This is a genomic window from Flavobacteriales bacterium (assembly GCA_016124845.1).
Lineage (GTDB): Bacteria > Bacteroidota > Bacteroidia > UBA10329 > UBA10329 > UBA10329.
Map to the genome: position 1 here is coordinate 1 of WGMW01000007.1, position 57,671 is coordinate 57,671.

Sequence of the window (57,671 nt, forward strand, 5' to 3'; positions counted from 1 at the left end):
CAGCATCAAGGGAAAGTATCTACAGAATTACCTCAACGAGTTCTGCTACAAACTCAACCGTAGGTACTTCGGTGAACGCCTGTTCGACAGGTTATCCCTTGCAGTTGCTAAATGCTACTGGTAATCTGCGGGGGAGTCAGAATCTCAATGCAAAATTCAAAAAATCGATGATAAGTATTCTTTGGATTATCCTCCGATTGGGAAAAGGTTTTTCTTGGAGTAATCAATAGAAAATGCCATTAACATTTCTTTAACAGCCTCAAAAATGGAGTTTCGGTAACTTTGGAACGCTGATTGAGAAAACGTTTATCAAACAAAAATTTAACTACATCTATTATGAAAAAAGCAATGTTACTTATGGCGATGGTCGTTGGGTCGTTCGCATACGTTACAGCTCAGGTGGCCGGGCCGCAAATTGAATTTGAAAGAGTGGAGCACGATTACGGTGAGGTGGAGCAAGGCGGTGATGGAACGACTGAGTTCGTTTTCACAAATACTGGAACGGAGCCATTGATCATTTCTAAAGCAAAAGGTTCTTGTGGTTGCACCGTTCCTGAATGGCCAAAAGAGCCGATCGCGCCAGGAGCAAAATCTGCTATCAAAGTAAAGTATGACACCAAGCGTGTTGGTCCTATCAGCAAGTCTGTGACCATTACTTCAAACTCGGTTGACAACAGCACATTCCTTCTGAAGATCAAGGGAAATGTGAAGGCCATGCCAACAGAAAGCGACTCTCCAGAAATGGAAAGCATTGAAGGAGCAACTCCAGTTTCTGAATAAGAAAAAGCTCATTTTTGAGCGAAAAGTCCCGATACTTGTCGGGACTTTTTTGTGCTTAAAACTCAGGAATGCCACGATTATCCTTGAAGGGGCAGCAGATGCCCGAATCACCTATCCGAAAACTTGTACCGTACGCGACAGCTGCTAAAGCTGCGGGTAAAAAAGTGTATCATTTGAATATCGGTCAGCCTGATATTGAAACACCCGAGGTGGCGTTGAATGCGGTAAGAAATCTGGACCGCAAGGTGATCGAGTACAGCAATTCAGAAGGTTATGCCAGCTATCGCGAAGGATTGGCGAAGTATTACCGAGGCGTTGGAATCGATATCTCTTCGTCAGATATTATGGTAACCACAGGCGGTTCGGAAGCATTGATCTTCGGATTCATGACGTGTATGGATCCTGGAGATGAGATCATCATTCCAGAACCGTTTTACGCCAACTACAACGGCTTCGCCACCATGGCCGGACTGAATGTGAAACCCATCACCGCCAGAATTGAAGACGGTTTTGCGCTTCCGCCTATTTCAGAGTTTGAGCGCAGAATTACGGAGAATACGCGTGCCATACTCATTTGCAACCCAGGAAATCCAACTGGAACCTTGTATGGAAAGGAAAGTTTGGAAAAGTTGGCTGCGTTGGTCAAGAAGTACGACCTGTTTCTGTTTGCGGATGAAGTGTATCGCGAATTCTGCTACGAGACGGCCATTCCATTTTCGACCATGAATTTGAAGGGAATTGAGCAGAATGTGGTGATGATAGACAGCGTGAGCAAGCGCTACAGCATGTGTGGCGTGCGAGTTGGCGCTCTGGTTTCGAGAAATAAGCAATTGATGGCAAATGCGTTAAAATTTGCGCAGGCGCGATTGAGCCCACCAACCTTGGGACAGATCGCAAGTGAAGCTGCGTTGGACACACCGCAGGAATATTTCGACCGTGTGAAGGACGAGTATGTGCAACGCAGAAACACGCTTGTTGACGGGCTCAATGCCATCGAAGGTGTTATTTGCCCGAAGCCAGCAGGCGCTTTTTATGTGATGGCACAATTGCCAGTTGATAGCGGTGACAGATTCTGCCAATGGATGTTGGAGGATTTCGACCTTGACGGAGAAACCGTGATGATGGCTCCAGGAAGCGGGTTCTATTCAACTCGTGCGTTCGGTGAAAAGCAGGTAAGGATTGCCTACGTGCTTAACGAGGCAGATCTGAAACGCTCTATCAAAATCATTGAGGAAGGATTGAAAGCATATCCTGGTCGGATTGCCTGATCAGGTTTAGGCTTCGTTGACCACTAACTTGTACCCAACTCCACGGATGTTGGCAATTTTCACATTCGGGTCGGCTTCCAGTTTCTTGCGGAGCTTGGAGATAAAGACGTCCAGCGTTCTTCCCACGTAATCACCATCATCGCCCCAAACCGTTTTCAAAATTGTTTCGCGGTCAACGGTATTGTTGGCAGAGTTGCAGAGCAGTTGTAACAGATCAGATTCTTTGCTTGTCAGTTCAATTGAATCGCCTTGTAGCTTGAGTTCCATCCGCATCGGGTTGAAAACGTAAGAACCTATCTGAATCTCATTCGGGTCGAATTCTCGTTCATCTCTTCTTGTTCGTTTGAGCAAGAAGGCAACGATCGCCAACAGAATTAGAAGAACAACCACGAGCAGGATCAGCAGTTTATGAACTTCACGATAGTCGGATGAAGCATATTCGCTCAGAGTTTCTGATGTGGTTGGTTGAACCTCAATTTCAGCGGGAGCATCCAAAATGGTGAAAACAAGTTCGTAGCAGCCAACAGGTTGGTCTCTGGAGCGACAGGCCAAGACATTCTCTTCGGGCTTGACACCAACCTCATACATGTGCACCGTTTCATTGGAGTGGCAGGTTTGAAATGCCACATTATAACTTCTGGCCAATTGCGTTGCGTTAGCCACACTATCAACGATCGTGGCCAGCTCATCTGGGTTGAACCCGAAATCGGTTTCAAAGCGGATTCTGTAACTCTGGCCGTCTTTCTCAATTGGAAGAACGCGCGATGTGCTGTCTCCAACACTCAGAAGAACTTGATGTCCGATCATGCGCAGCGATACTTCCGTGTGCTTGTCTTCCTGCGGAGCAGAATGAACACAAACCGTGTAGAAGAAAAGTCCTAAGAGGATGGGGAAACGCATATTGCAAAGCTATTCCGTTGAGTGATGGATGGAAATGTTTTGCACTCATTTTACAATCATTTACACTCGATTTACGAACGAAAGCAACATCGCCACCTACTTTCGATTCAAAATCAATGTCATGAAAAACATCATCAAATTAGTTGCGCTGCTGTTGGTAATTGGTTGCTCGGAGAAAGAAACAACGGTCGCTGCGCAGGAAACAAGCATGGATCATTCGTCACTCATTGATACTGTCATTGCCTACGAGCATCCGTACGATCTGTCCATTGATATTGAAAACGCGGGTCCGAAAGGATACAACCTGCTCATTCGAATGGATCTTTTCGGAGGAAGTTTTTTCGCTTCTCCTTACGCGGGTGATAAGCTAAAGGGACGATTCTCCGTGGTTTTGGATGAGAACGACCACGTGAGATTAGGAAAGGATTTCATCGAAACACCACGTTCTCAGGAAGTATTCGATCCGCAACCGTTTGTTGATGGAAATGTGAATTGGATTACGGTAAACACGGTTTACAACTACCCTGTCGAAGTAAGTTCTCACACCGATTTCAAAGTGAATGGAATGATTCGGTTTACGATTGAACCCAAGTGTACATTCGAGGAGATTCCATTCTCTATATCTTCTGAAAGCGGCAAAGTGACAGTGCAACGCTATCCGAAGTTGGATAAACGTACATGTTCAGCTATTCCAGTACTGGAGGTCAGTTTGTACGAATCGCCAAAGATCGATCACGAGGTTGCGGTAAACCATCCGTACGATATTGATTTCCGAATAGCGAAAACGGACGAAGGAGAATTGAACTGGCTGATATTCACAGATCTTTTCGGAGGTAGCTTTTATGTGTCACCGCACTCAACAGCAGATTTCAAAGGGAAATTCAGGGTTGAAGTTGCACCGAACGATGATCTTGAAGTAGGAGCGGATTTCATTGAAATTCCGTGCTCCAAGGAAGTTTTCGATCCGCATCCTTTTATAAGAGGACCTGTCAACTGGGTGAGCGAAAACACCACGTATGAATATCCGCTCATTCTCCACACCGATCAGGATTTTGAAATAGGAGGGAAGGTCCTGTTTGTGATAGAACCGAAATGCACCTTGGAGGAGATCCCAGTTATTTTCAAGTACAAGAATGGCGTGCTTCGAGTGGAGAAGTGGGCGTGTTGATGGGAGTCGAATTTTTTCTCAATAGTGATATTTACAGGCCACAATGATGATGTCTTTGTCAGTCACTTTATAGACCAATCGGTGTTCTTTGGTGATTCTTCTGCTCCAGTAGCCCGCTAATTGGTGTTTCAGCGGTTCGGGTTTCCCAATACCTTCAAAGGGTTGCTCAAGAATGGCCTCAATGAGTTGTTTGATCCGTCCGGCAACCTTGGGGTCTTTCTTCTTCCATTCGGTGTATTCTTTCAGCGCATCCTTCTGAAAGATAATCTCCCGATTCATTACAGATCGTCCAAGTTTACCTTGACAGTCTGCTTTCCATCGTCCACATCCTTGATGCGTTTTTCCAAAATGTCCCTATTGGCGTCACTCATTGTAAGATACTCGGTCTCATCCTGATAATCTTCAATGACAATGGAGATCTTCTTGCCCTTGAACATGGTCTTCACCGCTTTTAGAAATTTCTCGTCAAGCTCGTTTGAGTTCAAATGGAATGTGGTGTTCATGCCTCAATGTTTGATTCAAAGATACGAAACGCAAATAGTCAATCGTTGTTTCCGGCCACCTCCGATCAACAAGGAGAAAGACTTCTTCAAAGGTTTTACATGACCTTTTTCAACCTTGGACGTAGTGCATTTACAAAGTTGTTCAACCATAGTTTGAAGAAGTCTTTGATCTCTTCGCGATTTTTCTCATCGAAAATATTCTCACAAGAAAGTCTTGCTTCAATGTATCCTTTATCATCCCAGGTCCAGATCACATCTTCTCCAAGTTCTTCACGAATGTGTTGTTTTTCGGAATTCAAGGCTTCAAGAATTTCTTTCCCTTCCTGATTGTTTGCGGTACGAAAGTAAACCCCGACACAATTCATGCTTTTGGCAAAATACGCGCTGATCCAAGCCTTTTTATTACCTGCTGGATAAACATAGAGATTGTGACCTGCGGCTGGTTTTGGCATTGACTGACCAGGATCATCAAACTTGAATTCCTCATCATTTACAAGCTCATTCCAGAATTCTGTATAAAAAGCTTTTTCCTTCTCCCATTCCTTTGATACAGAAGGGTTTGGGTTTGATTTCTCAATCGTATCGTCAATTGTCAACTTGAAACCAGTAGGCACCTCAACTGTCATTTTTCCAATTTCTGTCGTTTTGACCAGCGTTTTGGGAATTACTAACGTTCCGACCTTTTCCGCTTCATAAATGTTCAATTCGACCATGGCAAATGAGAAATTCAATTGCCCTGCACCAGAAAGGAATTCGGTGATTCCGCGGGCACCTTCGCGTATTCCGTCTCCAGCAATCAACAATAGAAACCTGCCTCTTTCCAGATTACGATTAACGCTGTCGACAAAGTCGGATTCTGGTAATGCTGAACTCGAATCGAAGTCAGTTACCAATTTATAGAGCGTGTTTCCCTTTTCCCCAAGACGTTTGTTTACTTCACGCTGTAAGTCTTCATAGCTCCATCCCGAAAGCTCCTTCGCATAATCCAGAATTTGCGCAATCACCTTTCTTCTTGCCTCAGGATTGCGCCATAATTTTGTTTCAACAATGGTCAATTCTCCGTTTGGAGAGACCATGAGAATGTCGAGTGGTCCAACCGTTGTATTCAGCTCCATACAAACAGGGATCACAGGATTGTATGATTCGTCTATGTCGCTAATTGGAAGGCATTCTGGTCTTTCGAAGATCAATTTCTGAATTGTCCCTTCGTCAAACGTCTCAAGTTTGTTCAAGGAGGTAACCTGCCTCTCAGAGTTCAGGAAAAGTGGTTTTCCATAGGCCGTTTGTTTCATCGGTAACGCATCTTAAAAATGATAGTGATTCACGGATAAACCAGATACTTCTTTCGCATCATCTTGAACTGTAGCAGTTCTGATTGCCACGTTTCGCGGATCTCACCTGCTGATTTTCCAGCGATGATCTGCTTTCTAAGTTCAGACGAACCAGCCAGTTTGTCGAAGAAATCGGTTCTGAAGAACTTGTCTTTCTCTGGGTAGTTCTGGTAGGTTGAGATCAACCACTCTAAATTCATTTGAGAAAGATTGTAAAGACTGTCTTCACTTAAGGTAGAAAGGTCAACGCCAGCACATTTCTTCCCTTCAAACTTCGGGTTGCTCGCCACACCTTTGATGTCTTTCGGAGTGAACGTGGTGTTGCCATTCGGCATGTTCGGGTAGCCGAATTGCTGAAATGGTTTGTCTGTTCCGCGGCCTTCGCTAACCACGGTTCCTTCGAAGAAACAGAGGCTCGGATAGAGATAAATGGATTTCTGATTCGGGAGATTCGGAGATGGCGCAACAGGTAATTCGTAGGCTTCTTTGCGCGAATAGTTCTCCATTTCAATCACGGTCAAGTTGCATTTGGCCGCATTTTTCAACCAACCTTCAGAATTAACCATTGTCGCGTATTCGCCAACGGTCATTCCATGCACAACAGGAATCTGGTGCAGACCGACAAACGAAGAGAACTCCTTCTTAAGAACCGGACCATCCACGTAATGACCGTTCGGGTTTGGTCTGTCCAGCACAATGAACTGGATGTCATTCTCAGCGCAAGCTTCCATCATGTAGCTCATGGTGCTGATGTACGTGTAGAACCGCGCACCCACATCCTGAATGTCAAATATCACCACATCCAAACCTTCCAGTTGCTTTGGCGATGGCTTGTAATTGCTTCCATAAAGTGAGACGATCGGAAGTCCCGTTTTCGGGTCTTTGCTGTCGGAGATTTTCGCTCCCGCGCTGGCATTACCGCGAAAGCCGTGTTCAGGTGCGAAGGCGCATTTTACATTAACCTCCAAAGCCAAAAGCGTATCAACCAAATGCGTTTGGCCCACAAGCGATGTTTGATTTGCCACAATTCCAACTGCCTTTCCAGCAAGCATTGGAAGGTAAACTTCAGTTCGTTCAGCACCTAAACGAAGTTCTTGCGTGGTTTCGGCTTGCGCTGAAACCTCTTCCGCTGGTGGAGGTGCAGGAGTTGGTTGACCACAGGCCGAAATCCACAGAACGATAAACAGATATTTGATAGTTTTAGCCATTGATGATCAGCTTGTCAAAAGACATTTTTACAGCCACAGATTCACAGATGAACACAGATTGCACCGATTTTATCTGTGAGAAAATCCGTGAAAATCTGAGCGTCTGTGGCTAATTGATGTTTCAATCTTGATTTCAAGAGTAAGCAATTGAACACGCCTTTTTTTATTGCGAAACGCCTCATCCGAACGGGAGGGCAGGCCGAAAGTAACACTATTTCGGGTACGCGTCCTATTGTGCGTATTGCCATTGCGGGCATTGCGCTGAGCTTGGCGGTGATGATCATCTCGGTGGCAATTGTTACAGGTTTTCAGCGGGAGATAACGGACAAGGTGGTCAACTTCGGTGCCGATATTGTCATCACGGAGTATTCCAATTTAAATGCCATTGAACCAAAACCGATTCCGAAGGAACAGGATTTCTATCCGAATCTGACCGAGGTCGATGGCATCCGTCACATTCAGGTTTTCGCCACCAAAGCAGGCATCATCAAAACCGATGAGGAAATTGAAGGCGTGGTGGTAAAAGGTGTTGGAAGCGATTTCGATTGGACCTTTTTCAAAAACCATTTGGTAGAAGGAGATGTGTTTGAGACAACAGATCGATCGCGGAGCAAGAATATTCTCATTTCGGAGGCCATTTCTAAGAAGTTGAAACTGAATGTGGGCGACCGCATGGAGGTCTATTTCATTCAGGATGAGAAGCAGCGGGCGCGCATTTTTGATGTGACAGGCATCTACAAAACGGGCTTGGCCGAATATGACGAACGCTATGTGATCACCGACATCTCACACATTCAAAGACTCAATGGGTGGGGCGATGATGAAGTGGCAGGGTTCGAGGTTTTTGTGGATGATTTCTCGCGATTGGATGAGCTGGATGGCGTGGTTTATTCGATGATCGGAACCGATCTTTTCTCCGCCACGGTCAAAGAGTTGCAACCGCAAATGTTCGATTGGCTCGACCTACAGGACATGAATGTGCGCGTCATCATCATCTTGATGTTGGTGGTGGCAGGGTTCAATATGATCTCCGCGCTGCTCATCATGATCATTGAACGCGTGAACATGATCGGAACGCTGAAAGCACTCGGCATGAACGATGGAAGCATTCAGCGCATCTTCATTTTTCAGGCGTTGTATCTTACGGGTGTCGGCCTCTTTTGGGGAAATCTGGTCGGAATCGTGCTGTGTCTGGCACAGCAGCACTTCGGCATTATTACGTTGGATGAAGCCAGTTATTATGTGAAAGTAGTGCCGATAAACTTGGAACTGTCGTTCGTATTGTTGCTGAATGCTGGAACGCTTTTCTTCTGTTTTCTGATGATGTTGATGCCTTCGATGGTGGTTTCACGCATTCAGCCGCTGAAGGCGATTCGGTTCAATTAAGAAAGGTTGTCAACTTTTTAAAGGTTGAGATTTTCTATCTATAGTTGTTTGACTCTTGTAGTATCTGGGTCAATACTTGCTGAAGTTCTCCTTCTCTATTGAGATTCACTATGATCACACGGTCCAGTCGGTCAATTTCCTTCATTGCCTTCAGTTCTGCCTGAAGAGGATGGTCATCCAACCAAAAGAAATCCGAACCGAGGTCGATGGCTTCGGTCTTTAACGTTGACCAATCTGTTGCCTTTACCTTTTTGACCAATTCCATGGAGTCCGGATCAAAATAGTTGGCCAAATAGTTCAAAGCCGTCTGCGAATTCCCTTTACAGTGAGTTGTCAGCCAGTAGCAATCAAAATTGGATACCGCGTGCTCCAAAAAAGATACTGCAAATGGTGCGGGTCGTGGATTCTTCGTGGTCAGAATAACGCCATCAATGTCAAGATAGAGTTTGGTCATCGGCTTACCCACCAAAAAGCTCATCCAGCGTGTCGCGCAGTTGCTTGGGCGAAACATCATAATCCAGTTTTCCATCGTGTGTGATGGAGATTCCACCGGTTTGCTCTGATACCACAATGGCCACTGCATCCGAGCTTTCGCTCAAACCTACCGCAGCGCGGTGACGCATGCCCAAATGCGCTGGAAAATCGTCATCATCGGTAACCGGAAGTACGCATCGCGCAGCACGGATCCGGTTTCCCGTAACGATCACAGCGCCATCGTGCAGCGGACTGTTCTTGTAGAAAATGGACTCCAGAATTTTGGCCGAAACTTCGGCATCCAAGGCTTCGCCCGTGTTGGCGTAGAACTGCAAATTGTTCTCGCGGCTAATGACAATAATGGCGCCTGTGCTGGAATGCGACATGTTCAAACAGGCCGAAACAATCGCACTGATATCCAGCGATTTTCCTCCGCGCAGGTTCTTTTTCAGGTTCAACCAGCGAAATGGCGAACGACTTCCACCTACAATTCCTGTGGTTCCGATCAAAAGCAGAAACCGCCTTATCTCTTGCTGAAATACCACGATCAGCGCCAGCACACCAACACCTATGAACTGTCCCAGAATGGAACCGAGCAACTGCATGTTCAGCGCACGCACGATAAGGTAAAGCAGATAAAGCGATAGGATGCCGAGAAAGATGTTGATGGCGGCCGTGCCACGCACCAGGTTGTAAAGCTGGTAAAGCAGAATGGCCACGATGAGAATATCCAGCGCATCGAGCCAACGGAACGTGAGGAAACCTAACAGAAGATCGAGCAGCATCGGCATGGCGAATTGCTCAAAGTTAGTTGAATGCAGTTTTCCTGCTGCCAAAAGTCAGTTTAAGATGGTGCGGATCACGTTATTTAGATTCAAATTTCCATCATGTCTCAAGACCATCTCGAAGCGTTCGATCCGAATCTGGCACGCAAGGTTGCCAAGTTGTATCTGCCCGTGCTGGAAAAATACCATCGCGCCAAGTGGCTCGGGTTGCAGAACATTCCTGACGATGTTTTTCTGGGTGTGGGCAATCATTCGGGAATGCATTTCATGCCCGAATCGCTGTTGTGGTTGGCCAAATATCATTCGGAGTCTCGCGGGGTTCCCATGCTTACGCTGATCCATCACATGACGCATCATTTGGCAACGATGGTGAAATTGCCTGTGAACGAACTGGGTTTTTTGGAGGCCAGAAACGACAATGCGTTGGATGCGCTTCAATTGGGTTTTGCCGTCACGGTCTATCCTGGTGGCGACCGCGATGTGGCCAGAACCTATTTCGATCGGAACAAGATCGACTTCTTCGACCATCTGGGTTACGTGAAAACCGCCATCAGAGCGCGCGTTCCCATTTTGCCCATTGTCGGTTGCGGTGGTGGCGAAACGCTCTTCGTGATCAATAACGGGGCAAAAATTGCCGAAATCACAGGACTCAAGCGACTTGGTAAGGTTCATACATGGCCGCTGTACTGGTCGTTTCCGTTCGGGTTTCATTGGGGGCATTTGCCACGTTTCGAACTTCCGCTGCCTTCTCAGATGACTATGAGCATACTGAAACCGATCTACCTCAACGACTACAAGCCTTCGCAGGTCGATGACCCGAAGGTTATTCAGGAAGTGAACGCTCTTGTCATTTCCACCATGCAGCGTGAACTTGATAGGCTGTCTGAGGGACGGATTCCGATCATTGGGAAGTTAAAGTAACCGCACAGACGGCCTTGGTCAATCGCACAATATGGTGCTTTGCTTGTTTAATCATTGATGGATGAGGTAAGTATAACGGTGTTTGCACTGAAGGTCAGTTTGGCAGCTGTGGCCGGTCTGGTCATCGGTGCTGAGCGCGAGTATCGCGGCAAAAGTGCCGGAATCAAGACCAATATGCTGGTTTCCATCGGAGCGGCTGTTTTTGTCATCACTTCATTCCGCTTTGCGGATGTTTCGAACACGGATATGACACGCGTTTTGAGCGAAGTGGTGGTCGGTGTAGGTTTTCTCGGTGCAGGGGTCATTCTGCAAAAGAAGGATACAGAAATGGTGATTGGCCTTACCACCGCAGCCACGATCTGGTGCAGCGCAGCGGTAGGATGCATGGCCGCCACAGGCATGTATTGGCACATGGCGTTTGTCACGTTTCTCATCCTTCTCATCAATATCATTTTCGGGATGATCGATTACCGCATTTCAAAGCACGGAAATTCCCGAACGAAAGATGGTTAATTGCTGATTTTCAGGTGGTTGCCAAAATATTCTGCAAACTTCTTCGGTTTATCAGTATTGATGAGGTCAACGCCAAGTTTTCGGAACGTTTCCCACGCATTCGGATTATCGGGCGAAGCCCAAAGGCGCAGTTTCTTGCCTTCGGCATGAACCTGTGAGACCAGTTTTCGCAGTTTCAACTGTTCATCTTCAGGCATTTCGCCTGTTCCGTTCCACTTAAGATGGTTGTGGTAGTTGTCGCTGATTACAGGCATCAGTTGCGATGAGATCTGTTTGCCAATGTCACTGGGTCGGCCATCCAAAAACGCCAGTTTCGGTTCGGAATTCACCACAGCCTCATACGGGCGTGAACCTGAGAGGAAAACCGTCACCGCGCCTTGTTTCAGTTCACCATTTTCCATGATGGTGAGCATGCTTTTGTAGTTCTCAAGCAACTCAACCAAACGGTTGTACATCTCAACGCTGCCTCCTTTAAAATCGATCATCAGGTAAAACGGTCCGTCATAATCTTTGTAAACCTTGTCACCGTTCTTTTGATCGTGTTCGAACAGCGGTTTCAGGTAGAGGTTTTCCAGCGAGCGTTTCTTCTTTCGGAACAACGGACGGACGTGCGCCACGTACAGATCACCTTTCATGAAATGCACATCTGCTTCTACCGAAACGAGATGGGCTTTCAATGCTTCGAACAGCGCGGGTTTGTTCAGGTAATCGTTATGCGCGTGGCCCGGTACAACTTGCTGCGCGAAAGAAGAGAAAACGAAAAAGGAGAGAAGGAAAAAGGTGAGTATGGCTGGAACGCGTTTTCTCAAGGTATTGTGCTTGGTGAGTTGGTAATTCATTCTATCTCGGTTGTCACCCTGAATTTATTTCAGGGTCTGATTGGCATGGCGCGTTCTGTTCGGTGGAATTGAGCCATTTCAGGTCTTCCTCATCCAATTGTTCTTGCGAAGTCAACCTACCGTGTTTAATGTCTTCTTCACTCATTTGAAGCATTCGCTTTTGGGCCTCGGTGAGAGCAACGCGTTTGTTCCAAGCGTCACAGTTGGTGGATTGGTAGTTGGTCATTTCAGTTCAATTTTTCTCTTGAAGTGACTACCGGGTTCGTCATCTTCCAAATAAAATTCAATCCAACCATCTTTGATTTGAATCGAATCAATACACGCTGTAAAGGTGATACTTTGACAGGTTGTGGTCAGTTCGAACGTGTCTGTTTGCCAGCTTTCAGTATCTGCAATGACCCAACGATTGTTTTTGTCATGCTTGACATATAGACTGTCATTATCAGTTCTATACGTTTGGTAAGGAATCCTAGGATAGTAATCTACAGTTGACCATCGTACAGAGTCTGATTGAAAATTGAAGAAAACCGCATATGTGCAGTTTGTGCCACAGCCGTTTGTAACTACTAAGCTATTACGGGTTGACCAACTCAATTTGCTTGGTATGCTTCCAATGAAGATTTTAGGATGGCTTCTCACATTAGACTGAAATCTGGCTACCGAATCGTTCCCCCAGCGGCAACTTAGATTTTCCCTGTCGTCACTCAACGTTGAGAAAATCTCAAGAAAACGCCCATCAATAAAAGTTGTGTCAAGCCAATAAATCGTATCCGAACCAGTTGATTCTAAAACATTTCGTTTTGAAAAGGTTTCTGATTTTGAATCATGGGCGGCCGATTCCAATTTGTGACGTTTGGAGCCGCAACCAGCTAAAAAAATAGCAAAAGACGCGAGTATTAACTTCTTCATGATAATACCAATTCAACCGCTTCCCTCACATCATGAACCCTCAACATGTCTGCGCCATTTTGGAGGAGTTGGCGGTTCACTTCAATGGTACCTTTCAAGGTTTGCGCTTTCGTATTTCCATATTTCAAACGGATCATGCTTTTGTGCGAAACGCCTACCAGCATCGGTTTGCCGAAAATGGCGAAATCAGAAAGGTGTTCCACCAGTTCATAGTTCTGCTCCAAGGTTTTTCCGAAACCGAAACCAGGGTCAACGATCACATCTTTCACGCCTTGCGCTACCAATTTCGGAACGCGGTGTGCGAAGAATTCCAGTAGAGACGCGATTGATCGCGTCTCACGTGGTCGGTCGGTCTTGTTTTCAGACGCGATGAATCGCGTCTCTACGAGGTTCTGTTGCATGGTCTGTGGTGTGCCTCTCATGTGCATGCAGATGTAAGGCGCGTTGTACTTGGCGGCAACCAACGGCAATTGTTCATCCAAGTTCCCGCCCGAAATATCATTGATGATGTGTGCGCCAACTTCCAACGCTTTCTCGGCCACACCCGAACGGAATGTGTCAATAGAGATCACCGCATCAGGAAACCGCTTCACGATTTCCTCCAACGCGGGAATCATTCGACTCAGTTCTTCCTCTTCGGAAATATGCTCTGCGCCTGGGCGACTGCTGTACGCTCCAAGATCAAGAATGTCAGCGCCTTCTTCCAACATTTGCTCCGCTCGGCTAACGGCTGCATCAACCTCGTTGTATTTTCCGCCATCAAAAAAACTATCGGGCGTCAGGTTCAGAATGCCCATCACCAGCGGACGTTCCATTACCACTAACCGTCCACGGCAGTTCAGCGTTACAGACCTACGAGGTTGCCGAAACCTCGTAGGTCTCTCGTTTTCGGGCTTTTCGAAAAAGTTATTTTTGCCGCTCATCACCGAGCCGAAGTTAACGGTTCAGAACCGATGTCTAATACCAACGCACAATACGATAAGGCGCTTGCCGAATGCCGCGAGATCTTCGTGGGCAAGATGAAGGATTACGGTGCTTCGTGGCGCATTTTCCGCCCGAGTTCCATTACCGATCAGCTGTTCATCAAGGCCAATCGCATCCGCAGTCTGGAAGAGAAGGGCGTAAGCAAAGTAGGCGAGGGCATCTATCCCGAATACATCGGTCTGGTCAACTATTCCATCATGGAATTGATCCAATTGGAGCACGGTCATGCAGATGAGCCAGACCTCAACCTTGACCGCGCCACCAAGTGGTACGATGAGTATGCGGCCGAGGCCAAGGCGTTGATGGAACGCAAGAATCACGACTATGGCGAGGCGTGGCGAGATATGCGCGTGAAGTCGCTGACAGATCTAATTCTTGTTAAAATTCTTCGCATCAAAGAGATGGAAGACAATCAGGGACAGAGCGAACTTTCCGAAGGAATTGACGCCAATCTGTACGATATGATCAATTACGCGCTTTTTGCGTTGATAAAGCTGAGCGAAACAGTCGATGGTCAATAGTCCACAGGCTGTAGCTTAAATACCAATTTATCATCTGTGGACTGTTGTCCGTTGACTGTCGACTTGCTGCAACATTCATCAGTTGACATTGCCAGTTAAAGTCTAAGTCTAAATTTGCTTGGAAAAATTGACCCACCATTTATGAAACTCATAACAGACATAGCGCGGTATTTCGTTGGGGTGCTTTTCATTTTCTCTGGAATTGTAAAAGCCAACGACCCGCTCGGTTTCAGCTACAAGCTGGAAGAGTATTTCGAGGAGTTCGCCAAGCTGGGCGAGTATGTTGGATTCTTGGAGCCGTTCTTCCATTTCTGTCACGAATACGCGCTGCCGCAGGCCATTTTCATTGTCATATTGGAAGTGGTTCTGGGCGTTGCCATTCTGGTTCGGTTCCGCACGCGATTGGTAGCTTGGTTGCTATTGTTGCTCATCACGTTCTTCACCATTCTCACGTTCTCATCCGCCTATTTCGGCATTGTGAAAACCTGCGGATGTTTCGGTGATGCCATTCCGCTTACCGCTTGGGAAAGCTTCTACAAGGATGTGATCCTATCGGTTCTCATCATCATCATTTTCGTTCGGCAGAAACAGATCAGTATTTCTGAAACAGGCGTGAACGATTTTGTGCTTGCAGCTATCGGTTCGTTGGTCATGCTTAAACTCTCGTACGATCTCGAGTGGTTCTTCCCGTTCTGGTTCGTAACCATCACGTTTACGGTGTTTTTCTTGGTGCGATTGGTGGATCATATCAAAGCACCGATGATCACAACCGGCCTGGCCACGCTTGCCATGAGTTTCTTCACGTTCTACACCTATAGTTATCTGCCGGTGAAGGATTTCCGTGCCTACGCCTCAGGAAAGAGCATCACAGAGCAGATGCAGGGCATTCCTGACAAATTGAAATACTATTATAAGCTGCGCGATAAGGAAACGGGGCAGGAGAAGGAGTTCGAGAAATTCCCAGAGAATTATCAGGAGCGGTACGAATACGTGGATTCTCGCACGGAAGTGCTGGAGAAAGGAATTGAACCGAAGATCATGGATTTCTCCATTATGACTGCCGAAGGAGAAGACCTGACGGAAGATTTCCTCGAAAGCGAGCACTTCACATTCCTGCTGATCTCGAACGACCTGACCAAAGCAGTTGAGCAGCCGCAGAAGCGCATTAACGAACTTGCCCATGCCTTGCAGGAGCGTGGTTATCGATTCGTTGGATTGACAGCCAGTACGCCTGAAACGGCTGTTGAATTTGCGCAGCGCAACGGCAACCCGTTCAATTATCTGTTCTGCGATCAGATCGTGCTGAAGACCATCATCCGTTCCAATCCGGGATTGATGCTGATCAAAGACGGCAAGATCTACGGAAAGTGGCACTACAATGATCTGCCCGAACTGCAGGTGTTGGAGTTGGAATACCTGAATCAGCCTTAATTGGTGGGGTTCGCAACACGGAAATTCCTGTACAGCCTTTCGGTGCTGTTCGGTATCGTTACCGTGGTTTTTCTACTTTTTGCGGCCTTGCCGGGCGACCCCGCCAGATTGATGCTCGGTCAGCGTGCCGATCAATCGGAGGTGGAGATGATTCGCAAAGACCTCGGTTTGGATCTTCCGCTTTTCACGCAGTATCTGGTCTATCTCAACGACCTTTCGCCTGTGGCGTTTTACAACACGAAAAATGCTGAAAGCCCGTACTTCTACGAACCCACCGAGCACTCATCCAGCAAAACCATTTGGTCGGGAGATGAATCGGTGGCGGTGCTGAAACCACCTTATCTGAGACGTTCCTATCAATCGCAGCAGACCGTTGCGGCCATTGTGGCCGAGGCATTGCCGGGAACGGCCGTTCTTGCGGTCACCGCCATTACAATTGCAACCATTCTGGGCATTCTTTTCGGAATCATCGGGGCACTCTACAAAAACCGCTGGCCAGATAAGTTGCTGATGGTCTTTTCCATTTTTGGGATGAGTCTGCCATCGTTCGTGGCGGCCATTCTTATCATGTGGGTCTTTGCCTATTTGCTGGGCAACATCACGGGGTTGGAAGTTACGGGAAGTCTGTACGAGATAGATGAGTTTGAAGGCAAGAAACTCGTCCTCAAAAACCTGATTCTTCCTGCAATCACGCTTGGTGTCAGACCGCTGGCGGTTTTCATGCAACTCACACGCAATTCCATGCTCGAAGTGCTGTCTATGGATTATGTGAGGACGGCCACGGCCAAAGGGTTGGCGTTCAAAACCGTTGTGTTGAAACACGCGTTGCGGAATGCGCTCAATCCCGTCATCACCGCCATTTCAGGATGGCTGGCATCGTTGCTTGCAGGAGCAGTTTTTGTAGAAATTGTCTTCGGTTGGAAGGGTCTCGGTCGCATCATGCTCAACGCCCTCAACACGTACGATCTGCCTGTTGTCATAGGCTGCATCATTTTCGTTGCGGTCATCTTCGTGGTCATCAACATGCTCGTTGACATCCTCTATGGTATATTTGACCCGCGAGTGAGTATTACATGAATTGGCCACAGAAACACAGATTTACACAGAGATAAAGGAGTTTTCTGTGAATGAATCTGTGCTTTCTGTGTTTCTGTGGCAATAAAATGTTGTTTTAGCTTATGCGAAAAAAGATTGTTGCTGGAAACTGGAAGATGAACCTCACCAAAAACGAGGGATTGCTGCTGGTGGAAGGCGTTGTAAATGGGGTGAACGATTCGGACGCAAAAGTCGTTTTGGGTGTGCCTTTTCCCTTTATTTCTGATGCCGTTTCTGGGGTTGATGGAAGTGCCATTTCTGTGGCGGCACAGAATTGTCATCAAGAGGAAAAAGGAGCGTTTACAGGCGAGGTTTCTGTAGAAATGTTGAAGTCGTTCGGAGCGGAATATTGTATTGTGGGCCATTCGGAAAGACGGCAGTATTTCGGTGAAACGGACGAACTCATCAACCAGAAAATTCAGCGTTTACTTGCAAGTGGAATTATTCCGATCTATTGCTGTGGCGAATCTCTGGAAGAACGCGAATCCGAAAAGCATTTCGATGTTGTAGGAGATCAGATTCAATCTGCGCTTCAAGGATTCCAGAAGGATGAATTGAAGAAGATCGTCATCGCTTATGAACCCGTTTGGGCAATTGGAACAGGCGTTACCGCCACGCCCGAACAGGCGCAGGAAATGCACAAATTCATTCGAGAGAAATTGGCGCAAGTGCTGGTGGATGAGGCCGAAGAGGTTTCCATCCTTTACGGTGGAAGCGTGAAGCCGAACAATGCCAAGGAACTTTTCTCGCAAAAGGACATTGACGGTGGCCTGATTGGAGGGGCTTCACTCAATGCCACCGACTTTTTAGAAATCATTCATTCCTTCTGATATGGCACACGTGGTGCTTTCAATCGTGGTCAGTCCTGCTGAGCCGGGGCGCGACATTGTAATTTCCGAACTCAGCGACATTGGTTTTGAGGGATTTCTTGAAACGGATGAAGGCGTGGATGCTTACATCGAAGAAGCAGAACTCGATCTGGATGCAGTGGAGGAGGTTCTTTCCCGCATTCGCGAAGCAGAATTTGAGGTTTCCTTTTCCGCTTCGGTTGCTGAAGAGAAGAATTGGAACGAGGAATGGGAGAAGAATTTCGATCCGGTTGAGATCAAAGATCTGTGTCGCATCCGTGCGCCTTTCCATGAACCGAGATCGGGTTTCAAACTCGAAATTGTTATCATGCCGAAGATGAGTTTCGGAACGGGGCATCACGCCACCACATCGTTGATGACCGAATACCTGATGACAACCAAAGTAGAAGGTCCACTTTTGGATATGGGTTCGGGAACGGCCGTATTGGCTATCATCGCGCGCAAACTTGGCGTGAAGGACATCACCGCTATCGATATTGACGATTGGGCATTTGAGAACGCACCTGAAAACTGCGAGCTGAATGACATCAGCGACATCACTATTCTGCAAGGCGATGCAAGCCTCTTGGGCGAGAAGAAATTCAACACCATTCTGGCCAACATCAACCGAAACGTATTGCTGGAAGACATCCCGAAATACGCGAATGTGCTGAACGCGAACGGCCAGCTTTTTGTGAGCGGCTTTTATTCAGAAGACCTTAACATGATCCGTGATGTGGCTCAAAAAGCAGGTCTTATATTTAACGGAAATCTTGAAAAGAACAATTGGGTCTCAGCCCGATTCATCAAACAATAACATGAAGAAAATTCTCTTTCTGCTGAGCGTTTTTGTGCTCGTTTCAATCACAGCAACACAGGCGCAGCAGCTCAAATCCTTTACGCACGACAACGAAAAGTACATTCAGGAGTTGCAGGATTTCTTTGCGCAGGGCGACCCGAAAGCGGCCAAGAAACTGATCGAGGAAACGTTTCTGCCCGTTTGGAACAGCGGTCATTACAGCCCGCAGCAAAAGGAACGCATCTACAAGATGTCGGACCTGATGCTGGAAAAGCGCAAGAAAGCGGTGGATTTTGAGAACTACCTCTACGCGTTGATGAGCTTCGCGCATAGTATGAAACCGGCTTCAGACTTCGAAGCCTTTCACGATGGGTTGGAAAAGACGATCACGCAGCTATCGCGAAAGCAGTTTACCGAGTATTTGGAGGTGTGTAAAGGTCTGTTCACGGAATACATCCTTTTTGAGTCGCCAGCGGTAAAGTGGGTGGCGCGCTACGATCCTTACAAGATCGAGTTCGATTCGTTGCCGAAGATCGTGTTCGGGAAACTGGATCTGAAAGCATATTCAAAACGTGACAGTTCGGTGATCTATGGAACCGAAGGCGTGTACTATCCAACGCTCACCAGATGGGTTGGAAAAGGTGGGAAGATCGATTGGAGCCGCGCTGGTTTCGACCCGAATAAGACCTACGCAGAGATCGGGAACTATGAGATAAACACCACCAAATCGCAGTATTCCATCGATTCGGTCACGTTCCATCATCCCGATTATCTGGAACGTCCGCACTTGGGAATTCTTACCGAGAAAATTCTGGCAGATGTGGATCCTGATGATGCTTCATACCCGCGCTTCGATTCGTACGATAAGAGCATCCGCATCGAAAACATGTACAAGGACATTGACTACTCGGGCGGTTTTTCGCAGCACGGAATCAAATTCATCGGTTCGGGAAATTCGGAGCAGGATGCCACGCTCATTTTCAAAAAGATGAATCATATCACCAAAAAGAACGAAGATTTTATTGAGGCGCGTGCCAAGTCGTTCGTTATCAAACCTGATAAAGTGGTTGCCGATAAAGTAGAGGTGGTGTTCTATTACGAGGGCGATTCGATCTATCATCCGGGTCTTCGCTTGGACTACAACGTGGAGAAGCATCAAGTGACCTTTGCCAAAGGCCGAGAAGGTTCGGGACTCAGCCCTTTTTATGACAGCTTCCATAAGGTGGACATGCACGTGGACCAGATCACCTGGGATATGAGTACCGATTGGATGGAATTGGAAAACACCACGGGCGGGGCGGCAAGTAGCGCCATGTTCGAGTCGGACACGTATTATGATGAATACCGCTACGATCGAATTGCAGGCACCTCCGATACTCATCCGCTGTGGAAGATCCACAATTACGCCCGCGAAATTGGCTTGCAGGAATTAACGGTCGAGCAGATCGCGCGATTGTTCAAGGCCGACATCAGCGAAACCAAGGTGTTTCTCATCAACTTGGCCAATGCAGGTTTTATGACCTACGATTACGACAAGGACCGAATTGTGCTGAAACCGCGATTGAGCCATTATGTGCTGTCGCGATCCAAGAAAACGGATTACGATATTCTCCAGTTCGAATCGACTATTGAGGGATTGCCGAACGCCAAGCTGAATCTCTTGAACTGGGACATGGATATGAATGGGGTAGGTCGCGTTTTTCTGTCCGATTCGCAACAGGTCATCGTTTTCCCTTACGAGCAGGAGTTGACATTGAAGAAGAACCGCGATTTTCTGTTTGATGGCAAGGTCATCGGAGGTCGATTGGATTTCTTCGGTAAGGATTTCTACTTCAGTTTCGATGATTTCAAGATCAATCTGAACAAGATCGACTCGCTGCGTCTCAAGGTTCCGGATGGACCGGAAGATGACCGTGGACGCCAGAAACTGCGACCCGTAAAAACCGTACTGCGTGATCTGACGGGAGAACTGCTGGTGGACAGGCCCGACAATAAATCGGGACTAAAGGATCACCCTCGCTATCCAGTGTTCAACAGTTTGGACGATTCGTTCGTGTATTACGATAAACGTTCCATTCAGGATGGCGTGTACAATAAGGAAGAGTTTTACATGCACCTGAAACCTTTCAGCATCGACAGTTTGGAGAATTTCACCAAAGAAGGATTGGAGTTTGGTGGAACATTTGTCTCTGCGGGCATTTTCCCCGATTTCGAGGAAACTCTGAAGCTACAGCCCGATTTTTCGCTTGGTTTCGTCCGTGAAACTCCCGCAGAAGGGTACGACATGTATGGCGGAAAAGGAAACTACAAGGCCACCATCAAACTGAGCCACGAAGGTTTGCGTGGAGATGGCGATCTGGAATATCTGACCTCCGTTTCCAGGTCAGATGACTTCCTGTTCTATCCGGATTCGGTCAATGGAATGGCGCAGGATTTCACCATCGCGAAGCAGAAAAGTCCAACGCCTTACCCGCCTGTTAAAGGTGTGGATGTGAAGGTGCATTGGATGCCGAAATTGGATCACTTCTACGCCTACAAAGTGGAAAATCCATTCGATATGTACGAAGGAGAGGTAACGCACCACGGAGGCTTGGATCTTTCACCGAAGGGATTGGACGGTTTCGGGGATCTTGATTTCGCAGACAGTTACATGAATTCCAAACAGTTCAACTTCGATTATCGGAAGTTCCATGCCGATACGGGCGCTTTCAAATTGAAGGGTGCATCGGCCACTTCGTATGCGTTCAAAACCAGCAACGTTCAAATGGATATTGATCTGGATGAACGCGTGGGTAAGTTCAAATCGAACACCGGTGGCGACTTCGTTGATTTCCCTGTAAACCAGTACATCTGCTACATTGATGAGTTCAAATGGAACATTGACAAGAAGAGCATCGATGTGGTTTCTGAAGGAGAAGGTTCGCGCTACGTTTCCACCAATCCCAAGCAGGATTCGCTCGAATGGCGTTCGCCTTTGACCAAATTCGACCTCGACAAGTTCATCATCTCAGCCAAGAAGGTCGATCACATTGATGTTGCTGACGCGATCATCTATCCTGATAGTGGCAACGTCACCATCCGCGAGCAGGCAGCCATGGATCCGTTGGAGAATTCGAAGATCGTGGCCAACCGAATTACCAAGTTCCACACGTTCTACGAAGTGAACGCCAACGTATTGGGCAAGTGGAAATATAATGCGAACGGTAAGTATGATTATGAGGACGTGACAGGCAGCAAGCAGTTGATCGAGTTTGCCAAGATCGGGGTTGATTCTGCCGGGCAGACCTTCGGTGAAGGTATGATCACCGAAGAAGCAGCATTCACACTAAGCCCGAATTTCGATTACAAAGGCAAGGCAAAACTGTTTGCAAGCAAGGAATTTCTGACTTATGAAGGAAGCACACGCATCAAACACGATTGTCCTGGAATTACACGCGATTGGCTGGCCTTTGATGCGGACATCGACCCGAATGACATTTACATTCCGATACCTGCCGACCCGAAGGATGCCAGCGGAAACCCGATGTCATCAGGCGTGGTCATCAGCAAAGATTCAACCACGGTCTATCCGACCTTCCTATCCAAAAAGCGGAAACCGAACGACATCGACATTGTGGCTGCCGAAGGCTATTTGCACTTCGATAACGAGAGCCAAGAATACCGCATCTCGAACAAGGAGAAACTGCAAGGTGCTGTTGTTGGTGGCAACTACGTGAGTTTGAGCAACGAGTGCATTGCCCGCGGACAGGGAAAACTGAACATGGGAATGGATTTCGGGCAGGTGGAGCTTACGCCATTGGGCCGTGTGGAGCATAACATGAACAACGATTCCACCAAGTTCAACCTGTTCCTCGGCATCGATTTCTTCTTCAATGACGAATGCCTACGTATCATGGCCGACCGGCTTTCCAACCATTTCCCACCGTTGGATCCCGTTTTCTACGGAACGGAGTATGAGAAGGCACTCATCGAAGTGGTCGGCAAGGAGGAATCCACCAAGCTCATTCAGGAGTTGAACCTCTATGGCTCGTTCAAGAAACTGCCGAAGGAGTTGGAGAAAACAGTATTCCTTTCAGACCTTGAGTTGGTATGGAATCCTTCAACCGGATCGTACCGTTACAAGGGATTCATCGGTATTCCCAGCATTGGCAAGTTCCAAGTGAACAAGATGGTGTACGGGATGATCGAACTGACCAAGAAGCGCAATGGCGATGAACTTTCGTTCTACTTCGAGCCAAGTGACGACAGTTGGTTCTTCTTCAACTACAAACGTGGCATGTTGGGCGCGGTATCATCACATGATGATTTCAATGCTCAGATACGTGACACCAAGGACGACAAGCGTACCAAGAAAGGGGAGAAGGGCAAGCCGAATTTGACCTACGTTCTTTCTACTGCGATTCAAAGAAGAAATTTTGTGCGTTCGTTTGAAGAATGATCTGCTTATATTTGCAGCCCCAAAAAACGGGATGGCTCTGTAGCTCAACTGGATAGAGCACCTCACTACGGATGAGGAGGTTTGGGGTTCGAATCCCTACAGGGTCACACCTAAAGTCGTTAAGTCCTTGATTTTCAATTGAAAATCAAGGACTTTTCTTTTAAGGGTAAACATAGGTAAAACAATTTGGCACCTTAGTTTTCTCACAACGCCATAATTGAACGGAATTATAAAGTTGATGGGTTCGATCTGAGATTCCTCACTGCGTTCGGAAAAGCAGCCAAACTTTGTTCTTGTTTTCCTGACGAAGGAAGGAACTCAACGCTTTTGTACCGTTTACTTTATAATTCCGTAATTGAACGTAGTCAACTGACGCACATTTAATGTGACATGTATCCAATTTAAGCACATAACCATGAGCGTAGTTTTCATTAATGCCCAACAAAGGGTTGCTGATCAGCCAGAAGTCTTCATTTTCTGATGCCGAAAATTAGCCGCATCTGGTTCAGTTTGACTACGCTTTGATTCGCAACTCAAAATCTGTCTATTTCGAATGGCTTTCTTTTTAACTGATTCAAGTCCTTTTTCTACCATTCAGCTTGTTGCAACTTCGTTTTTCATTGAACTGATATGCAACACAAGACGATCATAGAGCCTTTCCGCATAAAAAGTGTGGAACCGATACAGCTTTCAACAGAAAAGGAACGCGTGGCCAATTTGCAGGAAGCCCATTACAATGCTTTTCTGCTGATGTCCGATCAGGTCATTATCGACCTGTTGACCGACAGTGGCACATCGGCCATGAGTTCCTCGCAGTGGGCAGGCATTATGGAAGGAGATGAGGCCTATGCCGGTTCGCATTCGTGGTTGCACTTGGAACGGGTTATCAATGATCTGACAGGGTTTGAATTCATTCTTCCGACCCACCAGGGACGAGCGGCCGAACGGATCATTTACAGTCATTTGGGCGGAAAGGGAAAAACCTTCATCAGCAACACGCACTTCGATACCACGCGCGCAAACATCGAGTTTTCCGGTGCCGAAGCCATTGATATTCCCGTGCCCGAATCGAGCAACATGGCAAGTTATCATCCCTTTAAAGGGAATATGGATGTGGAGCGGTTGAGCAGCCTGATCAATGAAAAAGGGGCAGAGAACATCGGTGCGGTCATACTTACCGTGACCAACAACAGCAGTGGCGGACAGCCGGTAAGCATGGAGAATGCCCAACAGGTGGCCGATGTTTGCAAGCAGAACGGGGTCATGTTCCTGCTCGATTGTTGCCGAATTGCAGAGAACAGTTATTTCATTCAGCATCGCGAAGCAGGTTATGGGGATCAGACCTATCGGCAGATCGCCAAAGAAATGTTCGCCTTGGCTGATGGGGCCGTGATGAGCGCCAAAAAAGATGCGTTGGTCAACATGGGCGGTTTTCTGGCGCTTAAGGACAAACAGTTGGCCGATGCCTGCAAGAGTCTGCTCATCATTACCGAAGGATTTACAACCTACGGTGGCCTTTCTGGCCGCGATATGGAGGCCATGGCCATTGGGCTGGAAGAAGTGTTCGACCCACATTATTTACAGTACCGGATCAAAAGCACGGAATACCTCGGTTCGCGCTTGCGCGATATGGGCGTGCCGATCATTTGGCCAACGGGCGGCCATGCCGTTTATGTGGATGCCAAGCAATTGTACGCGCACATTCCTCCGCAGGAATATCCTGGCCAGAGCCTTGTTTGCGAACTGTACCGATTGGGCGGCATCCGTTCAGTAGAGATCGGTTCGGTGATGTTCGGAAAGTATGACGGATCTGGAAAGTTGATCCCTGCACCGATGGAGTTGGTGCGTCTGGCCATTCCCCGCAGGGTTTACACGCAAAGCCACATTGAGTATGTGATCGAAACCTTTGCCCAGATCATGAAGGAGCGTGAAACCACACGTGGCTATCGGATAACGGAGGAACCGAAATTCCTCCGTCATTTCACAGCTCATTTTGAGCCTATTTAACCACACTTACTGTGCCCGCAGCTCTTGCATTTGAGGCAGCCTTCTTCGTAGATCAGCCCTTCTGGGTCGTTGCATGACGGGCATTTGTGGTCTGTTTTGGTGCCATCCGGAATATAGCGCTTCAGTGTTCGTTCCACCCCGTTTTTCCATGTATTGATGTTCTCATCGAACAGGTTGAGCCGCGAAACCAGATTGACCACATACGGCAGCGGCATGCCGTGGCGCAGCACGCCCGAAATGAGCTTGGCATAGTTCCAGAACTCTTCGTTGAAACTGCGCGATAATCCTTCGATCGTCACACGGTAACCGTCCTTGTCCATGTACTGGAAATCGTAGCGCGCAGCACCTTTCCCATCCCGTTCTTTGATGATCCAGCCCGTGTTGACCCAAGTGGGCAGATGAAAAGCGTCTTCCGACCGACCTGTGAAGATCTCGTACGGACGGCCGTTCAGCAGTCCGATCACCGCGATCCATTTTTCCTTTTCGTTCTGGAAACGGACCACTTCGGCCTCCAGTTTTTTCGGTCTGCGGGGTGGGCGTGTTTCGATGATCGCATCTGTAGTTTCTTCCTGTTTCTCTTCGTTGGAAACAAGCACACCAGAACGCGAACCATCGCGATAGACCGTGATGCCCTTCACACCTTTTTCCCATGCTTTCAGGTAGATCTCGCCAACCTTTTCCTGGCTCACATCTTCTGGCAGATTGATTGTAGAGCTGATGGAATGCGTAACATATTTCTGCACCATGGCCTGCAATTGCACACGTTGCAGCCAATCAATTTCAGGTGCGGTTGAACCCTTGTAAGGACTTTTTGCCTCATCGGTCTCACCGGTCACTTCCATCCACTTTTTGAGTTTGGGATGATAAACCGTGAACTCCTCCCAACGGTCGCCCAATTCATCCACGAAGGAAACCTTCACATCGGGTGTGCTTTCCATCACTTTACGTCTGCGTTTGTAACTGGTAAGAAAAACAGGTTCGATGCCAGACGAGGTCTGCGCCAACATGCTCAGTGTTCCTGTCGGAGCCACGGTGCTGATGGAAATATTGCGCCTGCCGTGCTGCATCATCCGTTCATAGATGTTCGGGAAATCGGTTTTCAGCATCTGCACGAATTCCGAAGTGTTCTCAATTTTCGGGTCGAACGCCTCGAATTTTCCGCGTTCAATGGCCATATCGATGGAGCAGTTGAACTCCGCATCGCACTTGGTGCGCATCATCTTTTCCATTTCGGCCATGGCCTCATCCGTATCGAATTTCAGCCCCAGCGCAGCTACCGCATCGGCCAATGCCGTGAAACCGAGTCCTGTTCTACGGCCCGATCTTCCTGCATTGTAAAGCAGTTCCCACGTTTCAATTTCCACCTGTTTGATGTTGTCGGGTTCGGGGTCGCTTTTCACTTTTTTCAGAATGCGCTCAATGGCCTCCAGTTCCAGGTCCACGAGGTTGTCCATCAGTCGTTGGGACTCGTACGTGGTCTTCCAGAATTTTTTGTGATTGAAAGAGGCATTTTCCATGAACGGATCATTGACAAACGAGTAGAGATTGAGCGCGATCAAGCGGCAACTGTCACCGCCCTGCATGGCAATTTCCGAACACGGGTTGGTGCTCACATTCTTAAATCCCGGATAGACCGATGACGTGGAATAGTAATGCTGCCTGTCCCAGAAGATCAGCCCTGGTTCTGCCGTGTTGTGGGCGCATTGAATAATGGTGTTCCACAATTCTCGGGCGTTCACTTTTTTAGTGATCTTCGGTTTTTTGGCATCGATCGGCCAGCGGTGCGTAAACGATTTATTGTCGCGCACGGCTTTCATGAACTCATCCGAAATGCGCACCGAAATATTGGCGCCCGTAACCTTGGTCAGATCCTGTTTAATGGTGACAAAATCCTCCACATCCGGATGGGCAATGTCCATGGTGAGCATCAGCGCACCGCGTCTTCCGTTCTGCGAAACTTCACGCGTGGTATTGGAAAAACGCTCCATGAACGAAACTGCTCCCGAAGTGCTTCCTGCCGCATTGTTTACACGAAGTCCTGCCGGACGGATGGTTGACATGTCCACCCCCACGCCACAGCGCCTTTTGAAAAGCTGCACCAGTTGCTGGTCGGTGTACATGATGCCGCCATAACTGTCGTACACCTCAGGAATGACCACACAATTGCTCAGCGAGGCCAACATGTACGGATTTCCCAATGCGGCCATTACGCTGCCCTGCGGAATCACGTAGTTGAAATCGCGGAAAAGGTTGTAGATCTCATCTTCGGTCATCGGGTGGCGCTGCTGACCGTACTCCGAGAGCAATGCGGTTTTGGTGCCAAGTTCGGTAGGAGGCGCATAATTGGCTTCGATGCGCGCAAACTGCTTGGCCATGCGTTTGTGCATATCGTCAGGTGATGTTTCGACCAATTTTCCATCAGCATCACGCATGGCGTATTTGTTGATCCATGTGGTGGCCGCCAGTTGGTCGCCATCAAAGTAATCCAAGCACTTTTTCAGGACTTCTTTATACAGAAATGTTGGGGTTGTGTTGTCTTCTTTTCTTGCTGTTTTAGATGTGTCTTTTGCGGCCATGGATTCCTCTTTTTTAATTGTCTTGGATGAAAGTATCATCCAAAAAACCACATCCAACAGGTACTAATGTTTAGAACTAAAAAATCAAATGTTAACAAGTGTAACTTGTTGATGATCAGTTGTGAATAATGATTATCATGACGTAAATCATAATTGAAATACCATGAATAGGGTAATGTTTGAGGCTTCTTTAAGAAGGCTGTTTCCTCATCCGAAAAACCATGATGATGCCCATGGAAAGGAACATGAGCAGAATGACCGCTCCATTGATGCCACCGAACCATTTTCGGGGATCCATGTCGCCCGTCAGGGAAGAGATGAGACGCCCGATCAACGTAAGTTGGAATACGACCCAAATAGCCCAAAGGATCGGATGAAATGGCCGCTGCGTGGTTTTGAGAATGGCGGGGAAAATGATAGGTGCATGCGCCCAGATCATGGAAAAGGCAAAACCGAGAAAGAAGGTATGCAAATAGAGGTCGTAGAACAATGGGTTTGCAGGCAGCAGCGGAACTGTAAGACCGTGGAGCAGCAGCCAACAGTAACCGACCAACAAACCTGTTGCCACGTAGCGGTGAAACCCTGATTTTTTGATGCCAATGCGTGCCATATCGTATTTCATCAGCCATAGCGCGGTAAGCACACTTGCCGTTCCCATCAGCGATCGACCAACTCCAGAATGAAATGGCATCGCAATTCCAGTAACAAGCATTGCCATAAAAACCCAAAGCAAGGACTTGGCCCATTTGGAGATGTTGAGGTATCGGGTCAGTTCCATCCGTTCACCTACAATGGTCAGAAGGATGAAGCCGACCCACCACGTTGAGCCTGCGGCAATGAGCCCCGTTCTGACCACCATCAGATTACCAATGAGCCAACAGACGCCACCTGCCAAAAGCAGATACCAATACGCATCGCGATGCTTTTTCAGTTGAATGAAATACACTCCGAGCAGACCAATATTCCCAAACATCAACAGGCCAATACCAACTTGCTTTTGTCCAAGTAAGAATGCAATGGCCGATAGCGCTGACGTGGCGGGAAAGACCCGCCAAACCGTTGATGGCATTGAAACCGTGCGTTCCAATGTGATGAGCGTGCCCAAGAAACTACCCGTCATCAGCAATCCATGTACGTAGCCCGTTTCAGGAATATTGATCTGCCAACCCAGCCGTATCCAACCACCGATCATTCCAATGATCAACCCGAACAGAACGAACGGCAGCGACAGCAAACGGAGTTTCATGGTATAGATGTTCGTATACGGAGCGTTGAAAGGAATAGTGAAACCGTTCCGAGCAACAGAAAAATGCTGAACGCAAGAATACATTCATTGTAAAACGGCCAAGCGGCAACTCCTTTCCAAATGGAAGCACCTTGAAAGAACAGCAGAAGTTCGGTTCCGAGAAGGCCAATTCCGAGAGTTAGTAGGCCGAATCTGGTTGCTGAACGTGTAGCTTTCAAAACATCCAGATCGAGAAGAATAAACGCAATAAAACCTGTAATGATGCCAAGCATTAACAGATGGATGAAACCTACAATGAACGGCCGTACTTCATAAGGCACAAGTGCAATTTCGGGACAGCTCAGCAGTAGCTGTCCAATTGATTTTACGACCAGAGAACCGATCACTACCTGAGTGCAAGCCTTTTTCCAGCCTTCGATGTTTTCCAGTTTTGGGTGGATCTTTTGAAGAAAACCCAACAACAGAAAGGTAGCGCTCAATTGCAATCCTGCGCCCAAAAAATTGGTAGAGATCCCGAGATCAAAAGCAGCATATTCTGCCAATGGTAATCCGAACATGCCAATGGTAGAGAGTAGTAGCATGCCGAAGAACCACCTGAACTGATTGTTGCTCATTTCGATGTCTCTCTTTTTCAACCATTGCCAAAAAATGGCCGCAATGGAAAACAATAGCCATCCCTGAAATTGAAAGTGTAGGAAGAACTGAATGCATAAATGATAGGCATCTGTAAACCGCCCGATCTTAACCGCAACTGGTCCTAACGCATATACCCCAAGCGTAGAGGTCATCATGAAAACAATGGCTGTGCGCAGTAACATGGTGGCTTGAATGCTGGCGGTTCTGGCGTTTTTCCAAACCAGCGTCAGAAACCAGTAGCTGGAAAACAGGTGCAGCGTTGCGAATGAAATGGAAACGGATCCATATCCCTGAAAAGGAAAGCTTGCCATCATACCTATAACCCCTGTCTGCAACACGATGAAAAGCCGTTTGTATCGTTTTCTGTTCCGCTCTTGTTCAGAGAGAAACAAATGCAGCAACAACCCGAAGATGGCGGTGTAGAGCCAACCCATCATGGCGGTGTGCGAGTGGGCGTGTGTCATAGATCGGAAGTTCAGCCAAGGAAAATCCACAATGGCCGATGCACGCAAAAGCAATCCCATGGCTGCTGCAACAATAAAGTTGAATAGTGCCACCTTTACCCATTGGTCTAAACGGAATACGGATGCCTTTATCATAACTTAATAGTTGAAGGAACAAAAGCGACCCAACAAGTGGGCCGCTTTCATCCTTCTTCTCACAACCAAACCATCAAATTGTTGTTTGCCCAGCTTCCAATTCCAAGGCTTTTGGGAACAGAATATTGTTCTCCAGATGGATGTGAAGATGAAGATCTTCTTGAAACTCCTTGAGCAGATGGTAAGTCACGCGCCACGTGTTGCACGCATATTCTGGCGGATTGAAACCGTTGGTCAATTCGCTCATGGTCTCAAAGCGTTGGCCCTCATCTTCATGCTCCGCTTTCATCATTGCAATAGGGTTGTTGACTGTGCCAAACGATGGTTTCGCCAACGGCTCTCCCGTATCAAGTGCCAATTGCATTCTCTTGATGAACGGGAACAGGATCAGCTCTTCTTTCTTCATGTGTTGTGCAAGGTTTCCAGCGCTTTCGTAGAATAATTCACGAACCACCAAAAGGTAGGGATGCTCATTGCCGTGCACCTTCGCCACTTTATCAAGGAATGGTTTCAATTCTTCCGTGGCTTGTTCCACATAGGTATGATGTCGGTCTTCAATGTGATTGGCCAATCGATCCAATTTCCAAGTGGCGTAATCAACATCCGTCTTGGTTTGCCTTTCAGCAACCTGAGCCAGTTCGTTTATCAGCGGTTCGGGATCAATTCCTTTTGCAAGGCAAGCATCTTCCACCGTTCGGCCGCCACGGCAACAGAAGTCGATGCCATATTTCTTGAAGATTGGTGCGGTGCGATAATTCTCAGCCACCATTTCACCAATGGTCTTTTCGTCTGTAACGGTCATAGCGTTTACTTTGAGTTTACAGTCCAAAAGTAGGTAGCGATTTTATTAATCGGATGATTTTATCCGAATAATAAATATGATATATATCATTTGATCAGGAGTGTCCTATTTCCAGAATTCATCGTCCCAATCCTCGCAAGCTGGAATTTCCTGATGATGCTGATCAATGGTCTGTAATTGTGCTTCCGAAGCAACTTTTTGAATCTCAGGGAAAAGCACTCGCTCTTCAAATCGGATATGTGCATCCAGCTCTTCTTCGATCTTGCTTAGGGCTTTTCTAACATTTGATGTGTCAGTAAACAATCGCAGCAGTCTACGATGCTCGGCCAAGGCCTGCTGTACGAGTTTGTTTTCTGGGCCGAGAATAGGAAACACGAACTTCTCCTCATCTTCGAAATGCTGCACCAGACTGTGCTCATAGAAGTGATCCACGTATTTCTTGATGCGCCCATCATCAATACTATTCCTCAATCCTTTGCCAATCTTCCAGCAGAGTAGCAGTCCGTGGTGATGCTCTCGGCTGAACGGCTGAAGTTCCTTTTGGCGTTTCAGAGGCTTGGATGTACTCATGTCGGAAGGTGTATGGGTTCAAGCTAATGGGGTTGACGAACTGTTCCTATAATAGTCAATTTTATAGTTGAACATCTCAGCCATCTGTCTTGCACGCCATTTGGCTTCTTCAGCCCGTTCGCCATCAAAGTGTTTGTCAACGGTAGCAAAGAACAATTTGAGCCAGCGCTCAAAATGCAGTTTTTCAACAGGCAACTTAGCGTGGGGCGGAAACGGACTTCCGTGATAAGTGTGTTCTTCAAGTAGCACCGTTTGCCAAAACCGGTACATTTTCTCCAGATGCTCGGGCCAACGGTCTTGTATCACTTCATCGAAAATCGGTCCGATGAGTTCATCCTTACGAACGCTGTCGTAAAACAGGTCCACCAATAGTTTGATGTCTTCTATATGCGCAATGTCTTTTTTCATTAGAAAAAAGAGTTGTAAAGGTCCGGTGTCAAATAGGTGGTCAGGTAGAATATTGCAAAAGCCGTAAAAGAGATAACCAATGCCCAAACCCAAGCGGGAATGGCCTTTGGTGTTTCCGAACCGTTGATGATGAATTGATCACTCGTCTCACTTCCGTAGGCATTGACAGTTATGGGTATTTGCGTGTCGATCACTTCGTTGTCTGAAAGTCCTACAACGACAATCTCTGGTCCGTTTCTTACCTCAAACGGAATAACCCGAATGCCTTCTACACCGCTGCTACTTTTAGCAACGATCTTGAGCTGGTGTTTGCCATCCGGTATTTTGGTGGTGTCGAGCGTGAACTTTACGGGTGGTTTGAACTCCCCGAAAGGTGTTGGTGCATCATCCAGAAATAGACGCACGTTTCTGTTGTCCTCCAATTGTTCAGAACCCTTCATTGGTAACAATATTTTTAATGTGTTCGGGGTTGTTTTCGTTCGGTTTTACGAGGAATTTGATAGCTAAACCTAAAGCTACAGCCACTATGAGAATGGCACTTCCCATGATCAAATAGTCAACCGTTCCATCAGGCCCGGCACCATGCGTGAATTCTTGTAGCACTCTCGGTTGGTTTCGCTTGCACACTTCGCAAGCAAATGCGGTTGCCGATGACAGGAAAAGAATCAGTGAGACAATCGGTTTTTTCATGGTTGTTCGCTCATTACCAGTTCTCGGATTTTGGTTACTTCTTCAACACTTACTTTTCGGGCACGATTGCCCCAACTGCTGCGTTCGTGGTTCATTATCGCGGTAATTTCTTTATCGTTGAGTTGAGCCGCGAAACTTGGCATTTGGCCGTAATCCGGGCGGGCGTCATATCCCTGAAGAATAATTCGGATCAACGTTTCGGGATCTTCATCGTTTATAATGCTACTGCCTGCAAGTGGGGGAAATGCACCTGGCAGACCTTTTCCTGTTGCTTGATGACAGGCTGCGCAGGTATTCATGAACAGGTTTTCTCCGTCAGGAAGGTCATCTGTCTGTTGCTCTTCGCTTTTGTCACTCTTTTTAGTCTCGTCTTTCTTCTTTTTCATTGGAATGAACGATGAAGCACTTGGCATTTCGGCTTGTTTCAGCGATTGTAGATAGGCAACCAGATCAAGTGCTTTTTCCGTGGCCGTGATCTTTTTTCCTGTTTGGTTAAAATGCGTCTTTCCAACTGGAACTATCACATCGTCCTCGGTAATAAGTGCCTCGTCTTTCGCTTCGAATAACCACGGGTAAGAAGGCATAATAGATGCCTCTACCACAGCCCGTGGATTGTAGAGATGTATCAGATGCCAATCGATACCGGGTTGCCGTTTCCCAATATTGGTCAGGTCAGGCCCCGTACGCTCGCTGCCGAGCAACGAGGGTGACTGTCGCAGAATGCCCATTCGCTGCTTGTTGTAGAAGTAGTCGGAAGGAATTGAAGGGCGGTCTCCCCACATCTTGTCCATTTCAATGCCTCTAACCTGTTGAGTATGACACGCCACACAGCCTTCAGAAATGTATGTTTCGAGGCCTCTGCGTTCTGCTGCGCTTAGCGGTTTTTGATCGGGCAATGGTTGTACATCTTGCATCTGCGAAGCAGGAATAATGGCAATCCCTGTACTCAATAACACAAATCCGAGAATGGCCGTCCGTACGAGTGCTCTATGATCTTTATGGAAATTGAACATGTCTTAGGCGTTTACAGTTTTCAATTGATGAACAGAAACTGTCTCAGACGATTTTCGGACCATCAAATAGAAATTATAGGCGAAAACCAAGTGAGATAAGAACATCAGAGACCCACCAACAGCTCGCCAGATCCAGTACTTTTTCATCAGGATGACCGATTGAATGAACGGATGTCCATCCAACCAACTGATGCCTTTGAGTGTGCCTCCCGCCATCATCGAGATCATGTAAGCAAACAGTCCGATGAAGGCCATCCAGAAATGCGCACCCACCAATATCTGAGGTGGTTCTTTGCCGCGTAGCTTCGGTACAATGGTGTAAATGCATGCCCACAGTATGAAGGTGATGATGCCGTACATGGTCATGTGAGAATGGGCCACATTGAAGTCGGTGAAATGCCACACGTAATTAGTAAATCGGAATGCCTGAAAACTTCCCTGAGAGGATCCTACAAAGTAGAAAACCACCCCTACCAAGAAGAAGGGTAGTACATAGCTTTTAGAAATATGGCTCCAACTTCCTCGCATGGTCATCAGAAAGTTGGTGCTTCCCGCAATAACTGGAATGAACATACCTGCACTAAATACAATGGCCACCGTCTGCAACCACCAGGGTAATGGGCTGAATACGAAATGGTGCGTGCCTATAAGTGTGTAGAACAACATTTGCGTCCAGAATGCTAACACACCTAAAGAGTAGGAGTAAATAGGCTTGTTGAGGGTAGAGGGCAGGTAATAATATGTAAGCCCCAAAGTGAAGGTCATGAACCACATGCCAACGCCTTGGTGCATGTAATATCCTTGAATGACGGTTTCGCCCAAACCGTTCTGGAACCAAGGCATGTAACCGATAATGCTCAGAATGATGGTCCAACCGAGAGCGGCCAGAATAAACCAGTTAGAGATGTATATCTCAGAGATTTTTCGGCTGGCCACGGTACGGTAAAAATTTCGAAAAGTGAGAATGAGCCCCAAGGCAAAGAGCAACATGACCGGCCAGATGTATTCGCGGTATTCGCCACCACCGTTATTGATACCAGACATGAGACAGAGATTGCCAAGCAGAACTGAAAGGTTTATCAATCCGAAGGCAAGCCAAGAACGTTTGTAGCTGTGTAGGTTGATGTTTGAGGTTCGGGTGATCACGAAATGACCAAGACCTATCATGGCCAAAGATCCCCATCCCCAGAATACGGTGTTTGTGTGTACTGGGCGTAATCTCCCGAACGAAAGCCAAGAAACGCTATCCAGCTCCGGCCAAACGAATTTCATTCCGAGGTATTGACCGATGGTGGTTCCGAAAACGAGCCAAAAAACAGCAGCACCCAAGTACCAGACAATCAATTTTGTGAGTTCTTCAGGTGTCTGAAGGTTGAGATCGGTCTTTTTTTTTTCGTCAAACAGCGGATTGTCCGGTTCGTTCTCTGCCCGTTTGATGAGACCTTGGTCGTCAGAAGCGGTCTGTTCGCCTCCAAGTTCAGATCCTTTTAATTTGTATTCAAGGGCTGCTTTTCTTTTAGAGAGAAGCTCATCGATTTCTGAGCCCTCCATCTCAAGAAGTTCTTTCTTGAATGCGAGTTTTGAAGTTTCATCGTCTTCTTTCTGAACCGTACGCAGATAGTTGCTCAATCGTGCAAGAACAATGATCACCGCAACCACTAAAACCAATGTTACGAGAATGATGGTGCCAATGATTCCAGGACTGGTGATCCAGTTTTCGGAAGTGACCTCTTGTGCTACCGAACGATTGGCTATTAGAAGTATGGCAGTTGCCAGAAGTGAGGAGAATGGTTTTTTCATATCGGAATAAAAGACCTTTTTGTCTTATTTATGATTAAATTTTTTTTTTAGCGTTTGAGGCAGGTGATGCCATCCACAAGATCTGTTGTAAGTTGATCGAGAGTAGTGCTCTCCAGCATCTGCTTCAGCTCATTGCGAATTACCATGAACTGATCGTGAAGTGGGCATGGCTTTTTCGCATTACATTTTTCCAAACCAAGTCCACAGCCATTGTAAATCGCATCTCCATCAATTGCATCAACAATCTGACTGAGCTTTACAGAATGCATCTGTTGGTCATCCACATCAAAACCGCCATGCAAACCTTTGGTGGAGCGCAACACGCCATTACGGGCCAGTTGTTGCAGAATTTTGGCTGTGAATGCTTCTGGCGAGCTAATACTGGAACTGATTTCCTTTAAACTGACCCGTTTGCCTTCGGCAGATTGCTGCGCAACGTAAAGCGTTGCCCGAATACCATATTCACATGCCTTAGAAAACATTTGCTCGTTTTGGTGGTGGCAAATGTATCATCTCACATTTAATCGGACAAATTTATCCGAATAATTATTTTGATGTTTTAAAAATCCTTCCGTTTCGCTTTGCGAACGATAAGTGCTACAGGCGCGGCACACCAGATGAACAACAGCCCGAAACTCGCCAACATTCCGAAGGATGTACCGAAGAATTTCTGGAAGACCGCGCCCGTGTAACCGAGCAACACAGAAATATCGAGTTTGAGGATGATGAGAATCCTTGAAAGATCTATTGGGTTGAGCATGCTGGCAATGAGTGAGAATTTGTCGATGGGATAATCATCGAACATGACCAGCGAAATGAGGAACATGCCATCGTAAACCACGGCCAGGAAAAGCCAAAGGAGAATGGCCAGCCCGAAACCTTTGATCTTGTTGTCGTTGGCCAGACCGATATTGTAGGCCAACGCCACGAAGATGAATGTGAGCAGTGCGCCAACGATCAGCAGCAGCAGAAAACTGACCAACGAACCCGAACCGACCACGCCATAAATGGCAAATGGAATGCCCAATCCGAAAACAAGGCTGCCAGCAAGAGATAACGCCAACCCGAAATATTGCCCGAGAAAGATGGTGCTGCGTTTAAGCGGCTGCGCGAGCAACAACTCGGTGAATTCCTTGGAATTGTAATAGTACATCACCCCGAAAATGGTGCCGATGAGCGGAGTGAGCACCACGATGATGTTCATCATGGTGATGATCGCTTTCGACACGTCATTGTTCAGGAACAGCAGCGCCATGCCCAGCAGCAGGTAGAACCCGAAATACACGAACGTCCAGCGGCTGCGCATCAGGTCGAAAAAGCTGTATGTCATGATCCTAAACATGCAAAGCCCCCTTTAATTCCCCCAAATGGGGAAGATCAATTTCCCAGTTTCCCTTATCCATCAACATGCTCGTTCTTAAGGATTTTGGCAATGGCGTGCTCCAGGTCCTGCTGCTCGGTCTTCTCCTGCAACGCGGCCACAGAACCTTTAAAGTAGATGCGGCCGTCCAACAGAAAAACCACCTCATCGGCCATTTCTTCCACAAAACTCATGATGTGCGTAGTAATGAGAATGGTCTTGCCCGCTTCCTTCTCTTTGAGGATGAGTTCTTTGAGGTGAAGCAACGCTATTGGGTCGAGACCTGATGTCGGCTCATCCAAAATGATGAGGTTGCTGTTGAACATGAATGTGAGCACGATATTCACTTTCTGCTTGGTGCCGCCCGAAAGGTTGCCGAGTTTCTTTTGCAGAAAAGGCTCCAGCCCGAACAGGTGGATCAGTTCTTCATCGCGGGTTGAAGTATCCCGCAGCTGCTTGACCAGTTTCAGCAACTCGGAAACCGTAAGATTGGACGGGAAATTGGCGATCTGAGGCAGGTAGTCGATGTTGCCACGGTATTGCCATTCTTTCAAGATAGGCTTTCCGTCAATTGAAATACTTCCCTTATTGGGCACCACCATTCCAAGAATGCTTTTGATGAGCGTGGTCTTTCCCGAACCGTTAGGACCGAGTATGACGAAAATGCCACCTGCATCAATGGTCAGGTCAAGGCCATCGAGCACGGTCAGTTTGCCGAACGATTTATGCAATGCTTCAACGCGAATCATGGTATCAATCTCATTTTGGGCGAATTGTCAACCAATTCATCTGGCGTAAAGACAGGCGAGACCTTTTCCGAAAAATTGATGATGTCCACGAAAAGGCTTCGTAGCAAAACGATGGTCTCCGGGGTGCGGTTCACGATGTAGGAGAACAGCTTTACAGGCCGGTAGGGTACATCGCCCGTTCCATCCTTATCGAGGTCGTAACCTGTGTACTCGCTCCAATAATTGCCCGTAAAACGGTTGTCGTTCAACTGGCTGTTGTAGGAAACATCAAAGGCATTCGAACTGAAATTATTGGCCTCAAAAATGTTGGCGTAGCAAGCCCCCGCGATCTTTACTGCCCAACCGTTTGCCTTCAGCGTGTTGTTCCGATAATTGACCCGTGTGGATCCTTCGGCATTGATGGCGATCGTATTCTCAATGAAATCGTTGTCAATGATCTCTGCATCATAGATCTCCTTCAGCAGCAGACCGTAGGACGCGGATCCCCAGTTCTTGATGAATTTGTTGCGCCTCATCTCAATGAACTTGCTGAACATGACCGCCACGCCCGCGCCATTGTCGTGGAATGTGTTGTCAGTATAGACATCATGGTTGCTGAACATGAAATGCAGCCCGTACCGAAAATTGTGCTCGCTGAGGTTGTTGGTGATGGTGCTCTCTTTCACAAATTCGAAATAGATACCGTCACGCAGGTGGAACAGGTGGTTGTTGTCAATGCGGATGTTGTCGCAGTTCCAAAGGTGAATGCCGTTGCCAGAGTTCACTTCTTCTGTCCCGACACCATTCACCGTGTTGTTTCGGATCAGGCCGTTGCCCGATTTCTCCACAAGAATGCCGAAAAATGCGGCTTCGAGTACACAGTTTTCAATGGTAAAGTGATGGATTCTGTGCAGGTAAATGGCAGCAAAATCCTTCGTGAAGCTGACACCGACATTCTCCAGTTTGAATCCTGAAATGGAAACATGGTCGCTTGCCACTTTGATGATGTATGATCGCTGCTCGCCATCAATGGTCACATCGCCATCTGCTTTCAGCGAAATGGGACGGTCAATGGTGATGTCGTGCTCGGCATAAGTTCCCGTTTTCACCCGCACCACATCGCCACTGTCGGCCACATAAATGGCCTGTTGGATGGATGTGTATTGACAGGACGGACAGACATTGATCATCTTTCCAAGACACACCATGGGCAACAGGGACAATATGAGGATGGCGCGGAACATCGGCTTACAGTTCGTACTTGGTTTTTAGTTCTTTCCAAGAAAAAAGCTCTCCCGATTCCTCCTTTTGCGTAGCCACCGCATCTTCCTTTTCAGCGAATCCTGAAAGGAAACCGCCCATGGGGCTTGGAATGTTCTCGCTGATCAGGTACGTGGCGCTTTTAGCATCGGTCAGATTGCCCGGATCGGCATAATTGCAGACCAGCGTCAGCTTGATCGGTGCTTCATCAAAGCCTTTCATCGCATTGAGCAGGCATTCGACCGAATCGAACTTGTAGCACTTGCCTTTTGTGGTGACGAACTCAGCGGCATGCTGGCTGTCAACGATGTTCATCTTGCAGAAATGACAGGCATCGGAACCATAGTTGATCGGCTGCGGTTCGACCGAACACGCGGTCAGGAACAGCGTCAGAATAAGTGCGTATGTCGGATGGTTTTTCATGGTGTTTTTATAATGGTGGGAACTTATGACCTGCTTCATATCGGCCGACCCAATAGGCTACGATACTGAGCACCATTCCTAAAAAGAGGACGTAAGCACCAATGGCAGGGAGCGATGTGGCCTGAAAATTCAGGATGGTCTGTGTTCCGATCAATGGCGGCTGGTATGTGATCAGTTTGCCTGCTTCGTCCATGAACTTGATGGCAGCCTTCGGGTTAAGACTGGTTCCGTAATCATACTCCCATTTGTAGAAATCATACATGCCGAAGCACCCTAATATGGCTGAGACCCAGAACCAAATAAGAAACAGAAAACGATTGCCGATCAGCCCGATCACCACACCAAGCAGGATCATTCCGCCAACAATCCATGGAAAGAACTCGAATTCGGGAATCGTCTCAGGAATCATCTTCATTCCCACATAATGGTTCATCAGGTTGATGCTCTGCAGGTCGCCATCGATCTTTGTGATGAAGATGCGCATCTCCAATGGGTCTGGATATTGCGGAGCGCTCAGTTGGATGGTCCACATGGGGAGGAAGAAAAGGATTAAGGGCAAAAGCGCAGCCACTATCATGATGATCTTTGAAGTTTTCATTGTCTTTTCAGTTTTCCTGGATGAATGTTCGAGGAAAAGAACGGGCAGTTTTTCACGCTGCCCGATCTCTCTCATAAACCATGCGGGTATTCGATCAACCTATTCTCCATCAAGCGACCACGAAAGGGCTGTGCTTGATCCCGCAGGAGAGACTCTTATGTAACCTTGCATTTCCTGATGCAGGGCCGAGCAGAAGTCTGTGCAATAGAACGGCCACACGCCCACCTGCTTCGGTTCCCACACCAGTGTTTCGGTCTGGCCTGGCATAATGAGCAGTTCAGAATTGTTGGCACCGATCATTGCAAAACCATGCGGCACATCATAATCCTGCTCCAAATTGGTTACATGGAAATAAACCTTGTCTCCAACCTTTACACCTTCAATGTTGTCTGGCGCAAAGTGGCTACGTATAGTGGTCAGGTAAATGTGTACATCCTTGCCATTTCGCTCCACTCTCGATTCCTTCTCGCTTTTAGCGGCATAAGGATGCTTGTTGTCTTCCAACTTGTAGATCTTCTGTTGGTTTGGTTGGATGAGTTCGGCAGGGCAGCCCGCTGCGTAGTGTGGCTCACCGATGGTGGGGAAGTCGCTCAGCAGCTCCATCTTCTCGCCAGTAATGTCATACAATTGGGCAGACTGACAGAGTTCTGGACCCGTGGGCAGATAACGGTCTTTTGTGATCTTGTTCATGGCCAACAGATACTTGCCCCATGGTTTTTGCGAGTTGCCGCCAGGAATCATCAGGTGACCAGGAGAATAATAGGTCGGCTTTCGGTCCACCACTTCCCAAGTTCCAACTTTCCATTTGACAACCTCAGACGAGATGAAGAACGTGGTATATCCATATCCGTTATTGTCAAACTCGGTGTGCAATGGCCCGAGACCAGGCTGCACAACGGTGCCACCAAGCACATCCTCAAAGTTGATGATGGGAATGCCGTAGGCTTCACCACTGAACTTCTCGTTCTTGATGGCATCCAGCATTTTGGTGAATGAGTGTGCCGTAACATTGGCAGAGAGCTTTCCGCTACCCACGATGTATTCTCCTGTGGGATCCACATCACAACCGTGCGGTGATTTCGGGGTGGGAAGGAAATAGACCAGTCCCGGACATTCGGCAGGATCCAGCACCTTGACATCTTTCTCCATGGTCGATGTGGCCATCTGTGTTCCCTCATCATAGATGTTGTGGGCATACTTGGCGGGCATGGTCTTGAACTTGCCCTCCTTGATGTATTCCTCGGCCTTTTTCCAGTTCACCGCTGCAATGAAATCCTTGTCGTTCTGAGACGCGTTGACCTCCAGCAGACTTGCAGCCTCTTCAGAGTTGTAGGTGGTGAAGAAGAACCAACCGTGCGATTTTCCACGACCAGGATGTGCTTTGTCGTAATCGAATCCCGGCATCATTATCTGGAATGAAAGATCCATCTCACCTGTTTCCTGATCCACTTTCAAGAAAGAGAGCATTCCCTTAAAGTTGCCCTTGTATTCGCTGATCGGCATGTCCTTCTGAGGAACGGGAACCGAGAAACGTGTTCCAGCGATCACATATTCCGTATTGTCCGTCACGTAGGATGAACTGTGGTTTCCCGCACAGTTGGGAATCTCAATGATCTCGGTGGTTTCGAACGTTTTCAGATCGATGCGTGCAATACGTGGCGTGTTGTTTCCATTAATGAAACACCAGCGTCCATCAATCACTCCTTTGGTCTGCGAAAGATCCGGATGGTGAGCGTCATCCCATGGAATGAAACCGTATGATGTATTGAGCATAGGCTTGGTTTCCTCGTTGTATCCATAGGCCTTCTCCGCATCCTGCGAGAACACCGGGATCACCTTGAAAAGTCGGCCGGAAGGAAGTCCATAGACCGAAAGTTGACCGCTGAATCCTCCTGATATGAAGGCATAGAACTCATCGTATTCGCCTGGTGCCACGTACACTTTTTCGGCATTCTTGCCAGATAGCGCTCCACCTGAGTCACCGCCTTTCTTTGCACCTCCGCAACTTATCAGCATCGTGGTGCTGATGGCCACGGCCGTTATTGAAAAGATCGTCTTTTTCATTTTATCTCGTTTTTGAAGTTTTGGTCTGTTCATTTAAGTGTTCGGAAATATTCAAGGACGCTTCTGGCTTCTTCCTCTGTCAAGTTCTGGTTGGCCATGGGCGACATGTATTCTGCCAGCAGTGCTTTGGCCGTTTCGTTGTCCTTTACCATGACCTCAGGGTTCAGGATCATGTTCATGATCCACTCCGGCTCTCTTCGGTTCACCACGCCTGTCAGGTCGGGTCCCACAAAGCGTTTCCCTATCTTATGGCAGGCGGTGCATTTGGCCTCAAAGGTTTCCTTTCCCTTGGCGGCCAATGCCTCGTCTATGGTTTCAGGAATGTCTACCTTTTTGACCGGGCCTATTCCAAGGTCCTTTCCGGCAGGCTCTTCCTTTTTTAACATTGATTCGGGTTTGGTGCCCGGAGGTGCCTCTCTGGTTTCACCACTACCGCATCCAACGATGGTGGCTACAAGTGCAACTGCTACTATTGAACTTATGGTTCTCATGATTTTTTGTTTTTATGTGTTTATGAATTGGGTAGAATGACTTTATCTACCACGTTGATTATTCCATTTGAAGTTTGGATGGTGCCGATCACCTTGGCCCCGGCCACATACACGTCTTCCCCGTCAACCGTTACTTCCAAGTAAGAGCCATCAGCCATATAGATCTTCCGTCCTTTCCGAGCTTCTTTCTTTAACGCTTCCACATCGAAAGAACCTGGTGCAGCATGACCAGTAAGAATACCGGCAAGCGTTTCCTTATTCTCAGGTTTCAGAAGGTTTTCTACTGTACCCTCGGGCAAGGCATCGAACGCGGCATTGTTCGGAGCAAATACGGTAAGCGGTCCCGCGTTTACAAGAACATGCTCGATCTGCGCAGCTTGAACTGCCGCGACCAGCGTGCTGTGATCTTTCGACCCAATGGCAACTTGTAGGATGTTGGGGTCGGAAGCTGCGTCCACAACAGACGCTTGACCAAGTGGTCTGTTCTGCTCGGCAAGGCTTGGGCTGGCTGTAGCCTTCGAATTTGCTGATCGGTCGGTATCGCATGATACGAACACCATCAACAAGCCAGCTATTCCGATCAATGAGAGTTTTGTTTTCATAATTGGTTGATTTGGTTAATCAATTTTCACAGTGCGAAGGAATTATGTATGCGTACTATAAAAGATGATGGCTGTCATATAATTAAATGCTTTATCGCATAATTATGATAGAAAGCTCAATCCTTGGTGTGCAAGTTTGGTTGGTTCAATACCCCTTGGAGATTCCGATGCAAAAACCACTTCTTATTTTCACGCGATAAGAATGATGGCCCATGAAATCTTCTGAACTCAAACAGCTTAATCAGTTAATTGCCAATTACTGTACGGCAGAGTGGCAGGAACTTGCCAGGCAGAATACTTCCGAATTGACCTATAAGAAAGGAGAGTTGATCCTAAAGGAAGGGCAGAAGGCCGACAACATATATGGTAAAGCATGGCCGCGTAAAGGTCTATTCCAATTACACGGACAACGTGGAGGTAATTGCCCGCTTTGCAACGGATGGTCAGGTGATCGGTCACCGAGGGTTTGGTGAGGATTTTACGTTTTCCATCTCGGCCGTGGCACTTTCCGACACTTCGGTGTATGTGCTGCCGCGAACAATTTTTGAGAATCTGCTCAAGACCAATAACATGTTCTGCTATGCATTTATGATGTTTTTTGCCGAAGAGTTGAGACGGTCTGAGCGTATGCGCAAGAATCAACTGAACATGACGGTAAAGCAGCGCGTGGCGCAGGCCATCCGTATGAATATGGAAAGTTTTGGATTTGATGCATCAGATGCTACGCTCTTAGCATATACCATTTCACGAAAAGACATGGCCTCGTTAGCCAATACTACCTATGAGTCGGTGATCAGAAGTTTGGCCGAACTTCAAAAGGAAGGCATCGTTGCCATAGAAGGGAAAAAGTTGCGCATCACCAATAAAGATGCGCTCTGCGAAATGACGCACTGCTCGAAGGATTTAACTGCGTAAGGGGTAACTTTATATGACGGCCGTCATTTTTTACGAGGTGCGTTGTTTAAGGTTTTGTATGTTCGTGTTGAAACCATTCATTGCAACTGATGCCATTTTCACCGGAAGGGTCTCTGCACCTCGATATTCAGCTTATCAAGAAAATCCTTGAAGAGGCAAGCGATGGTGTTCTCATTACAGAAGCGAAACCTTTCAGCCGACCTGGTCCCAAAATTCTATTTGTCAATAAAGCCTACACCGCAATGACGGGTTACAAGGAGGAAGAAGTCGTGGGAAAAACACCGCGTATCTTACAGGGACCTAAAACGGACAAAAAAGAGTTGGGTAGAATACGTGAGTGTCTGGAAAACGGGGTTTCTTACAAAGGCGAACTCCTTAACTATCGTAAGAATGGAGAAGAGTTTTGGACCAGTATCCATATTTCGCCCATTCTGGACGATACAGGCGGAATTCGACTGTGGATAGGAATAAAGCGAGACATCACTCGAATGAAGGAGAATGAGAAGATGCTAAGAACCTATGCCGAACAAATGGAAGACATGGTTGAAGCGCGTACCAATGCTTTAGAAGATGCCCATGTAAAATTATCGGAACAATATGATCAGCTGCAATCAAGCATAGATTACGCTCAACGGGTTCAAAGGGGCATTCTTACTTCTGAACGGGAATTGATACGGATCTGCCCAAGGTCGTTCGTTTTTATTAGGCCGAAGGATAAAGTGAGCGGTGATTTCATCTTTGCTTCGCAGGTTGGAGACAGCAAAATAGTAGCCGTTGTCGATTGTACGGGTCATGGCGTTCCAGGTGCTTTTATGTCATTGGTCGGACATCAATTGTTGACCCGTATAGTGAATGAACACCACCATGTGTCCCCGGCCGCTATACTTAGACATTTGCAAATGGAGCTCAAAAAGCTTTTGGGTAAAGATGGACAGGCGATACAGGATGGCATGGATGTGGCCTTGATATGCTGTGACGCTAAGCGTGAGCACTTGGTTTTTGCTGGTGCCAACCGACCAATGTTTATTGTAGGAGCCAATGGGGCTGAAGAGATTTCCGGTTCAAAGAAGGGAATTGGAGGTTTCCTTCAGCCGAGTTTTGACGCAACTTTCAAAGAAGTGGAAATCCGGGCAAGTAGGGGAGATATGATCTATTTGACCTCAGATGGATATTATGATCAGATAGGTGGTTCGAAAAACAAACGCATGAGAAGAAAAGGCTTTGCGGAGCTGTTGCTGGAGGTTTGGATGCTTGATGAGGCCAAACAACGGGAAAAATTCAAGTTGCATTTTGATGATTGGTGTAATGGCAACGAACAACTCGATGACGTTGCTATTATCGGCATCAGAATGTAAAACTCACATTCAGATAACCGTTAATTCCAGGCTGTGGAATGCCACCCCAAGTAAGATGCGTTCTATAGTAAGTGTCCAGCAGGTTTTCAATTCCGGCATTCAGCGTTAACCGCCTCTTCCCGAACCGAAAGAAATAACTTGCGCGCAGGTTGATGATGGCATAGGCGGGAGTTTTCATCTCACCGAACTCAGGGTTTACACGGTTCTGCGCTGCGGCTGTTTCACACTCAGCTGCAACAAAACCCTGTTTGTGGTTCCATTTTACAGAAGTAACATTTTTGAATGGCGGTACTAAGGGAAGTGGGTCTCCATTATGTGTGTTACCGAAAATGTAAGAACTGACGTTCGAGATCTCCAGCCACTTCAGCGGTCGGTAGCTCATTTCCAAGTTGCCACCCGTCATAAGGGCCCAATCAATGTTTCGAGAAACCTTCACTCCGTTCGCTCCAATGGTCATGGCATCCAAGGAACTGTCCTTCGCCCCCAAAATGTAATCGAACATGTGGTAGTAGAAACCCGTGAGCCGGATGTTGGCCTTCTTGTGTTTCCATTCCAATCCGATGTCGGCCTGAACGGCCTTTTCGTTTTTCACATCCTGGTTGCCGATGTAATCGAAACCATCGTATGCATTGAAAATGTAGAACGCGTATTGCTCTGTTACTGATGGCGAACGTTCGGCATAACCTGCCGTGATCCACGCTGAGACACTTTTTTTGAAACGCTGTGCGAAACTGAGATTCACACTCTTCAACAGGCGATGATCTGTATCAGAAATGTCCTGATTGAACACACTTGCCTGTTGTATGCCAAACTCATCCTTAACTGAAGTGTTCAGGTATTCCAATCGACCGTTGAAACTGAGTTTCCGGTTTTCGTTCAGCGCAATCTCGTCTTGTACAAATAGACCGAAATCGAGCTTGTCTACATCTGGCCATGTGAGCATGAACATGGGCGCCTCGTTGTCCGGATACATCGTCATTTCCGCACGCGCATTGGTGTGGTAGCCATCCAACCTTACAGTGATCTCGTGCTTGCCGAATTGAAAGTCTCCATTGGCGTATCCGCCATAGGTGCGGGTTGAACCCGGCATGTCCATGTGCATCACAACATTGGGCCGTTTGGTGTCGTCCATGGCGTGACCAACTGAATTGCCATAGACCTTGGTTTCCAGTTTCTCGAACCATTTTTGAGACGGGTAGTGCTGGTAGGTGAGACTATAGATCTTCGCTTTGGCGTAAAGCACGTCCATCGGCAATGCGGCATAACCGATGTTGTAGCCTTCGTCCATGATGTAGTCGATACGGATCACGTCTTTGTCTGTTGGCATGTACTTGGCAGAGATGGAGCCGTTCCATTTTTCGAACTGCGTGAACTGAATGGTCTTTCCATTCCCGGCACGGTAATTCTGAAACTTGCGATAAACACCATTGGCAAGAACTGCCCAATTCTTTCTGCTATAGTTCAAGGAGAAAAGTGCGTTGGCACTCAAAGCGGCCGATTGAAACCCCGCACCGACCTCGCCACTTATCGGCTTGTTCGGGTTGATCTGTGCTCCGTTGGTTTCCATGTTCACACTTCCACCTAAACTGGAGCCGAACATGCTACCTGCGGTCCCGTGCTGAACCGAAACTGATTTCATGTTATTAGGTTCCACGTAAGATGTGATCGGATCCATCTTGTCCGTGCACGCACCGAAGATCTTCATTCCATCAATTGTAAGATTGATACGGTCGGATGACATTCCGTTCAGAACAGGTTCGAACGCAAAATTGCCGCGTTTCATCAATGCCACACGTCCATTTTTGGTAAGAACGTCACCCGTACGTGAAAAACGGTTTTCGGAATAGCTGTCTTTCTGCGCTGCTCCGCATGAACACGCACCGATGCATGCACAGGTTGGCCGTACCAGGATCTCCTCTGTTTCGAAAACAGCCTCGGTAATATTGCCTTTGGTGAAAAACAGAATGCTGTCCTGTTTTTGGGCACTTGCCGAAACGGCAAGAAGGAGCAAGAAAACCGTGTACGCCAACCGTTGCATGCTCAAATTACAGAAGCGTTACCTCGAAATAAGATGTGCTGTCAACCACGGTTGAACCATCCATGATGGTAAGATTGATTCGCCACAGCCCGGTCATGGTGAAATTCACGTGTCCCTTGTAATGGCCGTTTCCAGTGTGCGTTGGATTCACATTATTCGGAGAACCATGGCCCATTGATGGCATTTCGGGCGCAATTTCCACCGTGTAATTCTCTACACTGGGCCACGACATCATTGTTTCTCTCGAATGCAAGGTGATCTCGAAATCGTTGATGCCAACATGTGGATCGGTCGGTTTCAGGTATGATATAACCAGTATAGCATTCGGGTCGTTCAAAGGCGTTACTACCCGCGTTCTGGTTGCATCGGGATTTTTCACGGAAAGCGGCAGAGTGACGCTTCCAGAACCATCGATCAGATTGTCAACATTCACGCCTAAAGTCCAGCCCATCTCGCCAGGCATTTGAAACACTACGTAACAGGGGAACATTCCATCGATCGCAGTACTGCTTGTCGGGTTTTCGTGCGGGGCCGAATGCTGCAAGTTGCCCATGTCCATCATCGGAAGGATAGTGACCTGTGCGTTCTCCACAACCTCGTTTGATGCCGAATCGCGAACTTCGATGAATAGTTCTGTGAAGGCTGAATTGATTGAGTCGGCCGCGTAAAGTCTCACCAGCATGCTTCCTGCATCTGTGTATCCAGAGGCAATCAGAACCAGATCGGTTGACGCATCACTTGGTTTTGGATCATCCTTTTTACAACCCGTTATCAAAGCGCTTGCAAGCGCTACCCCCAATATGAGGGATTTCGTTGAAAGATTCATTTTAAAGAGTTTGAGTGAATTAAATGTTGAATGGTCCAGTTCTGTGGGAGGCCATAAATGGGTAATTCAATCAAACTTGAGGTGGGCGGAACACACCGACCAGATGCATGCTATAATTTCTGAAAAAATACGGACGTTCGTTATTGCTGGTTGAATTCACGACAGGTATGAATCGAAAGTCTTGCAGTTCTTCAAATGCAAGAACAAGCGAAACACTTTCTGCAGAAACCGGGTTTTCCGACCTTTGATTCTGTTCCTGCTCGATCTGTTTTTTGAGGTGGCATTTGCCGTTGCAGTGCATTTCTGGTCGGTCAGTATTCTCGCAGAAGTTTTCAATGATGAATTCCTTGTTTACCCGATAATTGAGTAAAAGCAGCGATGTATTGGCAGCATGTACCAACATGATCAGACCTAATGATATGGTCAGAAATAACTTCACGATGCAAATGTGAAGTACGACTCAATGGTTCCAACTGATCTTGGTAGTCTTAATGTATGATGTGTATCATATTTTAAGGTTCGCTCCGTTGATCAAAAGCAACCAAACGCATAAACACCCAAAGTTTTCTTCTCCTGTGACAAGCACGTAGCTTCGAGTTACCAATTGGTACAACGATGGCAAAACTTGTTACAACAAAAGAGAAACACGGGATTTCGGTAGCAACTCGAATTGACCCGGAAATGGCGCACCAGATTTCTGAACGGGCAAATGTCTCGGAATCAGTTGAATTATCTGTTTTAAGTCTTCCCAATAGTTCGAAATCCGTCCCTTCTCGCCACAGGAACAAGAGGAGGCAACAGCCTCCTTTTGTGTTTTATGCTACCAAGTAGTCACTTTCTTTACATTTGCAAGCAAAGCCAACAACCCTTGCCAAATATCAGTTTAAACGTACTTTCTCTGGCCTTTGTAGCGGCATTTCTCCTCGCCTCATGCAATAAGAAATTGATGAGCGTGCTTGTAGAGGATTCCAACGGAAATGTAGAATTGACCTACGCTGGTTCTCAGATGCCACAGAATTTGGTAAAAGAGGTGCGCTTTTACCCGAATGGCGACACGCTTTCGGTAACCCCAATGAAGAAAGGTGTTGTTGAGGGTATTCTTAGTCAATATCACCCGCACAATCTTCTTAAAGAGCAGACCACATTTAAAAATGGGCAGGCAACGGGTCTTTTCAGGCAATTCGATAAGGATGGAGTGATCGTATTTGAGGGACAGCTTATGGACGGAAAGAAGAACGGGATTTGGACAACCTGGTATGACGAGGTTCAGATGCAGGAGCAGCGAACCTACGTGGATGACCAGCCTGATGGAAAATGGACCTATTGGTATATTGATGGTACAGTGAGGAGAGAAGAGGTGTACCAACTTGGCAAGCTCATTGAGGAAAAGAACTTCAACTAAATTCAGCCACTATGAAAAACCTCATCTATCTATTGTTGCTTGTTCCAGTGCTTTCAGTTGCTCAGGAAGTGAAAAAGGATTTCTACGATTCCAAACGCTTGAAATCGACCACCACCATGAAAGACGGTGTGGCCAACGGAGTTTATACCGAATGGTATGAGAACGGTCAGAAGAAGTCGGAAGGAAAATATGTGGACGGGAAGAAAGAGGGCAAGTGGCAGGAGTGGTATCAGAATGGGAAGTTATGGTCCATGGCGTATTTCGAAAATGACGTTCCGAACGGCCACTATGAGGATTATGACATGAATGGGGCGAAAGTGGAGGAGGGCAACATGGAAAATGGCGTACCGAACGGAGCTTTCTACACATGGTACAATGACGGAAAGAGACGTAGTGAAGGCCAGATGAAGAACGGAATGAAAGTGGACGTTTGGACCACCTACTACGAAGACGGTACTCCGCAGGACAAAGGAGAGTACAAGATGAATACGCGCGTGGGGAAGTGGGAAGAATGGTATCTTAACGGTAAATTGAAATCCCGAGGCGTATATTTTGCGGGTATCGAGCATGGCCTTTGGACGTTCTGGTATGACAATGGCAACAAACAGCAGGAAGGCCAGTATTTCGAAGGCGATAAAAAAGGCACTTGGACCGAATGGCACGATAACGGCAGGATCAAGAGCAAAGGAGACTACGCTGGCTCCAAGAAGGTGGGTGAATGGAAATATTGGGGAGCAGATGGAGAATTGACAGACGTGAAAACCTACCCTTCCCCTGGTCAATAGTGTTATCATTTCGGCCTGACCGATCTGACATCAGATTTTTCGTTTCTTTAGTGGTTGCAAACCTGCAACACGAAAGCATCTGTGAAACAACTATTCTCGCTTCTCGCAATCCTGTTTTTCATAACTGTGCAGCGGGTCTCGGCCACGCATATCGTTGGTGGAGAACTCGTTTACACGTATCTCGGCAACAGTCAATACGCCATTACATTGGTGGTTTACCGAGATTGTCTTAGCGGTCAGGCACCGTTTGATGACCCTGCGGCAATAGGCATTTTCAATTCCTCTGGAACCCTGGTGCAAGACCTGAGTTTTTCGTTGGATTCTATTGTTCAACTTCAATCAACCATCAATTCGAGTTGCGTTACTGCTCCGAACAGCGTTTGTACTGAGGCAGGATACTATACGGACATTGTCACCTTGCCACCTACACCTGGAGGTTATACCATTGCCTATCAGCGGTGTTGCAGGAATTCCGTGGTTCAGAATATCGTTGATCCCGGAAACGTTGGGGCTACTTATGTGGCAACCATTCCCGGTTCAGGGTCAAGTCCCGACAACAGCAGCCCTATTTGGAGTAACCTTCCGCCACTTTACGTTTGCGCCAATCTTCCATGGCAGTTCGACCATTCTGCATTCGATCTTGATGGAGACTCTTTGGTCTATTCGCTTTGCACGCCTTATTCCGGGGCAACGTCAAGTTCACCTCAACCGAATCCACCTGGAGCACCACCTTACACGCCTATTTCGTGGCAAGCACCTTATTCCATAAATGATATGATGGGAGGAGTTCCACTCACCATCGATCCGCAAACTGGTGAATTGAATGCGACTCCCAATGCGATTGGAACGTATGTGATCGGAATGTGTGTGCAGGAATATCGGAACGGTGTGCTGCTTGGAGAGACGAGGAGATGTATTCAGATCAACGTGGTCAACTGTCAGGCTCCTGTTGCCTTTCCGGATGACATCAATGAAGTGATACCGAACTCATTCATCAACTGTACTGAGTTTGTAGAATTCAATGCAAGCAGTTCTTCAGGTTTCAATATCTGGTGGGATTTCGGAGACCCGACCACCACCTCGGATCAATCTACACAGCAGAGTCCGAGTTGGACTTATCCCGGTCCGGGAACATACGATCTGACGCTTGTTGTGTACAATCCCATCAACCCGAACGACCCATTGTGTACAGACACGACCGTACAGCAGGTAACGGTTCAGCCGCAGGTGTTGCCCAATGCAGGCCCCGATACGGCAACCTGCCCTGGGATTCCGGTTCAGATCGGTGCTCCCGCCATTCCCGGATGGACATATTCTTGGTCTCCAACAACAGGGTTGGACAACCCGAACAGTTCGCAGCCAACAGCTTCCATAACCGGTCAGACAACTTATGTGCTAACCGCGTTTGATTCGGAGGGATGTTCTGGTACAGACACGGTTACGGTCGGTCTGCTTTCCAACGCAAGCGCCAACGCTGGGCAAGACGTTCAGATCTGTCCGGGCGATTCGGTTCAGTTGAATGCTTCGGGCGGTGTGGATTATGCATGGTTCCCGGTTTCCTTCATTGATAACATATCAGTTTCTAATCCTACGGTTTATCCTCCGGTTACAACCAACTATATTGTAGGAGTGACCAATGCTGACGGATGTGTTGGGTTGGATACGGTGCAGGTACAGGTCTTTCAACCGCAACTATCAGTCTCGCCATCTGTGACGATCTGCGTTGGAGACACGGTTCAATTAACTGCCAGCGGAGCGGTAACCTACAGTTGGTCGCCTACGGTGAACATCTCAGATGCAAATGTGGCGAACCCCGAAGTTTGGCCTGCTTCGACCACAACCTATGTTGTTGATGCCACGGATGCGAACGGATGCGAACTATCTGATTCTGTTCAGGTAACGGTTCAGCCACTGCCTGTGGCAAATGCTGGTGCTGACGTTGCCATCTGCTTTGGCGAGTGTACAACCTTGCAGGCATCTGGTGGCGACACGTACAGTTGGTCTCCTGCAACGGGTCTTTCCGATGCCAATTCGAGTAGTCCAGAAGCCTGTCCGCAAGTTACCACCACCTATGTGGTGACCGTGAGTGATAATATCGGTTGTTCTTCAACCGATACGGTTACAGTAACCGTTAATCCATTGCCGACAGTCGGTGCAGGAGCGGATCAAACGCTCTGCCTGGGGCAGTCTGTACAATTGCAGGCAACGGGTGCAGATTCATACGTTTGGACTCCGACCACAGGTCTTTCCGATGCCAATATTTCCAATCCGACCGCTCAACCTTCCGTTCCTACCGATTATGTGGTGGAGGGAACGGATGCCAACGGTTGTTCGAATACGGACACCGTTCTGGTGGATGTGTTCTTGGTGGATGCCATCGGAGATACGATCATCTGTATCGGAGATCAGGCGCAATTAGGTGTTGTTGGCGGGGTGAGCTGGACCTGGACTCCTGCCACCGGGCTTTCCGATCCGAATGCGCAATTCCCAACCGCCTCACCAACAACCACAACGGTTTACACGGTTGTTGGGGATGATGGCAGCGGTTGTCTGGCAAGTGATACAGTAACAGTTGTGGTAAGTCCGCTTCCTACAGCTTTCGCAGGATTTGATCAAGGCGTTTGCGCTGGAAGCAATGTTCAGTTGAATGCTACGGGAGGCGTTGGCTACCAATGGTCGCCCACAACAGGCCTTTCCAACCCGAACATTTCCAATCCTATCGTCACCTTCTCTTCAGATACGGCTACGTACGTGGTTACGGTTACCGACATTATCGGCTGTTCAAGTTCAGATTCAGTAACCGTTTGGCAAGAACCGCTACCGAATGCATTGGCAGGGCCTGATACGACCATCTGCGCGGGAGAAAGTGTGCAGTTGTTTTCTTCGGGAGGGCAGACCTACAGTTGGAGCCCAACATCGGGATTGAACAATCCGAATATCCACAACCCGATCGCTACACCGTTGAGCACAACCACATATACGGTAACGGTCGGTCAGCCAACGGGTAATTTGGTGTTCAACGGAGACTTTTCGCAAGGAAATGTCGGCTTTGGAAGCGATTACGGTTACTCCACCAATCTCATTCCAGAAGGGCTTTACAGCGTGGTAATAGATGCAAATGATGTGCATCCATCGTTCCATGGCCTCGGCCATACGGGCAATGCGCCCGTAGATAGCTTCCTGGTGGTGAATGGTGCTGGAACACCTAACCAAAGCGTGTGGTGTCAGACCGTTTCGGTGTCGCCCAATACCGATTATTACTTCGGTACATGGGTGAGTTCGGTAAGTGCGAACAGTCCGGCCATTCTCCAGTTCTCGATCAACGGACAAGTGCTTGGTGCTCCGTTCAATGCGCCTTTCAACATCAATAACTGGGCGCAGTTTTACGAGACATGGAACTCAGGAAATGCGACCACGGCCACCATTTGCGTGGTGAATCAGAACACGAATGTCGGTGGAAATGACTTTGCTTTGGATGACATCACGTTCAGTACATTCTGTACGAATACGGCACAGGTTACCGTAACCGTGAATCCGCTGCCAAATGCGAATGCCGGACCGGATCAAGCGATCTGTTCGGGTGATGGAACGCAGATGTCGGGTTCTGGAGGAGTGACCTATCAGTGGGTTCCACCGATCGGTTTGGCGGATCCGACCAACCCTACAACCGATGCCAACCCGAACCAGACGACCACCTATACGTTGATCGTTCAGGACAATATTGGCTGCGAGGCCACCGACCAGATGACGTTGACGGTGAACCCGCTTCCTGTTGCCAATGCCGGACCGGATCAAGAAATCTGTATCGGAGAGAGCGTTGTACTGCAAGGTTCCGGTGGAACGGGGTATCAATGGAGTCCTTCAACATATTTGGATGATGCGAACGCGCAGTTGCCAATTTCAACTGCCGAGCAGACCACGACCTACACGGTGACCGTGACCGATAACAACAACTGTGTTGATACGGATGAAATGACCGTGACGGTGAATCCGCTACCGGTTGTAGATGCCGGTGTTGACAGTATGATCTGCGCCAACGGAAGTCTTGTGCTCCATGCAACAGGGGCTGACAGCTACAATTGGAGTCCGCTGGTGGGCATCAGCGATCCTCAGAGTGCCGATCCAACGGCCTCTCCGCTGGTTCCGACCGTGTATCTTGTAACCGGAACAGATGTCAACGGATGTGTGAATTCTGACTCGGTGAGCATTACCATTTTCTCCGTGACTGCATGGCCGGATAGTATTATCTGCTTGAATGATAGCGTGCAGGCGTTTGTAAGTAGTGGTGCCACCTTCAGTTGGACTCCAACAGATGGCGTCAGCGATCCAAGTTCAGGCTCACCATATCTGAGTCCGAATGGAACGACCACTTACACCGTGAATGTGACCAGCGCATACGGTTGCGAAGCATCCGCAGATGTGACCATTGGTATTCTGACACTTCCTATTTCAGCGTTCCAAGCATCGTTTGAGCCAAGTTGCGATGGCATTTACGCCACGTTCGGAAACAACTCCGAGAACAGCGAAACCTATTATTGGATTTTTGGCGATGGTTCTATTTCGACCGAATTTGAGCCGACCCATACTTACCAACCGGGACAGGGAAGCGTGATCACGCTTTACACGTACAACAATGATAGTCTGTGTGTGGATTCGGTCACCATCGATTTCTCAAACCAATGGTTCGGGAACGATACGATTGACATTGCTTATGCGACTGCATTCACGCCCAATTTCGATGGCATCAACGATTGCTTCAAACCCGGATTCGATGGTCGTTTCAGCGATTGCTACGAGTTGCAGGTGTTCAACCGTTGGGGAGCGCTTATCTTTGAATCAACCGCAGGTCAGAACCATTGCTGGGATGGCCGCACCAAAGCAGGCAAGCGTTGCGATGAAGGAACGTACTACTACATTTCTTCGGTGAACGGTTACAAGAAGAAGGGCTACGTAACGCTCATTTATTAAAGTAAGATCAAGATCGAGATATGGAAAGATGGGGTTTCAGAATAGTGTTTTCGACTTTTCTAACCCTCTGCGTTTCCATTGTCGGCTTGGCGGACAATCCACCAAAGTTCATTGAGAACAAAGGGCAACTGCCCGAGAATGTGGAGTTCAAACTCCGGGTGGCCAATGCCGATCTGTATTTCGAGAAAGACCGATTGACCTTCAGTTTCTACGCGCCAGAGTTGCTGCATACGGATCATCATCAGCAACTATCGGCCAATGCCAAGTTGGGAGGTCATGCTTACCAGATGGTTTTCGGTGGAGCAGATGGCGATGCAAAGGTGAAACCGACCGGTCGCATGTTTCCAGATTACAGCAATTACATCACCGCCAAGTATCAGGTTGGGCATGTGCGCTCCTATGACCGAATTCGCTATCAGAACATTTACCAAGGCATCGACCTTGAGTATTTCGGACGTGGCGGTCATCTGAAATATGATGTGATCATTGCGCCAGAAGCCGATATCGATCAGCTTCAAATGCAATATGAAGGCGCGAACAGCATTCACCTGAAAAATGGTCGGTTGGTGATTGAGAATACTTACAACACGGTGGAAGAGTCGATTCCATTGGCTTACCAAATTGTCAACGGTAAAAAGATTCAAGTCGCTTGTCGCTACAAGTTACGCGGCAATACTGTGAGTTTTGTGTTTCCTGATGGGTACGATTCGCAACACGAACTGGTGATCGACCCAACGTTGGTCTTTGCAAGTTATTCTGGGTCTACTTCAGACAATTTCGGGTTTACTGCAACGTATGACGATGCTGGTGCGCTCTACGGTGGTGGCTTCGCTTACGGGCTTGGCTATCCTTACGTAACGGGTTCTTACGCTGCCACTTTTGGCGGGGTTCGCGATATGACCATTTCCAAATTCACACCTGATGGAACCGGTCTTGAATACTCAACCTATATCGGTGGAGATGACATGGATGCACCGCACAGCATGGTGGTCAACAGCCAAGGAGAACTGGTTATTTTGGGTACGACAGGCTCCAGCAATTTCCCGACAACACCAAACGCATTCGACAATACTTTTGGCGGTGGCACTTACGCGCAATATGTGTACAACGGTGCCGAATATTCCAACGGTTCGGACATCAGCGTCACGGTTCTGAGTGCGGATGGTTCTTCGTTGGTCGGATCCACCTATTTGGGCGGTTCACTGAATGATGGCCTGAACCAGAATGCCACGTTGCGGTACAACTACAACGATGTTTTCCGTGGTGAGGTCATCGTGGATGCGGATGATAACATCTATGTGGCCATGACCACCGAATCGTCCGATTTTCCAGTTACGACCGGTGCCTTCGGACAATCGCTTAACGGAACGCAGGATGCCTGTCTTGCCAAGTTCAATCCCGATCTTTCTGTGCTGGAATGGTGTACCTGTCTTGGTGGAAGTGGGGCAGACGCGGGTTATTCGCTCAAGATCAGTTCTACCGATGATGTCTATCTCACAGGAGGAACCACCAGTCAGGACTTTCCCATTGCCGGAACGGCTTTGAACGCCACCTACCAAGGAGGTTCGGCTGATGGTTTCGTGGCACATGTTTCTGCCGATGGCTCTGGTCTTTTGTATTCGTCATACATCGGAACCTCGCTATACGATCAGTCTTTTTTTGTGGAGGTGGATAATGACGGAGACGTGTATCTGTACGGTCAAACAACTGGCAGTTATCCCGTTTCAAGCGGTGTCTATTCGAACAATAATGGCAAGCAGTTCATTCAAAAAATAACGCCCGATCTTTCTACAAGCATCTACTCAACGGTATTCGGCAGCGGTTCCTCCACCATCAATCTCTCGCCTACGGCATTTCTGGTTGACATCTGCGAGCGCGTTTACATCTCAGGTTGGGGTGGTGCGGTCAATGCTACGCCTTATGCAAATGCAGGTGGCAATACCTTCAACATGCCAACTACATCTGATGCGGTTCAGCAGACAACAGATGGAAGTGATTTCTACTTTTTGGTGCTGGAGACGGATGCGAGTTCGCTGCTTTACGCCACGTATTACGGAGGTGCGAGTGAAGAACATGTCGATGGAGGAACAAGTCGATTTGATCCGAACGGAGTCATTTATCAAGCTGTTTGCGCGGCCTGCGGTGCGGCCAACGATTTTCCAACCACGCCTGGAGTTTGGTCAGAGACGGATCAGTCGGGTACGAATGAGTGCAACCTCGGTGTAATCAAACTGGCCATGGAACTTTCTACCGTTGATGTACAGATCTCATCCGGACTGAACGTTACGGGTTGCGCACCGCTCGAAGTTCAGTTCGAATCCACCATTACCAATGCGTCCGATTTCATGTGGTATTTCGACAATGGCGATTCATCCGATCTGGCCAACCCTGTTTTCACGTACGATACG

Annotated in this window: 53 protein-coding genes and 1 tRNA gene (1 of these 54 running past the window's edge); 21 read left to right on the forward strand and 33 right to left on the reverse strand. The window is 47.7% G+C overall.

The genetic code is table 11. The features are described 5' to 3' along the window. The 3 genes from GC178_02745 to GC178_02755 all read left to right on the forward strand — a co-directional run. The coding region (locus tag GC178_02745) for an IS1595 family transposase (GenBank protein ID MBI1286474.1) at positions 1-124 on the forward strand (124 nt) is incomplete at its 5' end. Between the two features lie 212 nt (positions 125-336). Beyond that, the gene (locus tag GC178_02750) at positions 337-780 is read left to right on the forward strand and encodes a DUF1573 domain-containing protein (protein MBI1286475.1); all 444 of its coding nucleotides are present in this window, start codon (positions 337-339) and stop codon (positions 778-780) included. 68 nt (positions 781-848) lie between these two features. Next, complete coding sequence (locus GC178_02755) at positions 849-2,048, forward strand: aminotransferase class I/II-fold pyridoxal phosphate-dependent enzyme (GenBank protein MBI1286476.1); 1,200 nt, start codon at positions 849-851, stop codon at positions 2,046-2,048. A 6-nt stretch (positions 2,049-2,054) separates the two neighbouring features. Here the strand turns inward: GC178_02755 and GC178_02760 are convergent, their stop codons facing one another. Next, complete coding sequence (locus GC178_02760) at positions 2,055-2,948, reverse strand: DNA-binding response regulator (protein MBI1286477.1); 894 nt, start codon at positions 2,946-2,948, stop codon at positions 2,055-2,057. 121 nt (positions 2,949-3,069) lie between these two features. On the opposite strand from GC178_02760, the gene GC178_02765 reads away from it, so the two are divergent. Continuing rightward, the gene (locus GC178_02765; GenBank protein MBI1286478.1) at positions 3,070-4,116 is read left to right on the forward strand and encodes a hypothetical protein; all 1,047 of its coding nucleotides are present in this window, start codon (positions 3,070-3,072) and stop codon (positions 4,114-4,116) included. An 18-nt stretch (positions 4,117-4,134) separates the two neighbouring features. Here the strand turns inward: GC178_02765 and GC178_02770 are convergent, their stop codons facing one another. From GC178_02770 to GC178_02785, 4 genes are all read right to left on the reverse strand, one after another. Continuing rightward, positions 4,135-4,395 carry a Txe/YoeB family addiction module toxin gene (locus GC178_02770; protein ID MBI1286479.1) on the reverse strand — a complete coding sequence of 87 codons (261 nt, stop codon included), beginning with the start codon at positions 4,393-4,395 and terminating at the stop codon, positions 4,135-4,137. Next, complete coding sequence (locus GC178_02775; GenBank protein MBI1286480.1) at positions 4,395-4,619, reverse strand: hypothetical protein; 225 nt, start codon at positions 4,617-4,619, stop codon at positions 4,395-4,397. The genes GC178_02770 and GC178_02775 overlap by 1 nt, the downstream gene beginning before the upstream one ends. Before the next feature lie 95 nt (positions 4,620-4,714). After that, positions 4,715-5,911 carry a DUF4268 domain-containing protein gene (locus tag GC178_02780; GenBank protein ID MBI1286481.1) on the reverse strand — a complete coding sequence of 399 codons (1,197 nt, stop codon included), beginning with the start codon at positions 5,909-5,911 and terminating at the stop codon, positions 4,715-4,717. Between the two features lie 29 nt (positions 5,912-5,940). Further along, on the reverse strand, positions 5,941-7,158 hold the full coding sequence (locus GC178_02785; protein MBI1286482.1) for a DUF1343 domain-containing protein: 1,218 nt from the start codon (positions 7,156-7,158) through the stop codon (positions 5,941-5,943). A 147-nt stretch (positions 7,159-7,305) separates the two neighbouring features. On the opposite strand from GC178_02785, the gene GC178_02790 reads away from it, so the two are divergent. After that, on the forward strand, positions 7,306-8,544 hold the full coding sequence (locus tag GC178_02790) for an FtsX-like permease family protein (GenBank protein ID MBI1286483.1): 1,239 nt from the start codon (positions 7,306-7,308) through the stop codon (positions 8,542-8,544). A gap of 34 nt (positions 8,545-8,578) precedes the next feature. Here the strand turns inward: GC178_02790 and GC178_02795 are convergent, their stop codons facing one another. Both GC178_02795 and GC178_02800 read right to left on the reverse strand, forming a co-directional pair. Then, positions 8,579-9,055 (reverse strand): hypothetical protein, encoded by a 477-nt coding sequence (locus tag GC178_02795; protein MBI1286484.1) that lies wholly within the window; start codon positions 9,053-9,055, stop codon positions 8,579-8,581. After that, positions 9,003-9,803, reverse strand: a complete 801-nt coding sequence (locus tag GC178_02800; GenBank protein ID MBI1286485.1) for a TIGR00159 family protein — start codon at positions 9,801-9,803, stop codon at positions 9,003-9,005. The genes GC178_02795 and GC178_02800 overlap by 53 nt, the downstream gene beginning before the upstream one ends. Before the next feature lie 102 nt (positions 9,804-9,905). Between GC178_02800 and GC178_02805 the strand changes: the two genes are divergently transcribed. Beyond that, the gene (locus GC178_02805; GenBank protein ID MBI1286486.1) at positions 9,906-10,724 is read left to right on the forward strand and encodes a hypothetical protein; all 819 of its coding nucleotides are present in this window, start codon (positions 9,906-9,908) and stop codon (positions 10,722-10,724) included. A 57-nt stretch (positions 10,725-10,781) separates the two neighbouring features. Continuing rightward, complete coding sequence (locus GC178_02810) at positions 10,782-11,237, forward strand: MgtC/SapB family protein (GenBank protein ID MBI1286487.1); 456 nt, start codon at positions 10,782-10,784, stop codon at positions 11,235-11,237. Here the strand turns inward: GC178_02810 and GC178_02815 are convergent. The 4 genes from GC178_02815 to folP are packed head-to-tail and all read right to left on the reverse strand — an operon-like array spanning position 11,234 to position 13,908. Continuing rightward, a complete protein-coding gene (locus tag GC178_02815) occupies positions 11,234-12,076 on the reverse strand; it encodes a hypothetical protein (GenBank protein MBI1286488.1) in 843 nt (280 codons plus the stop codon). The two genes, GC178_02810 and GC178_02815, sit on opposite strands and share 4 nt — an antisense overlap. Before the next feature lie 13 nt (positions 12,077-12,089). Then, on the reverse strand, positions 12,090-12,302 hold the full coding sequence (locus tag GC178_02820; GenBank protein ID MBI1286489.1) for a hypothetical protein: 213 nt from the start codon (positions 12,300-12,302) through the stop codon (positions 12,090-12,092). Continuing rightward, the gene (locus tag GC178_02825; protein ID MBI1286490.1) at positions 12,299-12,985 is read right to left on the reverse strand and encodes a hypothetical protein; all 687 of its coding nucleotides are present in this window, start codon (positions 12,983-12,985) and stop codon (positions 12,299-12,301) included. The genes GC178_02820 and GC178_02825 overlap by 4 nt, the downstream gene beginning before the upstream one ends. Continuing rightward, positions 12,982-13,908, reverse strand: coding sequence for a dihydropteroate synthase (gene folP / locus GC178_02830; GenBank protein ID MBI1286491.1), 927 nt, complete (start codon positions 13,906-13,908; stop codon positions 12,982-12,984). The genes GC178_02825 and folP overlap by 4 nt, the downstream gene beginning before the upstream one ends. 30 nt (positions 13,909-13,938) lie before the next feature. Here folP and GC178_02835 point away from each other — a divergent pair, with 30 nt between their 5' ends. From GC178_02835 to GC178_02870, 8 genes are all read left to right on the forward strand, one after another. Further along, entirely contained in the window at positions 13,939-14,490 is a 552-nt protein-coding gene (locus GC178_02835; GenBank protein ID MBI1286492.1) for a DUF1599 domain-containing protein, read from the forward strand. Positions 14,491-14,631: 141 nt separating this feature from the next. After that, positions 14,632-15,921, forward strand: coding sequence for a DoxX family membrane protein (locus GC178_02840; GenBank protein MBI1286493.1), 1,290 nt, complete (start codon positions 14,632-14,634; stop codon positions 15,919-15,921). 111 nt (positions 15,922-16,032) lie between these two features. Then, entirely contained in the window at positions 16,033-16,998 is a 966-nt protein-coding gene (locus GC178_02845) for an ABC transporter permease subunit (protein ID MBI1286494.1), read from the forward strand. Between the two features lie 101 nt (positions 16,999-17,099). Next, positions 17,100-17,846, forward strand: a complete 747-nt coding sequence (locus GC178_02850; GenBank protein MBI1286495.1) for a triose-phosphate isomerase — start codon at positions 17,100-17,102, stop codon at positions 17,844-17,846. A gap of 1 nt (position 17,847) precedes the next feature. Then, positions 17,848-18,681, forward strand: coding sequence for a 50S ribosomal protein L11 methyltransferase (locus GC178_02855; protein MBI1286496.1), 834 nt, complete (start codon positions 17,848-17,850; stop codon positions 18,679-18,681). 1 nt (position 18,682) lies between these two features. Beyond that, the gene (locus tag GC178_02860; GenBank protein ID MBI1286497.1) at positions 18,683-23,101 is read left to right on the forward strand and encodes a hypothetical protein; all 4,419 of its coding nucleotides are present in this window, start codon (positions 18,683-18,685) and stop codon (positions 23,099-23,101) included. A gap of 33 nt (positions 23,102-23,134) precedes the next feature. Then, positions 23,135-23,208, forward strand: a tRNA-Arg gene (locus GC178_02865). A 523-nt stretch (positions 23,209-23,731) separates the two neighbouring features. Then, positions 23,732-25,108, forward strand: a complete 1,377-nt coding sequence (locus tag GC178_02870) for a tryptophanase (protein ID MBI1286498.1) — start codon at positions 23,732-23,734, stop codon at positions 25,106-25,108. Here GC178_02870 and GC178_02875 read toward each other — a convergent pair. The 19 genes from GC178_02875 to GC178_02965 all read right to left on the reverse strand — a co-directional run bounded on the left by GC178_02875 (position 25,105) and on the right by GC178_02965 (position 42,974). After that, a complete protein-coding gene (locus GC178_02875) occupies positions 25,105-27,684 on the reverse strand; it encodes an adenosylcobalamin-dependent ribonucleoside-diphosphate reductase (protein MBI1286499.1) in 2,580 nt (859 codons plus the stop codon). The two genes, GC178_02870 and GC178_02875, sit on opposite strands and share 4 nt — an antisense overlap. A gap of 190 nt (positions 27,685-27,874) precedes the next feature. After that, positions 27,875-28,930, reverse strand: a complete 1,056-nt coding sequence (locus tag GC178_02880; GenBank protein ID MBI1286500.1) for a hypothetical protein — start codon at positions 28,928-28,930, stop codon at positions 27,875-27,877. Beyond that, positions 28,927-30,165, reverse strand: coding sequence for a hypothetical protein (locus tag GC178_02885; protein MBI1286501.1), 1,239 nt, complete (start codon positions 30,163-30,165; stop codon positions 28,927-28,929). The genes GC178_02880 and GC178_02885 overlap by 4 nt, the downstream gene beginning before the upstream one ends. Positions 30,166-30,238: 73 nt before the next feature. After that, positions 30,239-30,967 carry an iron-sulfur cluster repair di-iron protein gene (ric, locus tag GC178_02890; GenBank protein ID MBI1286502.1) on the reverse strand — a complete coding sequence of 243 codons (729 nt, stop codon included), beginning with the start codon at positions 30,965-30,967 and terminating at the stop codon, positions 30,239-30,241. A 105-nt stretch (positions 30,968-31,072) separates the two neighbouring features. Continuing rightward, positions 31,073-31,537, reverse strand: coding sequence for a hemerythrin domain-containing protein (locus GC178_02895; GenBank protein MBI1286503.1), 465 nt, complete (start codon positions 31,535-31,537; stop codon positions 31,073-31,075). Positions 31,538-31,555: 18 nt separating this feature from the next. Then, the gene (locus GC178_02900) at positions 31,556-31,945 is read right to left on the reverse strand and encodes a globin (GenBank protein ID MBI1286504.1); all 390 of its coding nucleotides are present in this window, start codon (positions 31,943-31,945) and stop codon (positions 31,556-31,558) included. After that, positions 31,945-32,367, reverse strand: coding sequence for a cytochrome C (locus GC178_02905; protein MBI1286505.1), 423 nt, complete (start codon positions 32,365-32,367; stop codon positions 31,945-31,947). The genes GC178_02900 and GC178_02905 overlap by 1 nt, the downstream gene beginning before the upstream one ends. Before the next feature lie 4 nt (positions 32,368-32,371). Then, positions 32,372-32,635, reverse strand: coding sequence for a hypothetical protein (locus tag GC178_02910; protein MBI1286506.1), 264 nt, complete (start codon positions 32,633-32,635; stop codon positions 32,372-32,374). After that, positions 32,632-33,648 (reverse strand): c-type cytochrome, encoded by a 1,017-nt coding sequence (locus tag GC178_02915; GenBank protein ID MBI1286507.1) that lies wholly within the window; start codon positions 33,646-33,648, stop codon positions 32,632-32,634. Before GC178_02915 ends, GC178_02910 begins: the two co-directional genes overlap by 4 nt. 3 nt (positions 33,649-33,651) lie before the next feature. Then, complete coding sequence (locus GC178_02920; GenBank protein MBI1286508.1) at positions 33,652-35,448, reverse strand: cytochrome oxidase subunit I; 1,797 nt, start codon at positions 35,446-35,448, stop codon at positions 33,652-33,654. Positions 35,449-35,495: 47 nt separating this feature from the next. Continuing rightward, the gene (locus GC178_02925; protein MBI1286509.1) at positions 35,496-35,930 is read right to left on the reverse strand and encodes an Rrf2 family transcriptional regulator; all 435 of its coding nucleotides are present in this window, start codon (positions 35,928-35,930) and stop codon (positions 35,496-35,498) included. A gap of 77 nt (positions 35,931-36,007) precedes the next feature. Then, positions 36,008-36,790 (reverse strand): ABC transporter permease, encoded by a 783-nt coding sequence (locus tag GC178_02930; protein ID MBI1286510.1) that lies wholly within the window; start codon positions 36,788-36,790, stop codon positions 36,008-36,010. A gap of 53 nt (positions 36,791-36,843) precedes the next feature. Then, on the reverse strand, positions 36,844-37,557 hold the full coding sequence (locus tag GC178_02935) for an ATP-binding cassette domain-containing protein (GenBank protein ID MBI1286511.1): 714 nt from the start codon (positions 37,555-37,557) through the stop codon (positions 36,844-36,846). Next, positions 37,554-38,780, reverse strand: a complete 1,227-nt coding sequence (nosD, locus tag GC178_02940) for a nitrous oxide reductase family maturation protein NosD (GenBank protein MBI1286512.1) — start codon at positions 38,778-38,780, stop codon at positions 37,554-37,556. Before nosD ends, GC178_02935 begins: the two co-directional genes overlap by 4 nt. A gap of 4 nt (positions 38,781-38,784) precedes the next feature. After that, on the reverse strand, positions 38,785-39,219 hold the full coding sequence (locus GC178_02945; protein MBI1286513.1) for a hypothetical protein: 435 nt from the start codon (positions 39,217-39,219) through the stop codon (positions 38,785-38,787). Between the two features lie 7 nt (positions 39,220-39,226). Further along, entirely contained in the window at positions 39,227-39,817 is a 591-nt protein-coding gene (locus tag GC178_02950) for a hypothetical protein (GenBank protein MBI1286514.1), read from the reverse strand. A 99-nt stretch (positions 39,818-39,916) separates the two neighbouring features. After that, complete coding sequence (nosZ, locus tag GC178_02955; protein MBI1286515.1) at positions 39,917-41,881, reverse strand: Sec-dependent nitrous-oxide reductase; 1,965 nt, start codon at positions 41,879-41,881, stop codon at positions 39,917-39,919. A gap of 29 nt (positions 41,882-41,910) precedes the next feature. Beyond that, entirely contained in the window at positions 41,911-42,372 is a 462-nt protein-coding gene (locus tag GC178_02960) for a c-type cytochrome (GenBank protein MBI1286516.1), read from the reverse strand. Between the two features lie 20 nt (positions 42,373-42,392). Then, positions 42,393-42,974, reverse strand: a complete 582-nt coding sequence (locus GC178_02965) for a fasciclin domain-containing protein (protein ID MBI1286517.1) — start codon at positions 42,972-42,974, stop codon at positions 42,393-42,395. A 363-nt stretch (positions 42,975-43,337) separates the two neighbouring features. Between GC178_02965 and GC178_02970 the strand changes: the two genes are divergently transcribed. Both GC178_02970 and GC178_02975 read left to right on the forward strand, forming a co-directional pair. Continuing rightward, complete coding sequence (locus GC178_02970) at positions 43,338-43,889, forward strand: helix-turn-helix domain-containing protein (GenBank protein ID MBI1286518.1); 552 nt, start codon at positions 43,338-43,340, stop codon at positions 43,887-43,889. Between the two features lie 89 nt (positions 43,890-43,978). Then, positions 43,979-45,244, forward strand: a complete 1,266-nt coding sequence (locus GC178_02975; protein MBI1286519.1) for a PAS domain S-box protein — start codon at positions 43,979-43,981, stop codon at positions 45,242-45,244. Here the strand turns inward: GC178_02975 and GC178_02980 are convergent. The 3 genes from GC178_02980 to GC178_02990 all read right to left on the reverse strand — a co-directional run bounded on the left by GC178_02980 (position 45,234) and on the right by GC178_02990 (position 48,547). After that, positions 45,234-47,282: a TonB-dependent receptor gene (locus GC178_02980; GenBank protein ID MBI1286520.1), complete on the reverse strand. Its 2,049-nt coding sequence runs from the start codon at positions 47,280-47,282 to the stop codon at positions 45,234-45,236. The genes GC178_02975 and GC178_02980 overlap by 11 nt on opposite strands. 7 nt (positions 47,283-47,289) lie before the next feature. After that, positions 47,290-48,108, reverse strand: a complete 819-nt coding sequence (locus tag GC178_02985) for a hypothetical protein (GenBank protein ID MBI1286521.1) — start codon at positions 48,106-48,108, stop codon at positions 47,290-47,292. A 70-nt stretch (positions 48,109-48,178) separates the two neighbouring features. Continuing rightward, on the reverse strand, positions 48,179-48,547 hold the full coding sequence (locus tag GC178_02990; GenBank protein ID MBI1286522.1) for a hypothetical protein: 369 nt from the start codon (positions 48,545-48,547) through the stop codon (positions 48,179-48,181). Positions 48,548-49,054: 507 nt separating this feature from the next. Here GC178_02990 and GC178_02995 point away from each other — a divergent pair. From GC178_02995 to GC178_03010, 4 genes are all read left to right on the forward strand, one after another. Further along, entirely contained in the window at positions 49,055-49,510 is a 456-nt protein-coding gene (locus GC178_02995) for a hypothetical protein (GenBank protein MBI1286523.1), read from the forward strand. Positions 49,511-49,521: 11 nt separating this feature from the next. Beyond that, a complete protein-coding gene (locus GC178_03000; GenBank protein MBI1286524.1) occupies positions 49,522-50,295 on the forward strand; it encodes a hypothetical protein in 774 nt (257 codons plus the stop codon). 81 nt (positions 50,296-50,376) lie between these two features. Then, positions 50,377-55,263, forward strand: a complete 4,887-nt coding sequence (locus tag GC178_03005) for a T9SS type B sorting domain-containing protein (GenBank protein MBI1286525.1) — start codon at positions 50,377-50,379, stop codon at positions 55,261-55,263. 20 nt (positions 55,264-55,283) lie between these two features. Next, positions 55,284-57,671: the 5' portion of a T9SS type B sorting domain-containing protein gene (locus tag GC178_03010; protein ID MBI1286526.1), read on the forward strand. It continues 1,083 nt past the right edge of the window; only the first 2,388 of its 3,471 coding nucleotides appear in the window; the start codon lies at positions 55,284-55,286; its stop codon lies beyond the right edge, outside the window.

Bases quoted from the DNA above. Each gene is read 5' to 3' on its own strand.
- GC178_02985 (MBI1286521.1), bottom strand. From the start codon at position 48,108: ATGAATCTTTCAACGAAATCCCTCATATTGGGGGTAGCGCTTGCAAGC.
- GC178_02810 (MBI1286487.1), top strand. From the start codon at position 10,782: ATGGATGAGGTAAGTATAACGGTGTTTGCACTGAAGGTCAGTTTGGCA.
- GC178_02930 (MBI1286510.1), bottom strand. From the start codon at position 36,790: ATGTTTAGGATCATGACATACAGCTTTTTCGACCTGATGCGCAGCCGC.
- GC178_02780 (MBI1286481.1), bottom strand. From the start codon at position 5,911: ATGAAACAAACGGCCTATGGAAAACCACTTTTCCTGAACTCTGAGAGG.
- GC178_02995 (MBI1286523.1), top strand. From the start codon at position 49,055: ATGAGCGTGCTTGTAGAGGATTCCAACGGAAATGTAGAATTGACCTAC.
- GC178_02765 (MBI1286478.1), top strand. From the start codon at position 3,070: ATGAAAAACATCATCAAATTAGTTGCGCTGCTGTTGGTAATTGGTTGC.
- GC178_02970 (MBI1286518.1), top strand. From the start codon at position 43,338: ATGGTAAAGCATGGCCGCGTAAAGGTCTATTCCAATTACACGGACAAC.
- GC178_02860 (MBI1286497.1), top strand. From the start codon at position 18,683: ATGAAGAAAATTCTCTTTCTGCTGAGCGTTTTTGTGCTCGTTTCAATC.
- GC178_02785 (MBI1286482.1), bottom strand. From the start codon at position 7,158: ATGGCTAAAACTATCAAATATCTGTTTATCGTTCTGTGGATTTCGGCC.
- ric (MBI1286502.1), bottom strand. From the start codon at position 30,967: ATGACCGTTACAGACGAAAAGACCATTGGTGAAATGGTGGCTGAGAAT.
- GC178_02825 (MBI1286490.1), bottom strand. From the start codon at position 12,985: ATGAAGAAGTTAATACTCGCGTCTTTTGCTATTTTTTTAGCTGGTTGC.
- GC178_02770 (MBI1286479.1), bottom strand. From the start codon at position 4,395: ATGAATCGGGAGATTATCTTTCAGAAGGATGCGCTGAAAGAATACACC.
- GC178_02750 (MBI1286475.1), top strand. From the start codon at position 337: ATGAAAAAAGCAATGTTACTTATGGCGATGGTCGTTGGGTCGTTCGCA.
- GC178_02960 (MBI1286516.1), bottom strand. From the start codon at position 42,372: ATGAGAACCATAAGTTCAATAGTAGCAGTTGCACTTGTAGCCACCATC.
- GC178_02845 (MBI1286494.1), top strand. From the start codon at position 16,033: ATGCTCGGTCAGCGTGCCGATCAATCGGAGGTGGAGATGATTCGCAAA.
- GC178_02775 (MBI1286480.1), bottom strand. From the start codon at position 4,619: ATGAACACCACATTCCATTTGAACTCAAACGAGCTTGACGAGAAATTT.
- GC178_02950 (MBI1286514.1), bottom strand. From the start codon at position 39,817: ATGAAAACTTCAAAGATCATCATGATAGTGGCTGCGCTTTTGCCCTTA.
- GC178_02980 (MBI1286520.1), bottom strand. From the start codon at position 47,282: ATGCAACGGTTGGCGTACACGGTTTTCTTGCTCCTTCTTGCCGTTTCG.
- GC178_02880 (MBI1286500.1), bottom strand. From the start codon at position 28,930: ATGAAACTCCGTTTGCTGTCGCTGCCGTTCGTTCTGTTCGGGTTGATC.
- nosD (MBI1286512.1), bottom strand. From the start codon at position 38,780: ATGTTCCGCGCCATCCTCATATTGTCCCTGTTGCCCATGGTGTGTCTT.
- GC178_02805 (MBI1286486.1), top strand. From the start codon at position 9,906: ATGTCTCAAGACCATCTCGAAGCGTTCGATCCGAATCTGGCACGCAAG.
- GC178_02885 (MBI1286501.1), bottom strand. From the start codon at position 30,165: ATGATAAAGGCATCCGTATTCCGTTTAGACCAATGGGTAAAGGTGGCA.
- GC178_02795 (MBI1286484.1), bottom strand. From the start codon at position 9,055: ATGTTTCGCCCAAGCAACTGCGCGACACGCTGGATGAGCTTTTTGGTG.
- GC178_02945 (MBI1286513.1), bottom strand. From the start codon at position 39,219: ATGAAAAACCATCCGACATACGCACTTATTCTGACGCTGTTCCTGACC.
- GC178_02800 (MBI1286485.1), bottom strand. From the start codon at position 9,803: ATGCTGCTCGATCTTCTGTTAGGTTTCCTCACGTTCCGTTGGCTCGAT.
- GC178_02935 (MBI1286511.1), bottom strand. From the start codon at position 37,557: ATGATTCGCGTTGAAGCATTGCATAAATCGTTCGGCAAACTGACCGTG.
- folP (MBI1286491.1), bottom strand. From the start codon at position 13,908: ATGAGCGGCAAAAATAACTTTTTCGAAAAGCCCGAAAACGAGAGACCT.
- GC178_02925 (MBI1286509.1), bottom strand. From the start codon at position 35,930: ATGTTTTCTAAGGCATGTGAATATGGTATTCGGGCAACGCTTTACGTT.
- GC178_02850 (MBI1286495.1), top strand. From the start codon at position 17,100: ATGCGAAAAAAGATTGTTGCTGGAAACTGGAAGATGAACCTCACCAAA.
- GC178_02920 (MBI1286508.1), bottom strand. From the start codon at position 35,448: ATGAAAAAACCATTCTCCTCACTTCTGGCAACTGCCATACTTCTAATA.
- GC178_03000 (MBI1286524.1), top strand. From the start codon at position 49,522: ATGAAAAACCTCATCTATCTATTGTTGCTTGTTCCAGTGCTTTCAGTT.
- GC178_02915 (MBI1286507.1), bottom strand. From the start codon at position 33,648: ATGTTCAATTTCCATAAAGATCATAGAGCACTCGTACGGACGGCCATT.
- GC178_02835 (MBI1286492.1), top strand. From the start codon at position 13,939: ATGTCTAATACCAACGCACAATACGATAAGGCGCTTGCCGAATGCCGC.
- GC178_02895 (MBI1286503.1), bottom strand. From the start codon at position 31,537: ATGAGTACATCCAAGCCTCTGAAACGCCAAAAGGAACTTCAGCCGTTC.
- GC178_02900 (MBI1286504.1), bottom strand. From the start codon at position 31,945: ATGAAAAAAGACATTGCGCATATAGAAGACATCAAACTATTGGTGGAC.
- GC178_02815 (MBI1286488.1), bottom strand. From the start codon at position 12,076: ATGAATTACCAACTCACCAAGCACAATACCTTGAGAAAACGCGTTCCA.
- GC178_02755 (MBI1286476.1), top strand. From the start codon at position 849: ATGCCACGATTATCCTTGAAGGGGCAGCAGATGCCCGAATCACCTATC.
- GC178_02975 (MBI1286519.1), top strand. From the start codon at position 43,979: ATGCCATTTTCACCGGAAGGGTCTCTGCACCTCGATATTCAGCTTATC.
- GC178_02910 (MBI1286506.1), bottom strand. From the start codon at position 32,635: ATGAAAAAACCGATTGTCTCACTGATTCTTTTCCTGTCATCGGCAACC.
- nosZ (MBI1286515.1), bottom strand. From the start codon at position 41,881: ATGAAAAAGACGATCTTTTCAATAACGGCCGTGGCCATCAGCACCACG.
- GC178_02875 (MBI1286499.1), bottom strand. From the start codon at position 27,684: ATGGCCGCAAAAGACACATCTAAAACAGCAAGAAAAGAAGACAACACA.
- GC178_02965 (MBI1286517.1), bottom strand. From the start codon at position 42,974: ATGAAAACAAAACTCTCATTGATCGGAATAGCTGGCTTGTTGATGGTG.
- GC178_02820 (MBI1286489.1), bottom strand. From the start codon at position 12,302: ATGACCAACTACCAATCCACCAACTGTGACGCTTGGAACAAACGCGTT.
- GC178_02840 (MBI1286493.1), top strand. From the start codon at position 14,632: ATGAAACTCATAACAGACATAGCGCGGTATTTCGTTGGGGTGCTTTTC.
- GC178_02870 (MBI1286498.1), top strand. From the start codon at position 23,732: ATGCAACACAAGACGATCATAGAGCCTTTCCGCATAAAAAGTGTGGAA.
- GC178_02855 (MBI1286496.1), top strand. From the start codon at position 17,848: ATGGCACACGTGGTGCTTTCAATCGTGGTCAGTCCTGCTGAGCCGGGG.
- GC178_02760 (MBI1286477.1), bottom strand. From the start codon at position 2,948: ATGCGTTTCCCCATCCTCTTAGGACTTTTCTTCTACACGGTTTGTGTT.